The organism is Actinoplanes sp. NPDC021490, from assembly GCF_055562135.1.
This window is the reverse complement of record NZ_JBVHFW010000023.1, coordinates 56,308-111,573: the sequence shown is the minus strand read 5'-3', so window position 1 is coordinate 111,573 and position 55,266 is coordinate 56,308. Positions and strand designations below refer to the sequence as shown.

53 protein-coding genes and 2 pseudogenes (2 of these 55 cut by a window edge) are annotated in these 55,266 nt (G+C 70.1%); 28 read left to right on the top strand and 27 right to left on the bottom strand.

The window, feature by feature from the left end; translation table 11 throughout:
* Together ACZ3I4_RS42445 and ACZ3I4_RS42440 are read left to right on the top strand one after the other, a co-directional pair.
* A protein-coding gene (locus ACZ3I4_RS42445; RefSeq protein ID WP_465387806.1) for a GAF and ANTAR domain-containing protein crosses the window boundary here: on the top strand, positions 1-438 show its 3' portion. 279 nt of this gene lie to the left of the window's left edge; the window shows 438 of its 717 coding nt (coding positions 280-717); its start codon lies off the left edge, out of view; its stop codon occupies positions 436-438.
* Positions 439-485: 47 nt separating this feature from the next.
* The gene (locus ACZ3I4_RS42440; protein ID WP_465387805.1) at positions 486-1,217 is read left to right on the top strand and encodes a GAF and ANTAR domain-containing protein; all 732 of its coding nucleotides are present in this window, start codon (positions 486-488) and stop codon (positions 1,215-1,217) included.
* 23 nt (positions 1,218-1,240) lie between these two features.
* Here ACZ3I4_RS42440 and ACZ3I4_RS42435 read toward each other — a convergent pair whose 3' ends face one another.
* Positions 1,241-2,011 (bottom strand): ATP-binding protein, encoded by a 771-nt coding sequence (locus tag ACZ3I4_RS42435; protein ID WP_465387804.1) that lies wholly within the window; start codon positions 2,009-2,011, stop codon positions 1,241-1,243.
* 287 nt (positions 2,012-2,298) lie between these two features.
* Between ACZ3I4_RS42435 and ACZ3I4_RS42430 the strand changes: the two genes are divergently transcribed.
* Positions 2,299-3,438, top strand: coding sequence for a glycosyltransferase (locus ACZ3I4_RS42430; protein ID WP_465387803.1), 1,140 nt, complete (start codon positions 2,299-2,301; stop codon positions 3,436-3,438).
* Between the two features lie 173 nt (positions 3,439-3,611).
* The gene (locus ACZ3I4_RS42425) at positions 3,612-3,746 is read left to right on the top strand and encodes a hypothetical protein (RefSeq protein ID WP_465387802.1); all 135 of its coding nucleotides are present in this window, start codon (positions 3,612-3,614) and stop codon (positions 3,744-3,746) included.
* Positions 3,747-3,812: 66 nt separating this feature from the next.
* Here the strand turns inward: ACZ3I4_RS42425 and ACZ3I4_RS42420 are convergent, their stop codons facing one another.
* Positions 3,813-4,100 (bottom strand): hypothetical protein, encoded by a 288-nt coding sequence (locus tag ACZ3I4_RS42420; RefSeq protein WP_465387801.1) that lies wholly within the window; start codon positions 4,098-4,100, stop codon positions 3,813-3,815.
* A 109-nt stretch (positions 4,101-4,209) separates the two neighbouring features.
* Positions 4,210-4,644 carry a hypothetical protein gene (locus ACZ3I4_RS42415; protein ID WP_465387800.1) on the bottom strand — a complete coding sequence of 145 codons (435 nt, stop codon included), beginning with the start codon at positions 4,642-4,644 and terminating at the stop codon, positions 4,210-4,212.
* Positions 4,645-4,813: 169 nt separating this feature from the next.
* Here ACZ3I4_RS42415 and ACZ3I4_RS42410 point away from each other — a divergent pair, with 169 nt between their 5' ends.
* A complete protein-coding gene (locus ACZ3I4_RS42410; protein ID WP_465387799.1) occupies positions 4,814-5,038 on the top strand; it encodes a hypothetical protein in 225 nt (74 codons plus the stop codon).
* Between the two features lie 209 nt (positions 5,039-5,247).
* Entirely contained in the window at positions 5,248-5,973 is a 726-nt protein-coding gene (locus ACZ3I4_RS42405) for an ANTAR domain-containing protein (protein ID WP_465387798.1), read from the top strand.
* Here ACZ3I4_RS42405 and ACZ3I4_RS42400 read toward each other — a convergent pair.
* Positions 5,968-6,672: an ANTAR domain-containing protein gene (locus ACZ3I4_RS42400; RefSeq protein WP_465387871.1), complete on the bottom strand. Its 705-nt coding sequence runs from the start codon at positions 6,670-6,672 to the stop codon at positions 5,968-5,970. The genes ACZ3I4_RS42405 and ACZ3I4_RS42400 overlap by 6 nt on opposite strands.
* 29 nt (positions 6,673-6,701) lie before the next feature.
* Positions 6,702-7,442 (bottom strand): GAF and ANTAR domain-containing protein, encoded by a 741-nt coding sequence (locus ACZ3I4_RS42395; RefSeq protein WP_465387797.1) that lies wholly within the window; start codon positions 7,440-7,442, stop codon positions 6,702-6,704.
* Positions 7,443-7,621: 179 nt separating this feature from the next.
* Between ACZ3I4_RS42395 and ACZ3I4_RS42390 the strand changes: the two genes are divergently transcribed.
* On the top strand, positions 7,622-7,969 hold the full coding sequence (locus ACZ3I4_RS42390; protein WP_465387796.1) for an STAS domain-containing protein: 348 nt from the start codon (positions 7,622-7,624) through the stop codon (positions 7,967-7,969).
* Here the strand turns inward: ACZ3I4_RS42390 and ACZ3I4_RS42385 are convergent.
* From ACZ3I4_RS42385 to ACZ3I4_RS42365, 5 genes are all read right to left on the bottom strand, one after another.
* A complete protein-coding gene (locus ACZ3I4_RS42385) occupies positions 7,966-8,688 on the bottom strand; it encodes a hypothetical protein (RefSeq protein WP_465387795.1) in 723 nt (240 codons plus the stop codon). The two genes, ACZ3I4_RS42390 and ACZ3I4_RS42385, sit on opposite strands and share 4 nt — an antisense overlap.
* A gap of 142 nt (positions 8,689-8,830) precedes the next feature.
* Positions 8,831-9,790 (bottom strand): SDR family NAD(P)-dependent oxidoreductase, encoded by a 960-nt coding sequence (locus tag ACZ3I4_RS42380; protein WP_465387794.1) that lies wholly within the window; start codon positions 9,788-9,790, stop codon positions 8,831-8,833.
* 83 nt (positions 9,791-9,873) lie between these two features.
* Positions 9,874-10,149, bottom strand: a complete 276-nt coding sequence (locus tag ACZ3I4_RS42375; RefSeq protein WP_465387793.1) for a hypothetical protein — start codon at positions 10,147-10,149, stop codon at positions 9,874-9,876.
* A gap of 32 nt (positions 10,150-10,181) precedes the next feature.
* A complete protein-coding gene (locus ACZ3I4_RS42370; protein WP_465387792.1) occupies positions 10,182-10,421 on the bottom strand; it encodes a hypothetical protein in 240 nt (79 codons plus the stop codon).
* 26 nt (positions 10,422-10,447) lie between these two features.
* Positions 10,448-11,215, bottom strand: a complete 768-nt coding sequence (locus ACZ3I4_RS42365) for an SDR family oxidoreductase (RefSeq protein WP_465387791.1) — start codon at positions 11,213-11,215, stop codon at positions 10,448-10,450.
* A gap of 197 nt (positions 11,216-11,412) precedes the next feature.
* On the opposite strand from ACZ3I4_RS42365, the gene ACZ3I4_RS42360 reads away from it, so the two are divergent.
* Together ACZ3I4_RS42360 and ACZ3I4_RS42355 are read left to right on the top strand one after the other, a co-directional pair.
* A complete protein-coding gene (locus ACZ3I4_RS42360; RefSeq protein WP_465387790.1) occupies positions 11,413-11,583 on the top strand; it encodes a hypothetical protein in 171 nt (56 codons plus the stop codon).
* Between the two features lie 26 nt (positions 11,584-11,609).
* Complete coding sequence (locus ACZ3I4_RS42355) at positions 11,610-11,777, top strand: hypothetical protein (RefSeq protein WP_465387789.1); 168 nt, start codon at positions 11,610-11,612, stop codon at positions 11,775-11,777.
* Positions 11,778-11,823: 46 nt separating this feature from the next.
* Here the strand turns inward: ACZ3I4_RS42355 and ACZ3I4_RS42350 are convergent, their stop codons facing one another.
* The 3 genes from ACZ3I4_RS42350 to ACZ3I4_RS42340 all read right to left on the bottom strand — a co-directional run bounded on the left by ACZ3I4_RS42350 (position 11,824) and on the right by ACZ3I4_RS42340 (position 13,671).
* Entirely contained in the window at positions 11,824-12,402 is a 579-nt protein-coding gene (locus ACZ3I4_RS42350) for a GAF domain-containing protein (protein WP_465387788.1), read from the bottom strand.
* A 215-nt stretch (positions 12,403-12,617) separates the two neighbouring features.
* Entirely contained in the window at positions 12,618-13,238 is a 621-nt protein-coding gene (locus tag ACZ3I4_RS42345) for an SGNH/GDSL hydrolase family protein (protein ID WP_465387787.1), read from the bottom strand.
* A gap of 7 nt (positions 13,239-13,245) precedes the next feature.
* Complete coding sequence (locus ACZ3I4_RS42340) at positions 13,246-13,671, bottom strand: hypothetical protein (protein WP_465387786.1); 426 nt, start codon at positions 13,669-13,671, stop codon at positions 13,246-13,248.
* 120 nt (positions 13,672-13,791) lie between these two features.
* Between ACZ3I4_RS42340 and ACZ3I4_RS42335 the strand changes: the two genes are divergently transcribed.
* On the top strand, positions 13,792-15,321 hold the full coding sequence (locus ACZ3I4_RS42335) for an FAD-dependent oxidoreductase (protein ID WP_465387785.1): 1,530 nt from the start codon (positions 13,792-13,794) through the stop codon (positions 15,319-15,321).
* Here the strand turns inward: ACZ3I4_RS42335 and ACZ3I4_RS42330 are convergent.
* Positions 15,318-16,040 (bottom strand): alpha/beta hydrolase, encoded by a 723-nt coding sequence (locus ACZ3I4_RS42330; protein ID WP_465387784.1) that lies wholly within the window; start codon positions 16,038-16,040, stop codon positions 15,318-15,320. The two genes, ACZ3I4_RS42335 and ACZ3I4_RS42330, sit on opposite strands and share 4 nt — an antisense overlap.
* Before the next feature lie 272 nt (positions 16,041-16,312).
* On the opposite strand from ACZ3I4_RS42330, the gene ACZ3I4_RS42325 reads away from it, so the two are divergent.
* Entirely contained in the window at positions 16,313-17,458 is a 1,146-nt protein-coding gene (locus tag ACZ3I4_RS42325) for a carboxylate-amine ligase (protein ID WP_465387783.1), read from the top strand.
* A 1-nt stretch (position 17,459) separates the two neighbouring features.
* Here the strand turns inward: ACZ3I4_RS42325 and ACZ3I4_RS42320 are convergent, their stop codons facing one another.
* The gene (locus tag ACZ3I4_RS42320; protein ID WP_465387782.1) at positions 17,460-20,354 is read right to left on the bottom strand and encodes a WD40 repeat domain-containing protein; all 2,895 of its coding nucleotides are present in this window, start codon (positions 20,352-20,354) and stop codon (positions 17,460-17,462) included.
* A gap of 141 nt (positions 20,355-20,495) precedes the next feature.
* Here ACZ3I4_RS42320 and ACZ3I4_RS42315 point away from each other — a divergent pair, with 141 nt between their 5' ends.
* From ACZ3I4_RS42315 to ACZ3I4_RS42305, 3 genes are read left to right on the top strand one after another with little or no spacing between them, the layout of a single operon-like run.
* Positions 20,496-22,721 (top strand): MMPL family transporter, encoded by a 2,226-nt coding sequence (locus ACZ3I4_RS42315; RefSeq protein WP_465387781.1) that lies wholly within the window; start codon positions 20,496-20,498, stop codon positions 22,719-22,721.
* Positions 22,718-23,875, top strand: a complete 1,158-nt coding sequence (locus ACZ3I4_RS42310) for a sensor histidine kinase (RefSeq protein WP_465387780.1) — start codon at positions 22,718-22,720, stop codon at positions 23,873-23,875. Before ACZ3I4_RS42315 ends, ACZ3I4_RS42310 begins: the two co-directional genes overlap by 4 nt.
* Positions 23,872-24,531 (top strand): response regulator transcription factor, encoded by a 660-nt coding sequence (locus tag ACZ3I4_RS42305; RefSeq protein ID WP_465387779.1) that lies wholly within the window; start codon positions 23,872-23,874, stop codon positions 24,529-24,531. The genes ACZ3I4_RS42310 and ACZ3I4_RS42305 overlap by 4 nt, the downstream gene beginning before the upstream one ends.
* On the opposite strand, the gene ACZ3I4_RS42300 is transcribed toward ACZ3I4_RS42305, so the two are convergent.
* The 6 genes from ACZ3I4_RS42300 to nagA all read right to left on the bottom strand — a co-directional run bounded on the left by ACZ3I4_RS42300 (position 24,521) and on the right by nagA (position 28,332).
* Positions 24,521-25,429: an NAD-dependent epimerase/dehydratase family protein gene (locus tag ACZ3I4_RS42300; protein ID WP_465387778.1), complete on the bottom strand. Its 909-nt coding sequence runs from the start codon at positions 25,427-25,429 to the stop codon at positions 24,521-24,523. The two genes, ACZ3I4_RS42305 and ACZ3I4_RS42300, sit on opposite strands and share 11 nt — an antisense overlap.
* 21 nt (positions 25,430-25,450) lie before the next feature.
* A complete protein-coding gene (locus tag ACZ3I4_RS42295) occupies positions 25,451-25,582 on the bottom strand; it encodes a hypothetical protein (protein ID WP_465387777.1) in 132 nt (43 codons plus the stop codon).
* 106 nt (positions 25,583-25,688) lie between these two features.
* The gene (locus ACZ3I4_RS42290; protein ID WP_465387776.1) at positions 25,689-25,913 is read right to left on the bottom strand and encodes a hypothetical protein; all 225 of its coding nucleotides are present in this window, start codon (positions 25,911-25,913) and stop codon (positions 25,689-25,691) included.
* A gap of 37 nt (positions 25,914-25,950) precedes the next feature.
* Positions 25,951-26,562: a DUF4865 family protein gene (locus ACZ3I4_RS42285; RefSeq protein ID WP_465387775.1), complete on the bottom strand. Its 612-nt coding sequence runs from the start codon at positions 26,560-26,562 to the stop codon at positions 25,951-25,953.
* Positions 26,559-27,098, bottom strand: coding sequence for a TetR/AcrR family transcriptional regulator (locus tag ACZ3I4_RS42280; RefSeq protein ID WP_465387774.1), 540 nt, complete (start codon positions 27,096-27,098; stop codon positions 26,559-26,561). Before ACZ3I4_RS42280 ends, ACZ3I4_RS42285 begins: the two co-directional genes overlap by 4 nt.
* Before the next feature lie 82 nt (positions 27,099-27,180).
* Entirely contained in the window at positions 27,181-28,332 is a 1,152-nt protein-coding gene (nagA, locus tag ACZ3I4_RS42275) for an N-acetylglucosamine-6-phosphate deacetylase (RefSeq protein WP_465387773.1), read from the bottom strand.
* 77 nt (positions 28,333-28,409) lie between these two features.
* Between nagA and ACZ3I4_RS42270 the strand changes: the two genes are divergently transcribed.
* Together ACZ3I4_RS42270 and ACZ3I4_RS42265 are read left to right on the top strand one after the other, a co-directional pair.
* Entirely contained in the window at positions 28,410-29,684 is a 1,275-nt protein-coding gene (locus tag ACZ3I4_RS42270; RefSeq protein WP_465387772.1) for a PP2C family protein-serine/threonine phosphatase, read from the top strand.
* A 719-nt stretch (positions 29,685-30,403) separates the two neighbouring features.
* Positions 30,404-31,357, top strand: coding sequence for a diacylglycerol/lipid kinase family protein (locus ACZ3I4_RS42265; protein WP_465387771.1), 954 nt, complete (start codon positions 30,404-30,406; stop codon positions 31,355-31,357).
* Between the two features lie 9 nt (positions 31,358-31,366).
* Here the strand turns inward: ACZ3I4_RS42265 and ACZ3I4_RS42260 are convergent, their stop codons facing one another.
* The gene (locus tag ACZ3I4_RS42260) at positions 31,367-31,852 is read right to left on the bottom strand and encodes a nuclear transport factor 2 family protein (protein ID WP_465387770.1); all 486 of its coding nucleotides are present in this window, start codon (positions 31,850-31,852) and stop codon (positions 31,367-31,369) included.
* Positions 31,853-31,965: 113 nt separating this feature from the next.
* Here ACZ3I4_RS42260 and ACZ3I4_RS42255 point away from each other — a divergent pair, with 113 nt between their 5' ends.
* Complete coding sequence (locus tag ACZ3I4_RS42255; RefSeq protein ID WP_465387769.1) at positions 31,966-32,832, top strand: helix-turn-helix transcriptional regulator; 867 nt, start codon at positions 31,966-31,968, stop codon at positions 32,830-32,832.
* 9 nt (positions 32,833-32,841) lie between these two features.
* Here the strand turns inward: ACZ3I4_RS42255 and ACZ3I4_RS42250 are convergent, their stop codons facing one another.
* Positions 32,842-34,242 carry a ricin-type beta-trefoil lectin domain protein gene (locus tag ACZ3I4_RS42250; RefSeq protein ID WP_465387768.1) on the bottom strand — a complete coding sequence of 467 codons (1,401 nt, stop codon included), beginning with the start codon at positions 34,240-34,242 and terminating at the stop codon, positions 32,842-32,844.
* A 316-nt stretch (positions 34,243-34,558) separates the two neighbouring features.
* Here ACZ3I4_RS42250 and ACZ3I4_RS42245 point away from each other — a divergent pair, with 316 nt between their 5' ends.
* Genes ACZ3I4_RS42245 through ACZ3I4_RS42235 form a run of 3 tightly spaced genes read left to right on the top strand, consistent with a single transcriptional unit; the run spans position 34,559 to position 41,957 of the window.
* Positions 34,559-37,387, top strand: a complete 2,829-nt coding sequence (locus tag ACZ3I4_RS42245) for a PQQ-dependent sugar dehydrogenase (RefSeq protein ID WP_465387767.1) — start codon at positions 34,559-34,561, stop codon at positions 37,385-37,387.
* Between the two features lie 11 nt (positions 37,388-37,398).
* The gene (locus tag ACZ3I4_RS42240) at positions 37,399-39,096 is read left to right on the top strand and encodes a ThuA domain-containing protein (RefSeq protein WP_465387766.1); all 1,698 of its coding nucleotides are present in this window, start codon (positions 37,399-37,401) and stop codon (positions 39,094-39,096) included.
* Positions 39,093-41,957 carry a glycosyl hydrolase family 95 catalytic domain-containing protein gene (locus ACZ3I4_RS42235; protein WP_465387765.1) on the top strand — a complete coding sequence of 955 codons (2,865 nt, stop codon included), beginning with the start codon at positions 39,093-39,095 and terminating at the stop codon, positions 41,955-41,957. Before ACZ3I4_RS42240 ends, ACZ3I4_RS42235 begins: the two co-directional genes overlap by 4 nt.
* Here the strand turns inward: ACZ3I4_RS42235 and ACZ3I4_RS42230 are convergent.
* Complete coding sequence (locus ACZ3I4_RS42230; RefSeq protein WP_465387764.1) at positions 41,954-43,078, bottom strand: epoxide hydrolase family protein; 1,125 nt, start codon at positions 43,076-43,078, stop codon at positions 41,954-41,956. The two genes, ACZ3I4_RS42235 and ACZ3I4_RS42230, sit on opposite strands and share 4 nt — an antisense overlap.
* A 134-nt stretch (positions 43,079-43,212) precedes the next feature.
* On the opposite strand from ACZ3I4_RS42230, the gene ACZ3I4_RS42225 reads away from it, so the two are divergent.
* Positions 43,213-44,220 carry an ArsR/SmtB family transcription factor gene (locus ACZ3I4_RS42225; RefSeq protein ID WP_465387870.1) on the top strand — a complete coding sequence of 336 codons (1,008 nt, stop codon included), beginning with the start codon at positions 43,213-43,215 and terminating at the stop codon, positions 44,218-44,220.
* An 888-nt stretch (positions 44,221-45,108) separates the two neighbouring features.
* Here ACZ3I4_RS42225 and ACZ3I4_RS42220 read toward each other — a convergent pair.
* Entirely contained in the window at positions 45,109-45,375 is a 267-nt protein-coding gene (locus tag ACZ3I4_RS42220; protein WP_465387763.1) for a hypothetical protein, read from the bottom strand.
* Positions 45,376-45,711: 336 nt separating this feature from the next.
* Between ACZ3I4_RS42220 and ACZ3I4_RS42215 the strand changes: the two are divergent.
* A pseudogene (locus ACZ3I4_RS42215) lies at positions 45,712-46,086 on the top strand (TetR-like C-terminal domain-containing protein); the annotation flags it as partial.
* Here the strand turns inward: ACZ3I4_RS42215 and ACZ3I4_RS42210 are convergent.
* Entirely contained in the window at positions 45,975-46,670 is a 696-nt protein-coding gene (locus ACZ3I4_RS42210) for an SDR family NAD(P)-dependent oxidoreductase (RefSeq protein ID WP_465387762.1), read from the bottom strand. The pseudogene ACZ3I4_RS42215 and the gene ACZ3I4_RS42210 overlap by 112 nt on opposite strands.
* A 264-nt stretch (positions 46,671-46,934) precedes the next feature.
* Here ACZ3I4_RS42210 and ACZ3I4_RS42205 point away from each other — a divergent pair, with 264 nt between their 5' ends.
* The 5 genes from ACZ3I4_RS42205 to ACZ3I4_RS42185 all read left to right on the top strand — a co-directional run bounded on the left by ACZ3I4_RS42205 (position 46,935) and on the right by ACZ3I4_RS42185 (position 54,528).
* Positions 46,935-47,468 carry a nuclear transport factor 2 family protein gene (locus tag ACZ3I4_RS42205; protein WP_465387761.1) on the top strand — a complete coding sequence of 178 codons (534 nt, stop codon included), beginning with the start codon at positions 46,935-46,937 and terminating at the stop codon, positions 47,466-47,468.
* 149 nt (positions 47,469-47,617) lie between these two features.
* The gene (locus ACZ3I4_RS42200) at positions 47,618-50,845 is read left to right on the top strand and encodes a BTAD domain-containing putative transcriptional regulator (RefSeq protein WP_465387760.1); all 3,228 of its coding nucleotides are present in this window, start codon (positions 47,618-47,620) and stop codon (positions 50,843-50,845) included.
* A 201-nt stretch (positions 50,846-51,046) separates the two neighbouring features.
* Entirely contained in the window at positions 51,047-52,222 is a 1,176-nt protein-coding gene (locus tag ACZ3I4_RS42195; RefSeq protein WP_465387759.1) for an SGNH/GDSL hydrolase family protein, read from the top strand.
* A 15-nt stretch (positions 52,223-52,237) separates the two neighbouring features.
* Positions 52,238-53,821, top strand: a complete 1,584-nt coding sequence (locus ACZ3I4_RS42190; protein ID WP_465387758.1) for an FAD-dependent oxidoreductase — start codon at positions 52,238-52,240, stop codon at positions 53,819-53,821.
* Positions 53,818-54,528, top strand: coding sequence for a DUF998 domain-containing protein (locus tag ACZ3I4_RS42185; protein ID WP_465387757.1), 711 nt, complete (start codon positions 53,818-53,820; stop codon positions 54,526-54,528). Before ACZ3I4_RS42190 ends, ACZ3I4_RS42185 begins: the two co-directional genes overlap by 4 nt.
* A gap of 121 nt (positions 54,529-54,649) precedes the next feature.
* Here the strand turns inward: ACZ3I4_RS42185 and ACZ3I4_RS42180 are convergent, their stop codons facing one another.
* The gene (locus ACZ3I4_RS42180; RefSeq protein ID WP_465387869.1) at positions 54,650-54,724 is read right to left on the bottom strand and encodes a hypothetical protein; all 75 of its coding nucleotides are present in this window, start codon (positions 54,722-54,724) and stop codon (positions 54,650-54,652) included.
* A 487-nt stretch (positions 54,725-55,211) separates the two neighbouring features.
* On the opposite strand from ACZ3I4_RS42180, the pseudogene ACZ3I4_RS42175 reads away from it, so the two are divergent.
* A pseudogene (locus tag ACZ3I4_RS42175) lies at positions 55,212-55,266 on the top strand (site-specific integrase) (its annotated part continues 116 nt past the right edge of the window); the annotation flags it as partial.

Here is a 55,266-nt window from a genome sequence, read left to right as displayed (position 1 = left end):
GGGGGCAGCGCGGTGCACCGCCGGTGGCCCACTTACACCTCGGCGGCCATGTCGGACGGTGTCCGGGCGGTGTTCGCGTTCCCGTTGCAGGTCGGCGCGGCCCGCCTCGGCATCCTCGACGTGCTGCGGCAACGGGCCGGCCCGCTGACCGAGGAGGAGCTTCCGCTGGCCCTGACCTTCGCCGACGTGATCGTGGAGCGGCTGCTCGACCGGCAGCGCGACGCCGGGGACAGCACCGGGCCGCCCGGCAGCGAGGCCGTCGACGTCGGTCACCGTGCGCAACTGTTCCAGGCCCAGGGCATGGTCATGGTCCAGTTGGGCATCAGCCTCGTTGAGGCGCTGTCCCGGATGCGGGCCTACGCGTACGCGGAAAATCGCTCTCTCGACGCGGTGGCGCGTGACGTCGTCGGCCGCCGTCTGCGTCTCGGCAAGGACTGACTGCTCATGACCAATCGCGACATCGCACGGCAAGCCCGGAGGCAGGCATGACCACCGTATCCGCGGAGCGACTCGCGGCGATCTTCGTCGAGGCGGCCGACACTCTCGTCGACGACTTCGACCTCATCGAATTCCTGCACCTGCTGACCGAACGGGCCACCAGCCTGGTCGGCGCGGCCGCCACCGGGCTGGTCATGGCCGACCCGCGCGGGCGTCTGGAGTTCATGGCCGCTTCCGACCAGAACGCCAAACTGCTTGAGCTGTTCCAGCTGCAGAACGAGGAAGGCCCCTGCCTGGAGGCGTTCCTCAGCGGGCAGGCGGTCATCAACATCGACCTCGCCGCGGCCGCTGAACGCTGGCCCCGTTTCGCCCCCCGCGCGCTCTCGGCCGGCTATCAATCGGTGCACGCCTTCCCGATGAGGGTGCGCGAGCGGGTGATCGGCGCGCTCAATGTCTTCGGCGGCACCAGAGGGGGAAACTTCACCGGCTCCGACGTGCCGATCATGCAGGCTCTCACCGACATCGCGGCGATCGGGCTCCTGCAGGAACGCACGATCCGCCAGAGCGAGATCCTGACCGAGCAGCTGCAGGGCGCGCTGAACAGCCGGATCATCATCGAGCAGGCCAAAGGCGCGGTCGCCCAGGCCTGCGGCATCTCCGTCGACGAGGCGTTCGTCGCCATCCGCCGGTTCGTCCGCGATCACAGCCGCAAATTGACCGATGTCGCGCATGCCATCACGGAGGAACCCGGCCTGGCCGCGCGGATCCTCTCCCGCTGATCGGCGACTCGGCGGACGAGCCGTCACCGGTCGTGAGGTGACGCCCAGACCATCTTGCCGCCGGCCGTCGGAATCGATCCCCAGCTCGCCGCCAGGGCCTGCACCAGGCGCAGGCCACTGACCGGCGGGACGCCGCGCTCGGTGGTGTGCATCTGCGGCAGACGGGGATCCGCGTCCGCGACGATCATCTGCAGGCGCCGGCCCTGCCGCAGTACCGTGACGCGGATGTCCGTGCCGGCGTGCTGGACAGCGTTGGCCACCAGCTCGTTCACGATCAGACGGCTGTTGAAGAGCAGGCGTGGCAGGTCCCATGTCCAGCAGGCGCGCTCGATCAGGCGCCGGGCCCGGCTGGGCGCGTGCGCCATGGCGGGCGTGTGCAGCACCAGCCGGTCGGCCGCCGGGATCAGGTTGTTGAGGGCCGTCCGGGCCTGGCGCGGTCTCGCGAAGACCGGCAGCTGCCGCCGGATACCGGCCTCCTGCAGCCGATGGGCGAGAGCCATCTCAGCGGGCGCGCAGACGGCCACCAGCACCGGCGGGCCGACGGCCGCGCCCACCTCGCGGACTCGCGCCCAGGCGGGCAGGCTGAGCGCATCGGGGTCGTCCAGACCGGCGAGGTCGATGAGGAGCCCGGCTGGATGCGCGGCGAGGCATTGCTGCAGGACGGCGAAGGTCTCGACCCGCAACGCCACACTCCACCGGCCGCGGACGGCCAGGACGAGAACGGCGCCGTCCTCGGCACTGTCGACGGTGATCCCGGCCCGCACGGCCGCAAAATACGGAGGCTGCTCGATCACGATGCTCCCTCGACAGGACACCTTGCAGTGCGCCACCGAGGTCTGGGGCAGCTGGGGATCGTAGGGCGCTCCCGTGCAGGCAGCACCACGGCCGACTATAGGGCAACGTGCGACAATGCGGCACTACGGTCATCCGGGTGGTGTCCCCGGTGCTGTTCACGACTCGTCCCACCTCCCCCACCTCACCACGTCGCCCTGACAGCGCGCCGGTCATTGCCTGCCCGCTCGTCTCCGACGCGACCGGTGGGAGATCAACCGCTGCGGGCCGACGACCGAAAGGCACGCACATGACCCTCCGGTACGGATTCCTCAGCACTCACCCGCCCACCCGCTGCGGCCTGGCCGCCTTCAACCTCGCCCTGGCCGCTCAACTGAGCCCGGACGGTCTCCCGGACGGCGTCGTGCGCGTCGCCTCGAACGGCGACGACCTGACGCCCGCACCCGGCGTGGTGCACACCTGGACGGCGGCGACCCCGGCCGGCTGGCGCGACGCCGCCCAGGTGCTCAGCACCTTCGACGTCGCCGTCGTCCAGCACGAGTACGGCATCTATCCCGGCCGCGACGGCGGAGAAGTCCTCTCCGTGCTGCGCCGGCTCACCGTGCCGGGCATCGTCGTCCTGCACACCGTGCTGAGCCACCCCACCCCCGGCCAGAAGTCGTTGCTCGAAGAGATCATGGCCGCGGCGGGCGCGGTCGTCACGATCACCAGAGCCGCGTACGACCGGCTGCTGGCCGGCTACACCGTCGACTCCACCAAGGTCTCGGTGATTCCGCACGGCGCCTCGGCTTACACCGGCACAGCGGCATCCCGGCCGGGTGCGCCTCACCTGCTCACCTGGGGCCTGCTGGGTCCGGGCAAGGGTGTCGAGTGGGCGCTGCGCAGTCTCGCGCTGCTGCAGGACCTCGAGCCGGCGCCGGTCTACACGGTCGCCGGCCGCACCCATCCCAAGGTCGTCGAGAGGCACGGCGAGGCGTACCGGTCCGGTCTGCACCAACTCGGCGCCGGGCTGGGCATCGCGCACCGCGTGCGCTACGAGTCGGCCTACCTCGACGATGCGGCGCTCGGGTCGCTCATCCGCTCCGCCGATGTCGTCGTGCTGCCGTACGACTCGACCGAACAGGTCACCTCGGGCGTGCTGGTGGAGGCGGTGGCGGCCCGGATCCCGGTCGTCGCGACCGCGTTCCCGCACGCCGTGGAACTGCTCACCGACGGACCGGGCCTGCTCGTGCCCCACCGGAAGCCGGTCGCCCTGGCCGCGGCGATCCGGAAGATCGTCACCAAGCCCGCGCTCGCCGCCAGTCTCCTCGCCCGCAACAGTCCAGCCGGGCCGGTGCTGGGATGGCCGGCGGTCGCGCAGCGCTATCAAGACCTGGCCGAGACGCTGGTCGCCGGCGCCCGGCCGGTCGCCGTGACCGGGGCACCCTAGCCTGCCCCGAACGCGCCGGTATGTCGTCTATGCGACCCAGGCGGGGATACTGACACCGGTATCCCCGCGGCGGCGTCTTCCCGCGTACGGTCGGTTCGGCGCCCCGCGCCCTGCCCGTGGCCCGGGCAGGCACGAGACGTAGTTTCGTCCGCCTGCCGCAGAGAGGTTCGATCATGTCCAAGGGACAGACGACCAAAGCAAACGTCAAGAAAAAGGGCAAGACGATCAAGGAGAAGCAGGCGGCGAAGCGCGAGAAGCGTGACCAGCAGAACGGCCACGCCTCCAACATCCCATCGACCGGGCACTAGCCCGCTCCCCCACGTCAGCGGCCCGGCCGGACTCGGAGGCGGAAAGAGCGCCGGTCGCGCCGCGGATCAGAACGGGGGCGCGTCTTCGCCCATCAGCGCCACGATGAGGCCGCCCTTGCCGTTCTTGAGGGCCTGGATCACGACCTTGCCGGTGCTGCCGTCGGGCAGTTCCAGCGTGAAGGCCTTCCCGACCGCGTTCTTGCTTATCGCGCGGACGTCGTTGGCGGGCCGGAAATCGCCGGCCCACGGCGGGAATCCGCCCTTGCGGCTGGGCTCGGCGAAGAGGGCGGCTGTGCCAGGAGTCCTGGTGCCGTCCGAGGAGATAAGTGTCGAGGCACTGCGATAGGTAGCCATGTGCCATCACGGTATCCCGGATCGCGTCCGCCCGCGGATCTAAATCTCCGCCATCCGCGAACGCGCCGAGTCTCGTAGGCGCGGCCGTACGCCTTACGCTGCGGCCGGCTCAGGCCCCGTCGCGGAGCCGGCGGTCGAGCAGTGCGGAGAGCTCACCAGCGAGTGTTCCGAGGTTTTCCCCCCGGTAGACGCCGGCCAGCTCGTCCAGCAGCCGGGCCGCGGCCGTGGCCTCGGCCGCCGTCAGCATCAGCGTCCGTTCCGCCGGCCGGTGTCCGGCGTCGAGCGGCTTCCGCAGACGTTCGGTGTACTCGTCGCGGTCGAGGGGGTTGCCGAAGGAATCCCGGGCGGCCGCCGTCGGCCGGGGCGCGGCGCGCCCGGCCACCGGAGCCGAACTGAACGCGGCGTGTCCGGGGCAGTAGTCGGTCTGGCGGCCCGGATCCGACGTCCAGCCGGCGGCATGCTCACGCGCCCAGGACCGAGCGTCCGCGTCGCTGCGCCACGCCTCGATCGGCGGTGGCTCGGACTGGATCGGGCATCCCGCCACATCGCAACTGAGCACGACCCGCCGAAGCGTGCCTCCCCTGGACAAGTGAATGCTCACTGGCGCCCGCTCTCGTGGTCGTCCGACCATGCGGCTCGAGGCATCGTGGCCGACGGATCGGGCACCGCACGAGCGGAATGCTACCGCCGTCCGACGCGAGTAGCGTCATGACATGGCGACTACGGTGTTACGCGTACGGCTGGTCGGCGGCGACCGCATGGACATCACGTACGACGAACCCGGTATCTCCGATGAGGACGAGCTGCTGGACCACGTGATCTCGACCCTGGCCGAGGATTCCGGATCGTTGCGCACCAGACACGGCGAGCGGCTCGTGGTGCTCTACGGCCGCGGCGTCGCGGCGATCGAGGTCGCGCCCCGGGGTGCGGTGATCTGACGGGACCGCGTGCGGTCGATCCCGGTCGGGGTCGCGGAACGGTGATTAGACTGCAAGCCTGTGGCCGGCCCGCCTATCGGGCCGGCGAGCCCGGCGTCAACAGCGGCGTAGGTCCCGGCTCCCTGCCGTGGTGGGGAACCTGCAGAGACCTGCGCACCAGCCCATCGGCGGATCAAGGCTGTTGTGCCCTCTCAAGGGATATCCGGCCGATGGCAGATCTCCAGCCGCTCGATCCGACGTACGCCTTCGCCGAACTCGGGCGGATCAAACTGGCCGACACCGACCTCGAAGGCGTGCTGCACAAGGTCGCGTCGCTCGCCAAACGGACCATCGCGAGCGTGAGCGAGGCGTCGGTGACCCTCCTTCGCGGCGAGAAGGCGCACACCGCGGCGTTCACCGGCGATCTCGCCCGCACCCTGGACGAACGGCAGTACGAGGAAGGCGGCGGTCCGTGCCTCGACGCGGCGGCCGGCGGTTCCGTCCTGTCGGTGCCCGACCTGACTCGGGAGCAACGCTGGCCGCACTACATCCCGGCCGCGCTGGAAGCCGGAGTGCGCAGCTCCCTCTCGGTCGGCCTGCCGGTGCACGAGAACGTCACCGGCGCGCTCAACCTGTACGCCACCGAACTCGACGTGTTCGACCAGGACGCGGTTCTGCTCGCCCGGACGTTCTCCGGCTACGCCGCGGTCGCTCTGGCCAACGCCCACCTCTACGACGCGACGGCCGCCCTGGCCCAGCACATGCAGGCGGCCATGGCCCACCGCTCAGTGATCGAGCAGGCCAAGGGCATCGTCATGGCCCAGCTGCACTGCAGTTCGGACGAAGCCTTCGCCACGCTCAGCAAGAGGTCGCAGGACACCAACCGCAAGCTCCACGACATCGCCGCGACCATGGTCGAGAAGGCTCAACACGGCGAAAGCCGCCGACGGTCATGATCGTCCGCGTTGCTGAACGCTGTCCACCAGGGCCGCCGCGACGTCACGCAGCTTGCGGTTGGTGTCCTGCGACAGTCTGGTCAGGATCTTGAAAGCCTCTTCCGCGTTGCAGTGCCGGCCGCTCATCAGGATGCCCTTGGCCTGCTCGATCACCGCGCGGCTCTGCATGGCCGCCTGCATCTGCTGGGCCAGGGTGATCTTCGTGTCGTACAGGTGGGCGTTGCCCAGCGTCACGGCGGCGTAGCCCGAGAAGGCCTGCGCCAGCTGAACCCCCTCGTCGTCGAAGGCCCCGGTCCGGGTCGAATAGAGGTTCAGCGCACCGGTGACGTTCTCGTACACCGGCAGACCGACCGACAGCGAGCTGCGCACCCCGGCCTCCAAAGCCCGCCCCGCGAAGTCGGGCCAGCGTGACTCGTGGGCCATGTCCGGCAGCGACAGCGTGACCGCGCCGGCCGAGGCCTCCAGGCATGGTCCGTGCCCCTGCCGGTACTGCGTTTCGTCCAGGGTCAGAGCGAGGTCACCGGTGAAGGCGGCGGTCTGCGCACCCCCGCCCCGGACGAGCGTCACGGTCACCTCGGAGGCACCGGGAACCGTACGCTTGGCCAGATCGGCGATTTTGTCCAGAACGCCGTCGAGGTCGGTTTCACTGAGCCTGATCCGCCCGAGCTCGGCGAATGCGTCGGCCGGGTTGACAGGCATGTCGTCGGTCACAGGACTTCCCCTTCGAGTTATGTCGGCTCAGCCAGCAGACCGGTCGCCGCCTGACTCAATGTCCGGCCCGCGTCGGCGGCGCGCACCCGGAGCCTTCGGTAGCCCTGCTCGGCCGTGCAACTCTCCCGGCCGATCAGCACGCCTATCGCCCGCTGGATGATCGCGCGGACGGCGTGGGCCGCGGCGAGCCCGGTGATCAGGTCACGACCGCCGTCGTCCAGCGCCCCGGCCGGCGATCCGGTGTGCGCGCCGTGGCCGGCCTCGATCTCGAAGACGTCCAGCACGGCCTCGGTCAGCGGCGCCATCGCGACATGGTCACGTCCGTACAGGTTCAGCGCGGCAATCGTCGTGCCGCTGCCGGCGAACAGCGGGATGGACAGCGACGCCCGTAACCCCAGGCGAAAAGCCTCGTCGCGGAACCCGGGCCACCGGACAGCGGTCTTGAGATCCGGCACGGCGATCGGCGCGCCCGAGCCGACACTGTCGAGACACGGTCCGGCGTCACTGTCGTACTGGACCTGGTCCACCGCTCGCGCCAGTTCCCCGCTGGCCGCCACCGTCGTATAGCCGTCGTCCCGCAGCGCCGTCACGGAGGCGTAATCAGCCGCGCCGACCTGATCGGCGCTCAGCAACGCGGCGGTGACCAGATACTCCTCCACGCTGCGTGCGTCGTCAGGAGTATCCGCGAGGTCGGCCAGGCAGCGCACCAGAGGACCGGGCTCCCGTGAGGCCGGTGAGCTGGAACGGTACATCGTCATGTCTTCTGTCTTCCTCCATGCGTCCGGCGCGGTCTACCCACGCAGATCAGTTCCATTCCCGGCGCACGCCCTTCGCTTCCTTCTCAAGTGGGATGCTTAGCGGCCAAGGCTGCGGGTAACGTCGTACCGACCTTCAGCAGTGAGGGCACATGTCCCCTCACTCGAGCTGTAGGTGACCAGTGCTCAGCGAACACATGCCCGTCACGGCCAACAGGATTCCGGCGCTGCTCGTCGAGGCCGATCGCATCGACGATCCCCTGACGCGGCGCCTCATCATCGCCGGTGAGCTCGACGCCGCCGGCGGCACGGACCTCCACCGCAGCGTGCTGGATCTACTTCGCCGGCATCAGCCCCGCCAAATCGAGATCGACGCGCGGGGCCTCATCGCGCTCGATGCCGCGGGCATCGCGGCCCTCCTGCTCTGCCGGGGCGACGCCCGCCAGATGGAGTGCCAGCTGACCATCGTCCATCCACATTCCCGTACGCTCCGAGTCCTGCGGGACGCCGGATTGACGGATCGCGCCTAACCGGCGCCATGGCCCCCACGGGCCAGCGCTGACCAGACCACCTTGCCATCGGCCAGGGGCGTCGAACCCCAGGCCGCGGAGACGGCGTCGACCAACCGCAGGCCACGCCCACCGCCGCCGGACGGCCGGACGGTGGCGGGCCGAACCGAGCCATCGAAGACAGCAATACGCATGTGGCACGGTCGCAGCCGGACCTGCATCGTCATGATCGTATGCGCGTGCCGGGCCGCATTGGTCACCAGCTCGCTGGCCACCAGGGCCGCCGGCCCGACCAGGCCGGGCTCGTCCCACCTCAGGCACGCGTCGGTGATCACGTCACGCGCCTGCCGCGCGGCCCCGGCGACCGGCAGCAGATCCTCGGTCACCGGGGGCACGCGCGCCAGCGCCGCCGACCGCGCCGCGGCCACGCTGTCGAACACCAGCTTCGGATCCAGCACGTCAGCACCCAGCAACCGCATCACCTCGCCGCTCGGCGCGCACACCACCACGAGCACATCGGGCCATTGCAGGGCCTCGGCCACGATGCGGGCGTACACGTGCACCGCATAATCGTCGGCTACGGTCAACGCGGCCAGATCGATCAGCACCTCGGCCCGGTGCTGCCGCAGAAACCCGATCGTCGGGCCGTGCAGCAACTCGGCGGACGCCATGGTCAACGTCCCGCTCACCGTCAACGTCGGCAGCCCGCCCTGAATGTCATGACGCCACGTCAAAGTCATGACGCCACTCAATGGATTCTCGGCAGCGGACACAGCTTTTACCTCCGACAAACTTTCTCACCTGCCCCGCCATCACATTCTCTGCGGGCGGGCGGGCGGGCGGGCCGGGCGGGCGGGCGGTCGCCAGGTGCGGCATGACGACTTACCGGCGGCCCGAGCGGACGACGGCGGCCGTCACGCCGGCGGCGACCGCCACGCCGGCCACCATGGCGCGCGCCCGCATCCGCTGCGTCCGGCCCCAGCCGCCCCGGCCCCTCACGGGCGCGGGCCGGACGCCGAACAACGCGCCGTCGGACGGCTCCGACGGCTCTCCCGCCGAGCGAAAATACCACCCACTCAGCCGGGCCGCGGCCCGGCGGGCAGCGTCCGGTGATACCGCGTACGCCGCCGAGAACCCGTGCTGGCTGCCCACTCGGCGCGCCCGGCGCGGCCGGTCGGCCAGCGAGACGATGGCCGCGGCCACCCGCTCGGGCGACACGACCGGCGGGACGGGCCGCAGCGTACGTCCGGTGTAGTTGCCCGATCTCGTCGGCGTCGGCGTGTCGGTGAACGCGGGATAGACACCGCAGACCTCGATCCGCGAATGTGACGCCAGCTCCGCACGCAACGCCTCGGTGAACCCGGCGACCCCGAACTTCGCGGCGCTGTAGCTGGCCGCCCACGGGCTCGGCAGACGGCCACCGATCGACACCACGTTGATGATCACGCCGGTTCCGCCGTGCGCCACGAAGTGCGGCACGATCGCGTGCGCACCGTTGAGCACGCCCAGCAGATCGACGGCGACCAGCTGCCGGTGTGTGGCGATCGGGATGTCCTCGTACGCCCCCCACAGGCTCGTCCCGGCGTTGTTCACCCACACGTCGACCCGCCCGAAGGCGGCCTCCGCCTCGGCGACCACTTGCCGCATCCGGTCGTCGTCGGTGACATCACCCGGAACGGCCAGCGCACGGCCGCCCAGGCTCTCGCACCGGCGCGCCGCCTCGGCCAGCCGATCACCGTCCCGGGCGACGAGCACCACGTTGTCTCCCCGGCGCGCGAACGCCTCCGCCGTGCACAACCCGATGCCACTCGACGCGCCGGTCACCACCACAGTCCGTCGCATACCGCTCCCTCCGACATGTCCGGGCGGGCCGCATTCCCCGCGCGGGCCGGGCGACACCTCGAGCCGGAACGCCCTCCGGCCGGTCACCGGAGCCGCCGGTTCCACCAGCCCGGCCGCCGGCGCGGCCATCCGGCGAAGTGGGCCAGCACGGCGGCCAGGCCGAGGCCGTTCCACAAGCCGAGGGCGAGATCTGCGGAGGCGGGCCGGGTCAGCGCCGCCCGCCATATCGCGCGGGTGCCGACCGCCCACACGGTTGCGGCGGGGATCGGACCGAGTACCGACGCGAACGGCATGCCGACACCGGCGGCAAGCTCATAGGACACGTGCGCGGCCAGTCCCGCGGTCGCCAGCCGGGTCATCGGACGCCTATCGGCGACGCTCCGGTCGCCGGTCACGGCACCGGAGCCGGTGCCGGCGCCACGGGCTGTCGCGAAGCTTTCTTCGAACGCCGGTGCAGCCGTCCTACCAGCGAGGTGACCAGTTCTCCCGGGCGCGGCCGCCGCCCGACCAGGCGAGTGAACGCGCTGTCTTGCAACACCCGGCCCGAATAGCTGCCGCACACCTGCCCGGGCCCGTCCAGCGGGCTGTCGACGTTGCCGGCACCATTGTCCGGCCGGTCGGTGCGTTGCACGCCGACACCCAGGCGGCGAACCGACATCAGTGCGTCAGTGAGCGCAGGCGACAAGCGCTGGCCGAGGAAGGAGCCCGCCGCTGCCCCACCGACCGGGATCTCACGGCGGGGTGCTCGGCCGCGTACACGATGGCGTCAGCGATCTCCGGCGCGTACACCGGCGGTGGCGGCTTGACCATGGCGCCCAGCTTGCTGCGGGCGTGCTCGAAGAACGGCGTGTCGATCGAGGCAGGCAGGATCGTGGTGACCGCGACCGGCAGACCTCCCTGGGCCAGTTCCATCCGTAGACAGTCGTAGAACGCGCGCAGGGCGAACTTGCTGGCCGTGTACGGCCCGTGCAGCGGAACCGCGCGCACGCCCTCCACCGAGGCAACCCCGTTCACCACTCCCCCGCCCGTCCGGCGCAGCGCCGGCAGGACGGCGTGCACTCCGTGCACCTGGCCCAGGAAGTTGACCCGCATCACGCGGTCGAACTCCTCGTCGGTGATGTCCTCGATCCGGCCCCACACACTGACCGCGGCATTGTTCACCCAGGTGTCGATGCGGCCGAAATGCTGCTCCGCGGTATCGGCCAGGGCGCGTACCGCCACCGGGTCGGCGACGTCGGTCGGCACGGCGATCGCCGTGCCACCGTCGACGTGGACCTGCGCGGCCAGCACGTCGAGCACCTCCGCGCTGCGCGCGGCACAGACCACCTTGGCGTCCCGGGAGGCGAAGGCGAAGGCGGCCGCCCGGCCGATTCCGGTGGACGCCCCGGTGATGACGACAACCTGTTCGGACACCGGTTTGGGCATGTCATCGCCTTTCCAGAGGAAGGTTTGCGGGTTGTGTTCCGCCCGGGTTCGTGGCGGCTACCCCTCCGGACCGGCATCTACCTGGGGAGCGGCACGGATCGGCGCTCCGGACCGTCATGCCGGTCGAGTAACAGCCGGTCGGGTGGGTATGCCGCCCCGGCTGAGCCGTCAGCCCTGTCTCTCCATGGAGGTCGAAGATGTCGAAGAAGCCGAACCAGGACGAACTGCGCGCCGCGGCCCGGGAGGCCCGGGAGCACGGCAAATCTCCCAGCGAGGTCGGGGCCACGCAGGGGGCGAGCAAGCAGATCGACCATCACACCCACAGCGAGCGCGAGCACGAGGGCACGCCGCGCGGCGGCAAGTCCTGAAGCGCCGGTCACTCGGAGGGACGCGCATGACAGTCAACCCGGAGGCACTAGGAGATCCGCCGAAGCAGGCGGACGACTACCTGAAGAAGGCGAACGCCGAAGATCCACGCTCCGACCCACGGGCGCCGGCCAACGAGCCCGGCGGTCAGGAGCCGGAGGAGAGTTCCCGGTCCGGCGAACCGGACCCGCTGTAGGCAGGCCGGCGGGCCGGCACAGCCGGCCCGCTCGCGGCCTGCAAGGTCACGTGGTGCCTTTGGCCCGCTCGTTCACGGCGCGGTTGCGTACCCCGGCCCGGACCTGGTCGGCCAGGCTGTCGAAGCCGTCGCAGAGGCGGGCGTTGGCCATGGCGACGGCGGCGTACCCGGCGAACGTCTCGGCCCGGATGATCGCGTCGTCGTCGAAGGCCCGCGGCTGACCGGCGTACACGTTGAACGCGCCACTTACCGACTCGCGCAGCGGCAGTCCGACGGACACCGAGCTGTACACGCCGGCGTCGATGGCGCGGTCCGCCCAGTCCGGCCATCGGCTCTCCCCGGCCATGTCGGCCACCGCCACCGTGATGTTGGCGGCCGCCGCGGCCAGACATGGGCCGTGGCCCTGCCGGTACTGCCATTCGTCGACCTCCATGGCCGGTTGCCCGGTGAAGGCGGCGGTGTGCGCGCCTTCGGGTCCGACCAGGGTGATCGAGACGTCGTCGGCGCCTGGGATGCTGCGCCGGGCCAATTGGGCCACCTTGGCCAGCGCGGCGGCGACGTCCGTCTCCGAGAAGTCGATCCGGCCGAGTTCGGCGTACGCGTCAGTGGGTCTGAATGTCTTCATGTCTGTCATGGGGCGCCCTTCCGGCATGCCGCCGCACCAGGTGCGGGGCGCAGCTTGCGGCCACTTCAGGACCGCGATGGTTCCGGTTCGAGGCCGCGCCGCTGCTTGACGCGGCTCGCTGACGCCAAGCGTCAGCCGCGGGTCGCCTACCCCCGCTCGATGCCGCCGAAACGACGCGACGCATCGACCATGCGGAAATCCCGGTGGTCCGCGTCTCAGCCCGGCGCATGCGGCGACGACCACGCCGTCCGGGCCGCCTCGCGAACCGGGCCGGCCAGCGCCCCGGCGATGACCGCGTAGCCGGCGCTGGACGGGTGGAACCGGTCGGCGCTGAACAGGCCGGGGTCGACCGCGAAGCCCACCGCCGAGGTCATCCCGATGTCGGCCACCCGCGCGCCCTCGGCCAGAGCGACCCGGCTCTGGGCGTCGTGCAGCACCCGGCTGCCGGCCCGCACGATCTCCCGCATCTGCGGCGGCACCCAGGGCACCACGCTGAGGTCGGGCGCGGGCGCGACGACGACCTCGATGCCGGACCCCCGCAGGCGCCGGACAGCGTCGGCGAGCTGAGCGGCGGCCTGTTCCGGCGGCACGAAGCGGGTCAGGTCGTTGGCGCCGATGATGATCACGCCCAGCTGTGGCCGCCAGGCCAGTCCCCGCTCCACCTGGGCCCGCAGGTCGCGGCTCTGGGCACCGGGCACGGCGAAGACCCGGACCTCGTTGGGCATGTCATGGGCGGTCAAATCGGCCGAGAGGCGCTGCGCCACCGTGTCGGCGGCGACAGACGCACCCTGGCCGTAGGCGATCGAATCGCCGAAAATCGCGAACTTGAGCGTCACTTCTGATTCAACTCCCTTCCTCCAGCTCACTTCCCGCTGACGGCAGGATCACGCCGGCCGGACGGGGATAACCGAGCCGGTCGAACTCCCGGCGTTCCAAGTCGCGCCGTGGGACGACGACGATCCCGGCGGTGGTCGGCTCGTAGAACCACGCGCCCGCGTCATCGTGCCTCAGCAGCAGCACGTAGTGACGGGGAACGACGTCGCCGATCAGCACCGGAACCGGGACGCCCCGGTTCGCCTCGGTCAGCGCCTGCCGCAAGACGGCCCGGTCGGCGCCCGGAACCGGCAGCGCCGGCCGCCACCGGTACCGGCGGCCCAACGCGGCCGGGTCCCGGTTCAGCCGCCGGCTGATCCCCCAGGGCGGCGTCCCGGCCATCTGCGGCCACAGCAGATCGGTCTCGTCGTGGATCCGCTGCTCCTCCTCCCGCAACCGTGCCGGGGCTCGTGGCGTCGATCGGGCGCAGGCGGCTCCGCAGCCAGTACGGCGTCCTCACACGACGGAGGACACACCGGCGTTTCCGCATGAGGGGCCATGTGCGGGGTATCCGCCGTGCTTCGAATCGGAGAGGCGGCTCACGGCATGGCGGAGTCCTGGTGGATGCGCTCGACGGCGGCGACCACGTACCCCTCACTCGATGCCGATCTGGACGTCGAGGTGGCGGTGATCGGCGGCGGGATCGCCGGGCTGGCGGCGGCGTGGGAGCTCGCCGAGGCGGGCAGCCGCGTGGTGCTGCTGGAGGCCGGCCGGATCGCTGCCGGGGTCACCGGCCACACCACGGCGAAACTGTCGGTCCTGCACACCGGCATCTATTCGCATGTGCGCGAGTCGTTCGGGCCGCAGTTCGCGCGCTGGTACGCCGAGTCCCAGCGCCAGGCCGTCGAACGGGTGGCCGAGGTGACCGCGCGCCTCGGCATCGACGCTGATCTCGAGCGCGTGCCCGCGTACACCTGGACCGAGACGCCGGACGGCGTGGCGGCGCTCCGGGCCGAGGCCGAGGCGGCCGCCGAGGCCGGGCTTCCGGCCTCGTTCGTCACCACGACCGGTCTGCCGTTCCCGGTCGCCGGTGCGGTCCGGGTCGAGGACCAGGCGCAGTTCCATCCCCGCAAATACCTGCTGGCGCTGGCCGGGGACCTGAGCCGGCGCGGTGGCCGGATCTTCGAGCGGACACGGGTGACCGGGCTCGACGAAGGCCACCCGTGCAGGATCACCACCGAGGGCGGGCACACGGTCCGGGCCCGGCACGTGGTGGTCGCGACCCACTACCCCGTCTTCGACCGGGCGCTGCTGTTTGCCCGGCTCGAGGCGCGCCGCGAACTGGTGGTGGCGGCCGCGATCGACGCCGGCCGCGACCCGGGCGGCGTCTACCTCACCCCGGAGAGCAACACCCGCTCGGTCCGTACGGCTCCCTACCGCGACGGGCAGCGTCTGCTGATCGTCACCGGCGAGCACTTCACACCCGGCACCGGCGACGTCGCCGAGCAGTGGGAGCGGCTGGCCGCCTGGACCCGGACACGCTTCCCCGGCGCCGAGATCGCCTTCCGGTGGGCCGCGCAGGACAACACCACCACCGACGGGGTGCCGTTCGTGGGCCCCTTCCATCCCGGCACCGACAACGTGTACGTCGCCACGGGCTTCGGCGGCTGGGGCATGAGCTCCGGCATCATGGCCGGCCGCCTGCTCGCCGCGACGATCACCGGTGACGAGCCGCCCTGGGCCGGTCTCTACGACCCGCGCCGGCTCAGCCTGCTGCGCGAGGCCGGCCCGCTGCTCAAGCTCCAGGCCAAGGTGGCCGGCCACTTCGTCGGCGACCGCCTGCGGCCCGCCGACCCGGTCGACGACATCCCAGCGGGCACCGGCGCCGTGGTCCAGGTGGGCGGCGAGCACTGCGCGGTCTACCGCGACCCGGCCGGCGGCCTGCACACCGTGTCGGCCCGCTGCACCCACTTGAACTGTCTCGTACGGTTCAACGACGCCGAGACGGCCTGGGAGTGCCCCTGCCACGGTTCCCGGTTCGCCGTCGACGGCTCGGTCCTGCAGGGCCCGGCCAACCGGCCGCTGCCACCGCGGGATCCGTTTTAGACCGGCTGTTCTTCGGTCAACCACACTGAAGCCCGCCGTACGATCTCGTCCGGCACCTCGTGACCACCGGGGAACTCCTCGTAGGTCACGTCATACCCGGATCCGCGCAACCGCGGCACCAGGCGCCGGCTGCACCGGTCGATCGGCAGCACCCGGTCGCCGTCGCCGTGCGAGACGAACACCCGGGGCGAGCCGTGCGTCACCATCGGGGCCGCGAAGCCGGGCGAGAACGCCACGACGCTGTCGAACAGGTCGCCGTTGGCGAGCCCGAGCGTCAGCGCGTACGAGGCCCCGTCGGAGAAGCCCCCGATGCTCATCCGGTCGACCCGATAGCCGCCGAGCACCTCGGACAGCACCCGGTCGAGCCGCCGGACGTCCGGGCCGAACCCGGAGGACACCACGTCCCAGCTCGCCCCGGCCGACTTGGGCGCGACCAGCAGCAGCCGTCGGCTCTGCGCGACCGGAAGCATCAGCTCCAGGCCCTGGCGCGCCGACCCGCCGGCGCCGTGCAGCAGAACAACGAGCCGGTACGGCCCCGCGCCCGCCGGCTCGGGCACGTACGTCAGGGCCAGCAGCCCGCCGTCGAGGTCGGCGATCGACGCCGGCCCGATCCGGTCGGCTTGTCGCACCGGATCGCCGAGCCGGACGCTCAGCCGCCCATGCCCGGCGTTCTCCTCGGGCGCGCCGTGCGCGTGCCCCGGTTCCTCGATGTTCGGCATGCGCCCTCCTCGCCGGTGTGCGCGGCCATCCCGGTGAGCCGTCGGCCGGACCTTGAGCAGGCCGACCCCGACCGCGCGGCGGGCCTACCCGCCACAAGGGCCGGCAAACGGTTCGGATCGGCTCACGGCAGGCATGAAACGTTCTCGCGTGGGTAGGCCGACCCGCCCATTTTCCGGGGCCGAATAACCCGGGTTTAACCCACTTTGGCAGGGGCAGCCACGCGAACCGACGGCGCAGCGAGGGCGGCGCCCCCACACGATCGGCTCATCTCATGATCACTTCGTATCCGGTCGCGGCCACGGACCGCGCCGTCACCGACCCGCACCACCTCACCTTTGGCGTGGAAGAGGAGTTCCTGCTGCTGGACCCGGACACCGGCAGCAACGCCCCGGTGGCCGACGAGGTCATCGCCGCGCTGCCTTCCGCCGTACGCCGGCACAGCCGCCTGGAACTGCGGCGCAGCATGGTCGAGATGGTGACCTCCGTCTGCACCGACCCGGGACAGTTGCGCGAGCAGCTCGTCCGCCACCGCCGGCGAGCCGGGGCGGCTGCCGTCACCGCCGGAGCGCGTCTGGTGGCCGTCGGCGCCACCCCGATCGACGAACCGCGGTGCGAGGTGCCGAACAAGCCCCGCTATCGCGACATCGTGCGGCGCTACGGCCCGGTGGCGCTGGACCCGGCCCTTTGCGGCTGCCACGTGCACGTGGGCGTGCCCGACCGGGACCTCGCCGTACGGGTGTGCGACCGGCTCCGTGTGTGGTTGCCGGTCGTGCAGGCGCTGACCGCGAACTCGCCGTTCTCGGCCGGCGCCGACACCGGGCACGCGAGCTGGCGCTCGGTCCAGCTGACCCGGTGGCCCGGGGTCGGTCCGACGCCGTCCTTCGCGTCCGCCGCGGAGTACGACGCCACGGTCGCCGCGCTCATCAGCACCGGCGTAATGATCGACGACGCGATGGTCTACTGGTACGCCCGCCCGTCCGCGTCGTATCCGACGGTGGAGGTGCGCGTCGGTGACGTCTGCCCCAGCGCCGATGACACCGTGCTGGTCGCGGCCCTGATCCGGGCGCTGGTCGCCACCATGATCGACGACGAGCGGGCCGGGGCGCCGGTCGAGAGCATCCGCGACTGCGTGCTCTCGGCCGCGCACTGGCGGGCCGCCCACGAGGGCCTCGACGGCACGCTGGTCGATCTGCGGCTCGGCGGGGTGCTGCGCCCGGCCTGGGAGGTCGTCGACGAACTGGTCGCCACCGTCAGCCCGGCCCTGCTGCGCCACGGCGACATCGAACTGGTCGTGGGGCAACTGGCCCGGCTGCGTCGCGAGGGAACCGGCGCGACACGGCAGCGGCGGATCCACGCCCGTACCGGAGACCTCAACGCTGTCCTGGCCGATCTGGCCCGGCAGACCGTCGACCAGTAATTCACTCCCTGATGGGTGACCGGGTGTCCAGGTCCCAGAAGTGCAGGGCGTTGCCCCGGTCGCCCGACGCCACGATCGTGCGCCCGCCGACCTCGGCGGCGGCCAGGCAGGTGACGGACGCGCGGTGCCCGGTGTACTCGGAGTCCCGGCCGCCGGGTCGCTCCCGCTCGTCCAGACCGACGATCGAGACCACGTCCTCGGCCGCGACCAGCACGACGGCGCCGCCCGCGGAGTGCGCCACGGCTGCGTGCCGGCTCCATCCCCGCTTGTGCCGATGCCGTCTCAGAACCGTGCGCGTAGCGACGTCGATCACCTGCACGTCGGCGGCCTCCTCCGGGTGATAGAGGGTTCCGCTTGCCAAGGCGTCGATTCCCCGTACGAGAACGAGCCGCCCGTCGGCCATCGCGAGTGTCCCCACGTCCGCCGATTCCTCGGGCACCGTCATCGGCCCGGACAACAGCCGGCCGCCGGCCACGTCCCACAGGGTCAGCGCCGGGCCGCCGCCGGAGCCGTCGTCGGCGATGGTCAGGGCGATCAGCCGCCCGTCCAGCACGCCCAGGTCGGCGCGATTCACCGTCGCCCGCGTGCCGGTACGCAGCTCGGCCTGGGGTTCACCGGTCACGGCGTCCCAGGTGCGCAGCACGCCGTCGGCCGTACCGGCTCCGACCACCGTGCGCCCGACCGCGCCGATCCCGCTGATCCTGGTGCCCAGCCGGGCCAGCGGCTCGCTGCGAGCGACGCCGCCGGTGGACTGCCGGCGCAGGACGACACCACTTTCGTCGGCGGTGACGAGGATGTCGCTCCCGGGCCCGGCGAAGGTCAGGTGCGTGACGGCCGCGGCATGGCCGGTCAGCGCCGGGCCGAGCGACCGCCCGGTGGCCGCATCCCAGAGGCGCACGGTCCGGTCGTCGCCGCCCGAGGCGAACACCGGCCTGCCCTCCCACCGGCCGGCGGCGACGGCGCGGACGGCGCCGGTGTGCCCGGTATCGCCGGCTGCGGCGCGCAACCGCCACATGCGCGGCGGCCCGGTCCAGGCGAGGGACACCACGACCGGTTCGCCGTCGCGTTCGGTGACCCGGAGGCCGACGATGTGGTCGCCGTGTCCGCTCCACGGCCCGCCCGCGGAGGTCCCGGTGGCGGCCTCCCAGACCCGTACGGTGTGGTCCCAGCCGCCCGAGACCACGACGGTGCGGCCGTCCGCGACGCCGAAGGCCAGCGCCGTCACGCCCTGGGTGTGTCCGGGCATGGGTGGCACGACGGCGGCGCCGGTGGCCGGGTCGACCACGTGCACCAGCTGGTCCCGGCCGCCGACGGCGAGCACCGGACGGTCGCCGATCCGGCCGGCGGCCATCGTGTGGATCGACTTGGCGGCACCCGAGTACGGCCGGCCCACGGGTTGGCCGGTGGCCGCGTCCCACGAGTGGACGGTGCGGCCGATCGCAACGGCCACCGCCGTACGACCGTCGACCTCGGTGAAGGCCACGTCCTCGGGCCCGAGGCCGCCGGTCTGCTCCAGCGAGATCTCGCAGACCGGCGCGTCGGCATGGGGATCCCAGACACTGACAGCCGCGCCGGCCACCAGGGCGACGACCGTCCGGCCGTCGAGCCGGCCCGCCGCGCGAGCGGTGACCCCGTCGATGGACCGGCGCAGCCGCGCCACCGGGACGCCGGCCGCGACATCCCACCAGCGCATGGGCCGCCCGCTCAGGAGCACGACGGCTCGATCCGCGTCGTCCGTGCCGTCGATGACGCCGCCGACCGGCCCGCCGTAGAACGGGCTGGTGAACTCTTGTCCCGTCGGCACGTCGAACAGGCGCAGATCTCCGTCGGAGCCGCCGACGGCCACGGTGGGACGCCCGTCGATCATGCCGGTCGCTGTCCGCCACACCCCGCCACCGACCAGCGACGTGCGGCGCATCCCGGCCGCCGACCACACCCACAGATCGGTCGCGCTGCCGGAGGTCGTGACCGCGAAGAATCCGTCGTCGAGGCGGCCGAGCACCGGCTCGGTGCCGTCGCCGTCGTATCCGTCGAAACCGTGGGGCCGCACCGGCCGCCCGGCGATCGGGTCCCACAGGGACAGCGAACCGGGCTTGCCGGACCGGCTGACCAGCAGCAGCGGCCGGCCGTCGACCATGGCCAGGCTGATCCCCCGGATGTCGTCGCCGGGCGGCACCGTCGGCAGCCGGACGCCGGCCGTCACATCCCACAGCGAGACCGCGGTGTCGGCGTGGGAGTCGAGGAACGCGACCAGCAGCCGGCCGTCGTGCTCGAGAGCCGTCAGCCGAAAGACGCTCAGCGAAAAGTCGCAGGGCAGCGGATTGCCGGCCGGTTCGCCGGTCAGCACGTCGTGGAGCTGCAGCAATCGGGCCGACTTCTCCGCCATCAGCAACAGGCGGCCCCCGTACGTCAGGAAGTGCCGCCCGCTGACGCGTTCGTGATGCCCGATCAGCGTCCCGGTCGCCACGTCGCGGACGGCCAGGCCGGACCCCGTGGTGGCCACCACCGGCCGTCCGTCGGCCATGGCGAGCGCCAGCGACCTGGTCTGGTTCTTCTCCCGGATCGGCTCGCCGACCGGCCGGCCGGTGACCGCATCGCGGACGACCACGGTGCCGCGTTCCCGGCCCAGCGTCGCCAGGAACCGGCCGGCGCCCAGGGCCAGAGCCTCATGCCGCCCGTAGCGCAACAGCGAACGATCGGGCCGGGCCGTGCCGGTGGCCAGGTCGACGGCCCGGACCAGACCGGATTCGCCGTCCGAGCCGGGCAGTGCCAGCACCGCCCGGCCCGCCACCGTCACCCACGCCGCATCCCGCGCTTCCTCGATGCCGCGCAGCACCAGATGCGGCGCGGCCGCCGAGTCCTCGACCCATCCGGATTCCGCCTGCGGAGCTGCCATGCGCGGCAGCCTACTGGTGCTGGTTCCACTCTCCGGCGTACTGCGATCTTCGTACTTGGAGCCTGCACCTGCACGACGACGTGACCGGGGCCCGGCCGAGAGGCTGTGCGCAACGTTCACGGAGAAGTGGAGTGTCGCGTCATGGCAGGCATGCTGGGTCGTCTTGGTCGCTTTTCCTATCGCCGGCGATGGCTGGTCGTCGCGCTGTGGTTGCTCGCGCTGGGCGGGACGGTGCTGCTGGCCGTCAAGTCGGAGGGCCCGGCCAATACCAGGGCGACGATGCCGGGAATCGAGTCGCAGCAGGCGTTCGACCTGATCGCGGAGCGTTTTCCGGGCGCCGCCGCGGACGGGGCGTCGGCGACCATCGTGTTCGTCGCTCCGCGGGGTCAGGAACTGACGTCCGCGGGGAACGCGAGGGCCGTCAATGCGGCGCTGGCACTGGTTTCTGGCGGTGCTCAGGTGTCACGGGTCGTGCCACCCTCGAACGCGGGTGGCCTCAGCGCCGACGGATCGACCGGGTTCGCTTCGGTGTCGTACGGCGTTCCGTCGTCCGAGGTGACCGACGAGTCGCGCGCCGCGCTGGCCGATGCGGTGCAGCAGGCGCGGGACGCCGGGCTGACTGCGGAGATGTCCGGCTCGGCGCTCAAGACCGGCACCCGGATGAGCGCCATGGAGCTCGCCGGAGTGGCGATCGCCGCGGTCGTGCTGCTGATGACGTTCGGTTCGATGGTGGCGGCGGGTCTGCCGCTGCTCACGGCGGTCATCGGGGTGGCCATCTCGTTCCTGGGCGTCTGGGCGGCGGCCGGTCCGCTGAACATGGCGATCACCAGTGGCATGCTGGCGCTGATGCTGGGGCTGGCGGTCGGCATCGATTACGCCATGTTCGTGGTCTCACGCTTCCGGGAGGAGCGAAACGGACCGGAGGAGCGAAACGGACCGGAGGAGCCTGACGGCCGCGATGACCCCGAGCAGGCCGCCGGTCGCGCGGTGGGGACGGCGGGCTCGGCGGTGGCCTTCGCCGGGGCGACCGTGGTGATCGCGCTGGCCGGGCTGTCGGTGGTGGGCATCCCGTCGCTGGCCAAGATGGGCCTGGCCGCCGCCGGTGCGGTGGTGGTGGCCGTCCTGGTCGCGCTGACCCTGGTCCCGGCGTTGCTGGGCTTCGCCCGGAACCGGGTCCTGGCGCGAGCGCAACGCCGTGGCACGGCCCGCACCCCGGCTCGTCATCCGGCGGCGCGCCCCTGGATGCGGCTGGTGCTGCGCCGTCCGCTCGTGATCACGCTGGCTGGTGTCGCGCTGCTGGCCACGATCGCCGTTCCGGCCCTGTCCCTGCAGCTGGGCACGCCCGGGGATGCGTCGGTGCCCACTACGGAGACCCAGCGGCGCGCGTACGACCTGCGGGCCATCGCGTTCGGTCCCGGGTTCAACGGTCCGCTGACCGTGGTGGTCGACGCGCGTGGCGCCGCCGACCCGGATTCCGCGGTGAACGTTGTGGCCGACAGCCTCCGAGCGACCAGCGGCGTGGTGTCGGTGTCCAAGGCGACCTTCAACGAGCAGCGCGACACGGCCATCCTCACCGCTGTGCCGTCGACCGGCCCGACCGACGAGCGCACCGAAAACCTGGTGGAAACGCTGCGATCTTCGCGCCCGGGTGTCGAGGCGGCCGGACACGTACGGTACGAGATCACCGGCGCCACCGCGCTGGACATCGACATGGCGCGTAAGACCCAGTCGGCCCTCATCCCGTACGTGGGGCTCGTGATCGGTCTTGCGGTGTTGCTCCTGCTGGTGGTGTTCCGTTCGGTCTGGGTCCCGGTCAAGGCGGCGCTCGGCTTCCTGCTGTCCCTGTTCGCCGCGCTCGGGGTGATCGTCGCGGTGTTCCAGTGGGGCTGGGCGGCCGGCGTGCTCGGCATCGAGCAGACCGGGCCGGTCATGAGCCTGATGCCGATCCTGCTCGTCGGTATCGTGTTCGGGCTGGCCATGGACTACGAGGTCTTCCTGGTGTCGCGGATGCGCGAGGCCCACGTGCACGGCCGGCCGGCCCACGACGCGATCGTCACCGGTTTCGAGCAGAGTTCGAAGGTGGTGGTCGCGGCCGCGGTGATCATGATCGCGGTGTTCGGCGGGTTCGCGGCGGCCGACGAACCGCTGATCAAGATGGTCGGTCTCGGGCTCGCGTGTGCGGTGTTCTTCGATGCCTTCGTGGTACGCCTGACGCTGGTGCCCGCCGTCCTGCAACTGCTCGGCGAGCGGGCGTGGAGGTTGCCGCGATGGCTCGACCGCGTCCTGCCGCGCGTCGACGTGGAGGGCGGGGCGCCGAGCGGACGGCAGCCGGAACCGGAGCCGGTTCACGTAGTGTCGGCCGGATGAACGTGCTGACCGCGCTGGTCGCGTTCGTCTTCGCGGCCCTCGGGGCCAGCCTCAGCACCGAGGGCATCTTCCGGCCGGCCGAGCTGCTTCCCGGTGCGCTGCTGAGCCTGGTCGCGAGCGGGGCCCTGTACGCCTCCGTCCGCCATCCGCGGGTGGCGACCGGTGTCGCGATCTGCTGCGAGGCCGTCGCCTGCGCGGCCGGTTACCTGCCGACGCCGTTGCTGCTGGCCCCGCTGATCGGCTGCCTGTATCGGCTGACGGTCGTCAGCAGTCCCCGGGCGGCCGCGTGGTGGACCGGGATCGCGGTGGGCGCGGTGATCGTGGGCGGGGCGGCCGGCGACCCATCCCCGACCGGAGGGTCCCTGCTGCTTCGGACCGTCGGCGTCGCCCTGTGGCTGCTCCCGGCGGTGTTCGCCGGACGGATGAGCCGGGCCCAGCGGGCGTACCTGCAGATGGTCCAGGCCCGGGCGGCGGACGCCGAACGGAACCGGGACGACGACGTGCGCCGCCGGCTGAGCGAGGAACGCCTGCGCATCGCGCGTGACCTGCATGATGTGGTCGCGCATCACCTCGCGGTGGCGAACGCACAGGCCGGGACGGCGGCCCATCTGCTGGCCCGGCGCCCCGACCAGGTCCCCGAGCTGCTCGCCGGGCTGGGCGGCTCCACGTCGGCCGCTCTGCGCGAGCTCAAAGCCACCGTGGGGCTGCTCCGCGACCCCGGCGACGACTCCTCGGCGGGCATCACCCCGGCGCCCGGCCTCGACCAGCTTCCCGATCTGGTCGAGGCCTGCCGGGCGGCCGGGATCGACGTCTCGGTGATCAGCGAGGGGACGCCGCGGCGCTTACCGCCGCTGGTCGAGCTGACCGCGTTCCGGATCGTCCAGGAAGCCCTGACCAACGTCACCAAACACGCCGTCCGCCCGATCGTCATGATCTCGCTGACGTACGACGAGGACACCTTCTCGGCCGACGTGGTCAACACCTCGGCCCAGCGCGGGCCGGCCGGAACCGGGGGCTACGGGCTGATCGGCATGCGGGAACGCGCGCACGCGGTCGGCGGGTCGGTCCGGGCCGGTCCGGCCGGCCATGATCGGTACGCGGTCTGCCTCACCATCCCTCTGGCCCCATGGCAGGAAGACCAGGTACCCCGATGATCCGGATCGTGCTCGCCGACGACCAGGCGCTGCTGCGCTCGACGTTCCGCATGCTGATCGACTCCGGCGACGACCTGACGGTGGTGGCCGAGGCCGCGAACGGCGAGGAAGCGGTCGAGCTCGCTCAGCGGCACCGGCCCGATCTCGTCCTGATGGACATCCGGATGCCGGTCCTCGACGGGCTGGCCGCAACCCGGCGCATCTGTTCCGCGACCGACCTGGCCCGTACGCGGGTGCTGATCCTGACCACCTTCGAGACGGACGAGTACGTGGCCCGCGCGCTCGAGGCGGGGGCCAGCGGCTTCCTCGGCAAGGACGTCACCCCGGACGGCCTGCTCGCCGGGATCCGGACCGTGGCCGAAGGCGAGGCGCTGCTGTCCCCGTCGGCCACCCGCGCGTTGATCGACCGTTTCCTGTCCGGTTCCGGCCGCCTCGGCGGGCCGTCCCTGGGATCGCTGGCGACGCTGACCGACCGGGAGCGGGAGATGACCGCGCTGGCCGCCCACGGCCTGTCGAACCAGGAGATCGCCGAGCGCCTCGTCGTGAGCCCCTTGACGGTCCGGACACACATCCACCGGGCGATGATGAAGGTGCGGGCCCGCGACCGCGCCCAGCTGGTCGTCCTCGCCTACCAGCAGGGGCTGGTCAAGGCGTGAACGTTTCCCGGACGACCTGATCCAGTGGCCGTCCCGACGCGGGCTCGATGAACAGGTCGGCCAGCATCAGGTCGGCGAGGTACGTCAGGTTGGTGCCCGACTCCCGGCCGCTCAGCGCCTGCAAGGCCCCGCTGAGCCGGAGTGATCCGCGCAGCGCGGCCGCCGGCAGGCGGACGGCCCGGCGGGGACGACCGGCCGCCGCGGCGATCCGGGTGAACATCTCGGCCCAGGTCAGGTTCTCGTCGGCCACCGGGATGTCCTCGCCGCTGCTGTGCTCGAGCGCGTCCACCGCGACCTCGGCCACGCGGCGGGCCGAGGTGGCCGCGGTCCCGCCGGGCGGGGCGACCAGCGGCGAACGCGACCGGACCCAGCGGTCCAGGGCGGGCGCCCAGTTCGGCAGGCGGTCGCCGGCGCGGCCGAACACGAACGGCAACTCCAGCACGGCGACCGGCAGACCGGAACCGGCGGCCGCCCGCGCCTCGCGGGCCTGCTCCACCCGGCAGCGGACATAGACGTGCCGTTCCGGCAGCCGCCATTGCGGATGCAGCCGATCGAAGTACGTGTAGTACGAGCCCATGATGACGCCGCGGGTCAGGCCCTCCTCGCGGGCCGCGCCGAACAGGCGTATCACCGGCTCCACCATGTCGCGGCGGAACGCCGGATAAATCGGCCGGCGCAGCGGCCGTTGCTCGTCCGTGCGGGCGGCGAAGACCACGCCGTCGTGCCCGGACAGCAGCGGCCGCATCTGCTCGGCCGAAGCGGCCCCCAGATCGAGCCGGTGGTCGACGCCCGGCGCCGCGGACCGTGCCACGCTGGTCACCGCGTGGCCGCGTTCGCGCAACACGTCCGCGACATGAGCCCCGACCAGACCACTTCCACCCACGACGAGAATGCGCATTCGGGCATCGTCCACTGTCTGTCAAGCTCGCTCAGCGGGAGCCCGGCAGCTCCAGCGACCGGCGAAGCGCAGGCTCTCGACATCGACGCCGGCCTCCTTGAGCAGCCGGTCGCGGCTCGCCTCGGCCTGCCGCACCAGCTCCGGGCGGTCCACGCCGAGCACCAGCGACCGGAGACCGCCCGCAGCCGGGTCGCCGCGGGCCCACGCTCGCGGCCCTGCGTAACGGCGGTGGCGCGCGCCACGACCGCCCGCACCGGAGTCATCGCGGCCGGAAACCGCTGCCACCCCGGCCCGCCGATCTCCTCGAACCGCCGATCTCCTCGAACAGCCGCCCGGCCTGATCGTCGAGGGACAGCAGGACGCCCGAGGAGCTGAACAACGCGGTGCCGGGATTGTCGGCGACAGACTTCCCCCGCTCGGAGCCGGCCTCCCGGCAGGCCCGGATCACAGCTTCGATCCGGCGTTCGCGCGTCGCATTCGGCATGGACATCCCTCTGGCTCCGGGTCCGGGCACCAGAACGTTAGCCCGCCTTCGCCAGGCGGTTCTCCACCCGATCGGGCAGACGCCGGCGTTCCGGGGCCGCGACGTGCAGCACCTGGAACAGCTCGGCGGCGTCCGGAACGTGATCGGGACGCCGCTCGTGCAGCGTGACGGTGACCAGCTCCCAGGTGCGCGGGTCGATCCCGTACGCGCCCAGCTGTATTTGCCCCGCGCTGACGCTGTCGGCCAGTCGGACGTCGGTCGAGCGCGCGACCTCCACGATGTCGGTGTCGGCCGCCAGCGCCGTCTTCTGCCTCATCGCGTACGCGGGAAGGTTTGGCCATTCTGATGTTTGGTGGACGGTGCCGCCGACCCAGGTCTGCACGACCGGCCGGCCGAAGTCGCGGAGGATCGCGGTGAAGCCGGCGCCCGACCAGAGGAACGACGCCGCCCCCGCCGCGTCGGCCCACAGATAGAACGGGGCGTACTGGTTGGAGGCCGAGCCGTCGACGCCACGTTCCCGGATCAGGAACGCTTTCAACCCGAGACCGGGGTACGAGTCGAGCAGGTGCCCGGTCCGGGCGACGCGGTCCCGGATGATCCGCATGTCGTAGTCGGCGGGCAGGGTGATCTCGTACTGCATCGCCATCATGGGGTGCCTCTCAAACCCTTGAGAAGACCAAGGAGCCCCCGTACGGCGGAGGCGAACCGTTCCTCGTCGAGCTCGGCCCGGGCCAGCACGTACCCGCCTTGAAGCGTGGACAGGATCGTTGCGGCCAGGTCGTCGGGCGCGATGCCCGAGGCAAGCTCGCCGCGCTGCTGACCCTGCTCGATCACCGCCGCGATCGCCCCTCGCACTCCCGCCAGAGCCTCCGCCACCGGCTGCCGCAGGGGTTCCTCCGCGAACACGTCCGGGTCCTGCGTCATGCGACCGATCCGGCATCCGCGGAGCACGTCCCGGTCGCGCAGGAGAAACCGTTCGAGCTTCTCGTACGCCGTGCCGGGCCCCTCCAGTTCCTGTTGCGCGGCGCGCATGAGGGTGTCGGCGTTCAACCGGATTCCGGCCACCGCCAGCTCCTGCTTGCCGGTGAAGTGGTGATAGAGGCTGCCCTGCCCGACACCCGCCCGTTCCAGCACCGCCGACGGGCTGGTGCCTACGTAACCGCGCTCCCACAACAGGTCCGCCATGCCTTCAACCAGCCGCGTACGAGCGTCCTTGCCGCTCCCTCTTGCGCTCACCATACCTACTAGTATGTATGGTGAGTGGCGATCACGCTATTGCGGTGCCGAGCACAGGCTTCCCGTCGGCCAACACCTCGCGCACCCGCAGGTCGTCATCGAGGACGACAACATCGGCGGCCTTGCCCGGCGCCAGGCCGCCGGTGCGGTCGGCCATGCCCAGTAAGGCGGCCGGGGTGGTGGCCGCCGACCGGGCAACATCGGTGACGGGCAGGCCGGTGACCTGAATCGCGTGCCGCACCGCGGCGTCCATCGTGAGCGTGCTGCCGGCCAGCGTGCCGTCGGTGAGCCGCACACTGCCGCCCTCGGCAATCACCGGCACCGGACCGAGGTGGTAGCGCCCACTGGTCATGCCCGCGGCCGGCGTCGCATCGGTCACGAACGCAATGCGATCGGCCCCCGCAGCATCAACCGCAATGCGCACAGCTTCGTCATGCACATGAATGCCGTCATTGATGATTTCGCAAGTGACAGCCTGGTTGGCCAGAGCCGCACCGGCCGGTCCCGGATCGCGGTGGTGGAACTGACGCATGGCGTTGAACAGATGCGTGGCGAGCCGCGCACCCCCCGCAAACGCGTCGCGCGCCTGCACATAAGTAGCCTCGGTGTGCCCCACCGCAGCAATCGCACCGGCCGCGACCACCTGCTCGAGCAGTTCCATTCCCCCCGGCATTTCGGGGGCCAGAGTAACCACGCGCACATGCCCCCGCCCGGCCTCGAGTAGCTGCCGCAACGCCCCCGCATCCGGCGCAAGCAAGAACTCCTGGTGATGCGACCCGCGCTTGGCCGGATTCAGAAACGGCCCCTCCAGATGAATCCCGGCAATGCCCGGCTCGCCACCATCAATCATCGCGGCAATGGTGGCCACCGCCGCCACCATCCGATCCAGTCGATCGGTAACCAGACTGGCCAGCGTACGGGTGGTCCCGTGCCGCCGATGAAAGGCAACCGCCCGCCGAATCTCGTCGGCGTCATCGGTGGTGATCTGCGCTCCCCCACCGCCGTGCATGTGCAGATCAACGAAGCCGGGAAGCAGCCACCCACCCTCGAGATCCACCACTCGTCCTCCGGCCGGCGGACGACCACGGCCGACCGCCCTGATGATTCCGTCGGCAATGCTCAGCCACCCCGGATCCAGAACAACCGAAGGCGTGACAACGCGACATCCGATCAAGGTCAGCACGCCTCCACCCTAGGACGCCGGAAGCGCCTGCCCCTCGCCTGCTCAACCGTTGCTCGATCGCGCCTATGCTGCTCGGCGTGACCGACAGCGCGATGAGCGGTACGGAACTCGATGATGTGCTGCTGGCGGTCGAGCGGGCCGCTCCGGTCGACGCGGTCGAGGCGGTGACCCGGACCATAGGCAGCCGGCTGGATGCTGAGTGGGTGTCGTTTCTGGTCGCCGACATGAGTGGTCGCGCGCTGGTGCAGCTTGTTCAGATCGCGATCGGTGAGGTGTCCAGGGGCCGCCGGCAGGATCAGGATGTCGCTCATGTGATGCCGTTCGACGGTGGCCCTCAGGAGCAGGCGCTGCGTACGCAGCAAGTGCTGGTCGAGCGGGCCGGCGACCGGTTCGTGGTGCGGGCGCCGGTCACGCAGCGCGGGGAGTGCATCGGGCTGCTGGAGCTTGCGATGCCGGTCGCGCCGAGCGAGATGACGATGCGGGAGGTTTCGCAGGCCGCGCACACCCTCGCGTTCGTGGTGATCGCCAATCGCCGGCATACCGACCTGTTCGAGTGGGGTCAGCGGACGACGCCGTTCACGCTGGCGGCGGAGATCCAGCGGCGGCTGCTGCCCGGGGCGTTCACCTGTGAGGCCGATTCGTTCACTCTGTCGGCGTGGCTGGAGCCGGCGGCGAGCATCGGCGGGGACACGTTCGACTACAGCCTCGCCCGGGATCTGCTGCATCTGAGCATCACGGACGCGGTCGGCCACGGTGTGGACAGCGCGTTGACGGCGACCCTGTGCGTCGGCGGACTGCGCAATGCCCGCCGTCGCGGTGCGACGCTGCTGGAACAGGCGCAGGCGGCTAATCAGGCGGTCCTCGAGAACCGGCCGGCCGGGTCGCTCTTCGCCACCGGCCTGCTCGGTCGCCTGCAGCTGGCGACCGGGCTGCTCGAGGTGGTCAACGCCGGGCATCCGGCGCCGCTGCTGGTCCGCCGCGGGGCGGTGCTCCCCGTGGCGCTGACCGTCAATCGGCCCTTCGGAGTGCTGGCCCACCGTCCGTACCAGGGCGACCAGCTTCAGCTGCGGCCCGGCGACCGCCTCGTGCTGATCACCGACGGCATGCTGGAACGAGGCGCCGCCGCGCTCGATCTGCCCACCCGCTTGCTCGAGCTGAGGCAACTGCACCCGCGAGAGGTCGTACGCGTCCTCGGCGACCTTGTCCTCGAGGTGGCCGGCCCGGCCCTGCCCGACGACGCCTGCCTGATGGTCCTGGACTGGTACGGCGGTCACGGCACCACCCGTTCCGCCACCGCCGGGGCCGACCCCGAACGAGCCAGCACCCCCGATCGGGCTGCACCACCGCTGTAAGGACTGGCCCTTCAGAAAATCTAGTTCCGAAAGACTAGACATGCTCGCCGACGTCGGCTAAATTTCTTCTGGTCGAGAACGAAGAACAACAAAGACGCGGACGAAACCGCCCTACCGAGGCGAAGGAGCCGGACCGACGACGCCCCGGCTCAGGCACGTCGATGTCGGATGTGCCGGGTATCAGTGCAGTTCAGCATCAGGTGGCGAGGCCGACGTTTGTTTCAGGGTTTCGCCGCAAGCAGGAAAGAGTTCGTCGCACGTGTTCGGGGCCATGAAGTCGCGTGGGGTTCCAGCACCGGCGGACAGCACGATGGAAAAGGAAGACAGAGGAAAGGGAGGGTCTTACACCGTTGGATCGCCCGTTGCCACCCGCAATTCGGGCACGGCACGGACACCGCAGTTTCCATCGAACGAGAGGTGGTCTCCGGTCACGCTTATGCGGTCCTCACACCCGAAAGCCCGTTCTCAGGGTTGGTGTGGGTAACAAGTAGATGGTGTTTTAGTCCCGTAACCCTTGGGCCCCGGCACTCACACAGTGCCGGGGCCCTCGTTCTGTGATGTGTACGGGCAACCGGCCCGAGTGACGAATGTCCTGTTTGAAGAAATTTCCTCAGGGCATTTTCCCGGCTGTGGGCCGCCGGACGCCTGACAGTGCTGACGACCCCCTCAGGACGGCAGCGGTCGCCTCTTCTCGACCAGAAAGTTGTCCAGTGGAAGTTATGACCGTGTCCGGCCCCCTGCGATCAGCCGTCGTCGTCAACCCGGTGAAGGTGCCCGACCTCGACGAACTGCGCCGCACCATCACCGACGCCCTGACCGCGGAGGGCTGGCCCGAGCCGATGTGGCTCGAGACCACCGTCGACGACCCCGGCGCCGGTCAGGCCGCCCAAGCCATACGTGACGGTGCTCAGCTCGTCTTCGCCTGCGGCGGTGACGGCACCGTGATGGCTTGCGTGACCGCCCTCGCCGGCTCCGATGTCGCCCTGGCCGTGCTGCCCGCCGGCACCGGCAACCTGCTGGCCGCCAACCTCGGGCTCTCCGGCGACCTGGCCACCGGCCTCGAAGTCGTCCGGCAAGGCGGACGCCGCCGCATCGACGTCGGCATGGTCGAGGAACGGAGCTTCGCCGTCATGGCCGGGATGGGCTTCGACGCCCACATGCTCGATGCCACCAACGACACCGCCAAGAAACACGTAGGTTGGCTCGCCTACGTGGCCGGCGCCGCCAAGCACCTGCGTGACCGCCCCATGCACCTGCGCATCACTCTCGACGACAAGCCGGCCTTCACCCGCCGCCCGCGCACCGTCATCGTCGGCAACGTCGGCCGCCTGCAGGGCGGCATGCGACTGCTCAACGATGCCCAGCCCGACGACGGCCTGCTCGACGTCGCCATCCTCAGCCCCCGGACCTTGCGCCACTGGGCCGCCCTGGGCTGGGCGGTCCTGCGCCGCAAACAGAGCGTGCCGAGCATGGAAACCTGCACCGCCACCCGCGTGCAGATCCGCAGCCGGCGCCCGCAGCCCCGCCAACTCGACGGCGACCTCATCGATCCCGGCAAAGAACTGCTGGTCACCATACGACCGAAGGCTCTGCTGCTCTGCGTGCCGCAACCCGCCACCGACCCCGACCTCGCCAGCGACGCCGACGAGGTACGCGAAGCCGCGACCCGCTGATCTGAGCCGTCAGGCGTTCGCGCTCCCCCAGGCGACGTCGCCGGAGAACGCCGAGAAGTCCAGCCACATATATCGGTAGGTCCGGCCGGTGAACACCCAGCCGCTGTTCGAGCGCCGGAACGTGTCGGACCAGATTCCGTTGGTCCGGTAGTAGTTGTCGCCCGGGCCCTTCGCGGCCTCCTGGCACAGGGACCGGGCGGTGGCGACGTCGCCATCGACCTCGATGGCGCCCGGGAAGATGAACTGCATGAAGTAGTCGCGCTCCTCCCAGAGACTGCGGAACAGCGCGACGATGTCGTCCGCTCCTTCGGCCCGCCGCTCGAAGGGCTGGCCGTCGGTGCCGCCGATCACCCAGGTGGCGTCGTCGGCCCACAAGGCGCGGAAGCCGTCGAAGTCTCCCGAGGTGGCGACGTCGGCGAAACGGACGATCGTGTCTCGGATGGCCGCCTCGTCCAGCAGGCGGGCAATGGCGTCGGTGTTCGAGGTGTTGGTCATGCAGCCATCATTCGGCGGCGGCGAGAGGCCAACCAGAGAAGGCATTACGGTAGGAAAAGCGCTACCACCCTCACCTTCGCGGCGACGAGAACAAGACGAGAACAATAGGGCCCATGACCACGTACGACGCCGGGCTCGGCGCCACTCTGCGCGCCTGGCGCGACCGTCTCAGCCCGGCCGCGGCCGGGCTGCCCACCGGCCGGTCACGCCGGGCGAGCGGTTTGCGCCGCGAGGAACTCGCCGGCCTGGCCGGAATCTCGGTCGACTACGTGGTGCGCCTGGAGCAGGGACGCTTCACCACCCCCTCGGCCCAGGTGGTGGCGGCGCTGGCCCGGGCACTGCAACTGACCCGCGCCGAAAGGGATCACCTGTACCGGCTCGCGCGGCTCGTCCCGCCCGCCGACGGGCAGATCTCCGATCACATTCCGCCGGGCCTGAATCGCGTTCTGGCCCGGCTGGGTGACGCCGCCGTGGCCGTGTTCGCCGCGGACTGGCAGCTCATCTGGTGGAACCGCGGCTGGGCGGCACTGCTCGGCGACCCGTCCGCGACGCCGCCGGCGCTGCGCAACTTCGCCCTCGACACCTTCCCGGTCGACGGCGCCCGCCCTCGTCTGTCGCACTGGCCGGTCACGTCGTTCGCCGGCGACGCGGTGGAAGCCGCCGTCGTGTCCGACCTGCGCCGCGCCACGGGACGCTTTCCTCACGACCGCCGCCTGGCCGGCGTCATCCGAACCCTCCTCGAGGGCAACGCGCGCTTCGCCGAGCTGTGGAACGCCGGGGCGGTTGGCGCCCACCGCGAGGACCACAAGATCGTCGAGCACCCCACGGTCGGCCCGATCGCCGTGGACTGCGACGTCCTCATCGACGGCGACGACGAGCTGAAGACCGTGATCCTGACCGCGGCACCGGACACCGACGACGACACCAAGCTGCGCCTCGCCATGTTGTCCGGCGTTCCGCACACTGCGCCCGCACCTTGATGCCACCGGTCATGCGCGGGACCACGACTGGTTGGCTCCGCCCGTGCAGTCCCACAGCTGCATGCGGCTGCCGTTTGCGGTTCCGTTCTGCGTCACGTCGAGGCAACGGCCGGAGGCCACCCCGGTGATGGTGCCGTTGCCGTTGACGTTCCACTGCTGGTTGGCGCCGCCGTTGCAGTCGTAGATGACGACCGCTGTGCCGTTGGCGGTTCCCCGGGCCCGGGCGTCGAGGCATTTGGTGCCGTAGACCCGCAGTTCCCGGGCCGAGGTCGCGGTCCACTGCTGGTTCGTGCCCGTTCCGCAGTCATAGATCGCGACCTGGGTGTTGTTGACCGTGACAGCGCCGGGGACGTCGAGGCAACGGCCCGAGCCGGCGTTGCGCAGCCGGTTGCCGGGCACGGGGTCGGGGTCGGTGCCGGTGAGGCCCCACCCGTACCGCAGCCGGCCGGCGCCCGAGACGTTCGGGGTGGTCAGGGTCAGGTTGGTGCCGCTGCCCTGCAGCTTCTGCATCGCGTACCAGTCGTCGTTCTGCCCCGCGGTGACCTTCCCGCCGATGCCGGGCCAGTAGACCGAGCCCATGCCGAACTCGCGCAGCACCTGGGTGGTGGCGCGGAAATACCGTACGAAATTGTCGGTGCTGTTGGGGTCGTCGTAGTTCAGGCCGGTGTCCATGGGGGCGCCGAACTCGTCGATGACGGTGCGGTCGGCGCAGGATCCGAGAGCATCACGCAGGAAGTTCACCCACCCCTCGTACGTCTTGGCGCCGCTGAAGAACGTGTAGTGGTGCAGGGACAGGTACGTTCCGTCGAAGCGGCTGTCGGCGCACATCGTCTTGATGTCCTGGTTCAGGCCGGAACCGCTGATGAATACGCGGTTGCGGGGCACCGACGGTCGCGCGGCGAGCCAGGCGGCGGCCACGTTCTTCCAGTCCGCCGCGCTGTAGCCGGCCGGCTCGTTCATCGGCTCGAAGAAGACCAGCGGGTTGGCGCCGTACTTGGCCACGACGGTGTTCCACATCGCGTTGAAGGCGGCAGTGTCGGTGACCCGGCCGCCGGAGGAAACCCGGCCGTCGTCCCAGAACGACAGGATGACCTTCATGCCGCGGGTGGTCGCCGAGTCGATGACGCCGGTGTAGGAGTTCCACCACGCCGTACCGACCGAAGCGGTGTTGATCGGCAGCCGGACGGTGTTCGCGCCGAGGTTGCGGTCGAAGCCGGCAAGGACGGCGTCCGCCTTGGCGCGCACGGTGGTGTAGGTGTCGCTCGCGCTCAACCCGTACAGGACAAGCGGTTCTCCGGTAAAATTGTCGCCGGTACGGGCCCAGTTGACGCCCCGGAACTGGCTGGTCGCGGCCGACGCGCTCGGGGCCGTGGCCACCAGGACCAGCGGGATCGCCGCTAGCGCCGACACGAGGACGGCCAGTGCCGCGGACCATCCGATCCGATGATGCCGAGCCGGGCCAACTGTGGCGACTTCGGCCGCGCCGCCTGCACGCCGTCGGATCATCATGCTCCTCATCGGGGGTCGTAGAACGCGGCTTGTCACCGCATCGACCCTCTTCTATACAAGATACGTAATATGAATTCCACGGCCCCGGCACCAAATCGCAGGATCCGCACGAACGAGCCGTACGGCGCGCCCGACTCATTGACTGGTTTCTATCTCGTGTCTAACGTGTGACGTCACATGAATTGTGAACGTTCACAGACAACGAAGGTGTGACCCCATGAGAAGACGCGCGATGGCTGCCGCAGCGACCGCGGTGCTCACGGCCGCCGGCATGGTGGCGGCCGTCCTTGCCCCCGATTCGCCGGCCGCCGCCCACCCGGTCAACGCGGCCGACTTCCAGCAGGTCGAGCTGGCCCGCGGGGTGGGCGAGCTGGGCGAGCCGATGTCGATGGCGGTGCTGCCGGACCGCTCGGTGCTGCACACGGCCCGCAACGGTGTGCTGCGCCGGACCACCGCCGCCGGGGTCACGACCGCGATCGGCACGCTGCCGGTCTACACCCACGACGAGGAGGGCCTGCAGGGCGTGGGGGTGGATCCGGGTTTCTCCAGCAACCGGTACATCTACCTGTTCTACGCGCCGCCGTTGTCCACTCCCAGCGGTGACGCACCGGCCACCGGCACGGACTTCTCCGCGTGGAACGGGGTGAACCGGCTGTCCAGGTTCACGCTCAACGCCGACTACACCCTCAACACAGCCAGCCAGGCGACCGTTCTGGAGGTGGCGACCAATCGCGGCATGTGCTGCCACGTCGGCGGCGACATCGACTTCGACGCGGCCGGCAACCTCTACCTGTCCACCGGCGACGACTCGAACCCGTTCGACTCGGGCGGCTACACGCCCATCGACGAGCGCAGCAATCGCAACCCGGTCTACGACGCCCAGCGCAGCGCGGGCAACACCAACGACCTGCGCGGCAAGGTGCTGCGGATCAAGGTGAACGCGGACGCGACGTACTCGATCCCCTCGGGCAACCTGTTCGCGCCCGGCACCGCCCGGACCCGGCCGGAGATCTACGCGATGGGCCTGCGCAACCCGTTCCGGCTCAGCGTCGACAAGACGACCGGCGCGTTGTACGTCGCCGACTACGGACCCGACGCCGGCACGACCACCTCGACGCGCGGACCGGCGGGTCAGGTGGAGTTCAACCGGATCACCTCGGCCGGCAACTACGGCTGGCCGTACTGCACCGGCTCGAACACGACGAACGAGACCTATGTGGACTACACGTTCCCGTCCGGGCCGTCGGGGAACCGGTTCAACTGCGCCGCGCCGGTCAACAACTCCCCGCGCAACACGGGCCTGACCACCCTGCCGGCCGCCCGCCCGGCGTGGATCAAGTACGACAACTGCTCGCTGGCCGCGTTCGGCTGCGGCTCGGAGTCGCCGATGGGCGGCGCGGTGTACCGCTACGACGCCGCCAACCCGTCCACGGTCAAGTTCCCGGCCGCCCTCGACGGGCACTACTTCGCGATGGAGTTCGGCCGGCGCTGGATCAAGAGCATCGACGTCAACGCCGACGGGTCGGCCGGGCAGATCAGCGACTTCCCGTGGCGCGGGACGCAGATCATGGACAGCGCCTTCGGCCCCGACGGAGCCCTGTACGTCCTGGACTACGGCACCGGCTGGGGCAGCGGCGACGCGAGTTCCGCCCTGTACCGCATCGAGTACAACGGGGCTGGCAACAATCAGTCGCCCATCGCTCGCATCGCGGCCAACCCCTCGTCCGGCGCCGCACCGCTGACCGTCAGCTTCTCCTCGAGCGGCTCGTCCGATCCGGAAGGCGGGGCTCTGAGCTACTCCTGGGACTTCGGTGACGGCAGCACCTCGTCGGCGGCCAATCCCAGCCACACCTACGCCGGCACCGGCCAGCGCACGGTGACGCTCACCGTGACCGATTCCGCCGGTCTCACCGCCAGCGCCTCGACAACGATCTGGGTCGGCAACACCGCCCCGACGGTCGTGCTGAACACGCCGACCGACGGAGCGCTCTTCGCCTTCGGCGACAGCGTGCCGTACACGATCACAGTGTCGGATCCCGAGGACGGCTCCGCCGACTGCAGCCGGGTGAAGCTGAGCTACCTGCTCGGCCACGACGACCACGCGCATCCGATCAGCTCGAGCACCGGATGCTCCGGAACGCTGCAGATCCCGGTGGACGGCGAGCACGACACGGCGGCCAACCTGTTCGCGGTGCTCGACGCCGAATACACCGACCAGGGCGCCAACGGCCAGCCCGCGCTGACCACCCGGGCGCAGAAGATCCTCCAGCCCCGGCACCGCCAGGCCGAGCACCGCAACACCCAGTCCGGCACCTCGCTGTTCAGCAAGGCCACCGCCGAGGGCGGCCAGACGGTCGGCGACATCCAGAACGGCGACTGGATCGCGTTCCAGCGGTACGCACTCGCGGGCGAGAACCGTTTCACGGCCCGGGTCTCGTCGGGCGGCAGCGGCGGCACGCTCTCGGTGCGCGCCGGATCAGCCACCGGCACAGTGCTCGGATCCGTCACGGTGCCGGTCACCGGGAGCTGGGAGACCTTCACCGACGTGTCGACGACCCTGTCGGGTGCGCCGGCCGGCACCGCCACCCTGTACCTGACCTTCAGCGGTGGCACCGGGACGCTGTTCGACGTGGACGCGTTCACGATCGGCACGGCGACCGGCGGTGGGAGCACCGGGCGGATCGTCGGCGCGAACGGCTCGTGCGTCGACGTCAACGGCGCCAGCTCGGCCGACGGCACCAAGATTCAGCTCTGGACCTGCGGCACCGGCACCAACCAGCAGTGGACCCGCACCGGCGACACCTGGCGGTCCCTGGGCAAGTGCATGGGCGTGGCCGGGGGCGCGACGGCCGACGGCAGCCTGGTGCAGCTGTCGACCTGCAACGGTTCCGCCGCGCAGAACTGGACGGCGGGAGCCAACGGATCGGTCGTCAACACCGGCTCCGGCAAGTGCCTGGACGCCAACGGCGCCAGCTCGGCCAACGGCACCCAGCTGATCATCTGGGCCTGCCACGGAGGCACCAACCAGCGCTGGACCCTGCCATGAGAGGCCCGACCATGCGAACCCTCACCCGTACGATCCTGGGCACGGCGGCCACGGTGCTGCTGACCCTGGCCGGCGTAGGCGCCACACCGGCGAATGCCGCCGACACCCCGTACGACGTCATGGTGTTCTCCAAGACGGCCGGCTTCCGGCACGACGCGATCCCGGCCGGTATCCAGCTGATCCGCGATCTGGGGGCGGGTAACAGCTTCACGGTCACCGCGACCGAGGATGCCAACCAGTTCACCGCGGCCAACCTGGCCCAGTACGAGGCCGTCGTCTTCCTCAACACCACCGGCGACGTGCTCAACACCACCCAGCAGAGCGCCTTCGAGAGCTACATCCGGGCCGGCGGCGGGTACGTGGGCGTGCACTCGGCCTCCGACACCGAGTACGACTGGTCGTTCTACGGTCAGCTGGTCGGGGCGTACTTCTCCTCGCACCCGGCGATCCAGCAGGCGACCGAGCGGGTGGAGAACCGGGCGCACGCCGCGACCGCCGGGCTGGCGCCGACGGTGACACGCACCGACGAGTGGTACAACTTCCGGACCAATCCGCGATCGTCGGCCCGGGTGCTGTCGGCGCTGGACGAGTCGAGCTACTCCGGCGGCACGATGGGCGGCGACCATCCGTACACGTGGTGCAAGACCTTGCAGGGTGGGCGCTCCTTCTATACCGGAGAAGGCCACACCCAGGCCTCGTACGCCGAACCGGGTTTCCGGGCGCTTATTCTCGGCGGCATCCGCTATGCGGCGAACCGCACCAAGGCCGACTGCCGGCCGGAGAGCGGCTACACCACGCTCTACAACGGCGCCACCACGGGCTGGTCGCAGGCCGGGCCGGGCGGGTTCGGCAACAGCAACGCCACCCTGACCTCGTCCGGTGGGCTGGGCATGCTCTGGTACAGCGCCAAGGAGTTCCGCTCCTACTCGCTGAAACTCGACTGGATGATGCCCGGCGACGGCAACTCGGGTGTGCTGATCGGGTTCCCGGCGAGCAGCGACCCCAACTCGGCGATGGCCAACGGGTACGAGGTGCAGATCGACGCGACCGACACCTCGGACCGGACGACCGGCGCGGTGTACGGCGTCAAGCAGCCCGACCTCGCCGCCCGCGACGCGGCGTTGAACCCGCCGGGTGAGTGGAACACGTACGAGCTGCTGGTCGAGGGGGAACGGCTGCAGGTGCTGCTGAACGGCGTCACCATCAACGACTTCACCAACACGGACCCCGTACGGTCGTTGGCTTCCGGCTACATCGGTATTCAGAACCACGGCGCCAGCGACGACGTGTCGTTCCGCAACATCCGGATCAAGGAGCTGGGGGGCACGACCGCCCGGACCGGCCCGATCACCGGCGCCGCGGGCAAGTGCGTCGACATCAGCGGCGGAAGCTCCGCCGACGGCACGAAAATCCAGCTGTGGGGCTGCACCGGCAGCGCCCACCAGCAGTGGACCGTCAACGGGAACACCCTGCGCTCGCTCAACAAGTGCATGGGCGTCGCCGGCACCGCGAACGGCGCGCCGGTCCAGTTGTCGACCTGCAACGGCTCCGGCGGCCAGAACTGGACCCCGGGCGCCAACGGCTCCCTGGTGAACCCGCAGTCCGGGAGATGCCTGGACGCCAACGGCGCGGGCTCCGCGGACGGAACCCAACTGATCATCTGGACCTGCCACGGCGCCGCCAACCAACGCTGGAGCCTTCCGTCATGACCGACCTGACACGCAGGAAACTTCTCGCGGCCGGGATGGCCGGCGCCGGGGCCGCTCTGCTGCCGACCGGGTGGGCAGCGGCCGGGGCGGCGGGTGTGCTGGCCGCCGGGGACCTGTCGCTCTGGTACGACGAGCCCGCGGGTACGGACTGGCTGCGCGCTCTGCCGATCGGCAACGGACGCCTCGGCGCCATGGTGTTCGGCAACATCGACACCGAACGGCTCCAGCTCAACGAGGACACCGTGTGGGCGGGCGGACCGTACGACTCGGCCAACACGCGGGGCGCGGCCAACCTCGCGGAGATCCGGCGACGGGTCTTCGCCGACCAGTGGGTCCCGGCCCAGGATCTGATCAACCAGACGATGCTCGGCAATCCCGCCGGGCAGCTGGCCTATCAGCCGGTCGGCAACCTGCGGCTCGCCCTCGGCAGCGCCACCGGTGCGTCGCAGTACAACCGGACGCTGGACCTGGCCACGGCCACGGCGACCACCTCGTACGTGCTCAATGGTGTGCGGTTTCAGCGGGAGGTGTTCGCGAGCGCGCCGGACCAGGTGGTGGCGATCCGGCTGACGGCAGACCGCGCCGGTGCGATCACCTTCAACGCCACGTTCGACAGCCCGCAGCGTACGACCGTGTCCAGTCCCGACTCCACGACGATCGCCCTCGACGGCATCTCCGGCGACATGGAGGGCATCGCCGGTTCGGTCCGGTTCCTCGCCCTGGCCGCCGCGAGCGTCACCGGCGGCACGGTCAGCAGCTCCGGCGGCACGCTGCGGGTCTCCGGCGCCACCAGCGTCACCGTGCTGGTGTCCATCGGCTCCAGCTACGTCAACTACCGCACCGTGAACGGCGACTATCAGGGCATCGCGCGACGGCACCTGGCCGCCGCCCGCAACACCGGCTTCGACCAGCTGCGGGCCCGGCACGTGACCGACCATCAGGCGCTGTTCAACCGGGTGACGATCGACCTGGGGCGTACGGCGGCGGCCGATCAGACCACCGACGTACGGATCGCGCAGCATGCGAGCGCCAACGACCCGCAGTTCGCCGCCCTGCTTTTCCAGTACGGCCGCTACCTGCTGATCGCCTCGTCCCGGCCGGGCAGCCAGCCGGCCAATCTGCAGGGCATCTGGAACCAGGAGATGGCCCCGTCCTGGGATTCCAAATACACCATCAACGCGAACCTGCCGATGAACTACTGGCCGGCCGACACCACGAACCTGTCCGAATGCTTCCTGCCCGTCTTCGACATGATCAAAGACCTGACGGTGACCGGGGCGCGCACCGCCACCGTGCAGTACGGCGCCGGTGGCTGGGTGACCCACCACAACACCGACGCCTGGCGCGGATCGTCGGTCGTCGACGGCGCGTTGTGGGGCATGTGGCAGACCGGCGGCGCCTGGCTCGCCACGATGATCTGGGACCACCATCTGTTCACCGGCGACGTCGACTTCCTGCGCGCGAACTATCCGGCCATGAAGGGCGCCGCCCAGTTCTTCCTCGACTCGCTGGTCACCCACCCGAGCCTGGGCCACCTCGTCACCAACCCCTCGAACTCGCCGGAACTCCCCCACCACGCGAACGCCAGCGTCTGCGCCGGGCCGACCATGGACAACCAGATCCTGCGCGACCTGTTCACCGGCGTTGCCCGCGCCACCGAGGTCCTCGGCGTGGACGCCACCTTCCGCACCCAGGTCCTGGCGGCCCGCGACCGGCTGGCGCCCACCCGGGTCGGCTCGCGCGGCAACATCCAGGAATGGCTCGCCGACTGGGTCGAGACCGAACGCAACCACCGGCACGTCTCCCACCTGTACGGCCTGCATCCGAGCAACCAGATCACCCGGCGCGGAACACCCCAGCTCTACCAGGCCGCGCGGCAAACCCTGGAACTGCGCGGCGACGACGGGACCGGGTGGTCGCTGGCCTGGAAAATCAACTTCTGGGCCCGGCTCGAGGACGGCGCACGCGCCCACAAACTCCTGCGCGACCTGGTGCGAACCGACCGGCTCGCCCCGAACATGTTCGACCTGCATCCTCCGTTCCAGATCGACGGCAACTTCGGCGCAACCTCCGGAATCGCGGAGATGCTGCTGCACAGCCACAACGGCGAACTGCACGTGCTGCCCGCCCTACCGTCGGCCTGGCCCACCGGCAGCTTCACCGGCCTGCGCGGCCGCGGCGGCCACACGGTCGGCGCCGCCTGGAGCACCACCGGCACCGAGGTCGTCATCACGCCCGACCGCGCCGGCACAGTGCGGGTGCGCAGCCGGGTCTTTACCGGCACCTTCGAGATGCGCGACGAGACGAGCGGGGTCGCGGTGCAGCCGACACGGCTGGAGACCGACCTCGTCCAATTCACCGGCCAGGCCGGCCACATCTACCGCGCCACAGCCGTACGGTCGGGGCCGGTGGAGACCGGCGTGAACTACCGGCTGGTCGCCCAGCACAGCGGAAAGGCCGCCGACATCAACGGCGCGTCCGCCACCGCCGGCGCCCAGCTGATCCAGTGGCAGGCCACCAACGCTCTCAACCAGCAGTTCGACTTCCTGCCCTCAGACGGCGGCTACTACCGGATCCGGGCCCGGCACAGCAATCTGGTGCTGCAGGTCACCGGCACCGCCACCGGCGCCGACATCACCCAGCAGCCCGACGCCGACACCCCCGGCCAGCAGTGGCGGGTCGAGGACCAGGGCGGCGGAGTGGTCAGGTTCCTCAACCGTCAGAGCGGCCTGGCCATGGACGTGTGGCAGGCCGCCACCGCCGACGGCGCCCGTATCTCCCAGTGGACCCCCGGTGGTGGCGCCAACCAGCGTTTCCAGCTCCAGCGCGCAGTCTCAGCGTCTTCCGTCCACAGTGTTTAGCCGAAAAATGCTCGCAGATCCTGAGCGACCAGCTCGGGCACCTCGAGAGCCGCGAAGTGGCCGCCACGATCGAAATCCGACCAGTGCGCGATTCCGGTGTTGTCGCGCTCGGCGAGCGGCCGGATCGTCTGGAAGTCGTCCTTGAAGAGCGCGACACCGAGGCGGCCGTGGCTGACCACCGTCTCCCGCGGCGGGTGCTGCTCGGCGTAGTGGTAGCGGACCGCGCCGGCCGAGGTGTTGGTGAGCCAGTACAGCGAGACCTGGGCCAGCACCTGCTCGGGCGTGACCAGGCTGGTGCCGTTGCCGAAGTTCTCGAACAGCTCGTTGTACGCCAGCTGGCCGACCGGCGAGTCCGACAGGGCGGCCGCGATCGTCTGAGGCCGGGTGCCGTTCATCGAGTTGTAGCCGCCGACCGACTGGAACCAGCCGGCGAACTCCAGGGCCGCGTACTCCTTGGGTCCGAACGCTTCGAACTCCGCCGGGTCGCCGGAGGGGAAGGAGAACAGCTGGAGCACGTGCGCACCCAGGAACCCCTCGGGGTCGAGCACCGCGAGCTCGCGGCCGACCATCGCGCCGCCGTCGCTGCCGTGCGAACCATAGGACTCGTAGCCCAGCCGGCGCATCAACCTGTCGTATGCGCGGGCGACCCGGTCCATCGTCCAGCCGCCGTCGACGACCGGAGTGCTGAACGCGAATCCCGGCATCGACGGGATGACGAGGTGGAAGTTGTCGGTCAGCAGCGGCACCAGGTCGAGGAACTCGGTGAACGAGCCCGGGTAGGTGTGCAGAAGCAGCAGCGGCGTCGCGTCCGTACGGGAAGACCGAATGTGAACGAAGTGGATGGTCTGGCCGTCGACCTCGGTGGTGAAGTTGGGCACCGCGTTGATCCGGGCCTCCTCGGCGCGCCAGTCGAACTGCCGCCAGCGCGCGACCATGTTGGCCAGGTAGGAGACCGGCGTGCCGTACTCCCAGCCGTCGCCCGGGGCCGAGGTGGCGTAACGGGTGTTGGCGAGCCGGGTTTGAAGGTCCTCGAGAGCGGGCTCGGGGATCGCAACGGTGAAGGGCCGGATGTCGGCCATCTCGGGGTCCATCGACGTGGTCGGTACGTTGGGTGTCGTCAACTCTTGTCCTTTGCATGTCCCGTCCGGCGCGAAGTGGCGCCGTCCGGCTCGAGTTGGCACATGTTGTCGTGATGATCGATGAGTAACGGGTTCATCCGGCGTCGTGTGCCGGATCGCAGCACAGGAGGACGAGCATCGCCGTCACCGTGGTAGGCCTCGACGCCAACGTGCGCTTCGCCACCGGCGCGCTGGTGGAGCTGGGCAACGTCCTGCACGCGGTGCTGGCCCCCGACCACCACAGCCAGGCCGCTGAATGGGCCGGAACGCCCGCCGTAGCCGAGCTGCTTCCCACGTTGACGCGGTGGGCGTTCGTGGTCCGGGCAATCCGCGCGCGGATGTTCGTGGACGTGTCGATCGCCGGCCAGACCAACTGGGACGCATGTCTGGAGGCAGTCCACCGCCTGGACGCAATGGCGATGCGCGATGCGCTGCTGCGTCCGCTCGGCGGGGTGGCCGGCGCGCAACGCTACCGCAGCCGTGACTCCGCTGACGCTGACACAGTCGCCGGCGTCCTGACCGATCCGCAGGCAGCGCGCGAGCAGTTCGTCGCCTTGCTGCAGACCTGCTGGGACCGCTTCTTCGGCGCCTGGTGGGCGTGGCACGGCACCGTCCTGGCCGACGAGGTGCTGCACCGGCGCCAGTTGCTGCACCGCCACGGCCTTTCGTCGGCGCTGAGCAACCTGCCCGGCATCAGCCACCCCGGCGACAGCATGGTGGTGCTGGACAAAATACGCGGGAAACGGCTGTCCGCAGCCGAACGGCCCGGTCTGGTGCTCATCCCCTCCACGGCAGTAGCACCACATCTGTATCTGGCGGACGAGCCCTCAATGCCGATAACAGTCATCTACCCACTGGCCGGATCCACGCCACTCACTGCCGGCGTACTGCACCGGCGCCTGCAGGCGTTGGCCCATCCCGAGCGGCTGCAGGTGGCGCGGGCCATCACCACCGAGGCCCGCTCGGCATCCGAGATCAGCCAGCTGTGGCATTTGCAGCGCAGCCGTGTGGCTCGACATCTGCGCACTCTGGAACAGGCCGGCCTGGCACACCGCCACCGCAATGGTCGATCGGTGCTCTACCGCCTCGACCTGACCGTCATCAACGCCCTCGGCACCGACCTGTCCCAGGTCTTGCTGCGCTGAACCTCCTGGATGCCAAGTAGACCCGTACGACCTGTCCGCGCAGACCTTCCGGGCGATCCGGGTCAGCGTGGCCCAGCGTCGAGGCTTGGGCGACTTACCGGTGCCGGACGGGTGCCTCTACCGGCGCCGGTGCCGGGTTGTCGACTGCGGTAGGCAGCCAACCGCACGGCGTGGAGATCTCGGCCAACGTCATGGTCACCTCAGATCGAAGAAAGTGGGTCGGCACCTATGAGCGACCGTGGTGGCGGCCGCCGCCAAGGCACCCGTCGGCACCACACTGACCAGCCAGTTTCTCCCGCGCAAGCTTGCGTTCGAGCCCTCCCGGATCTCCGTAGCCTCAAGACACGCCCAGCCGGGCGCAACCCGATCCGGTCGGCCGGACCGGCGACCCGAGGAGGTCCGGCATGTTGCAGTCCCGTCGCCTGCGGTCTCCCTCCCAGATGTCCTGCCACCTGACTAGAAGGCGCCGGTGCGCCGATCGATCCGGTGGCACCTCGACGGTGAGAGACCGGCCACTGGGCGGGCCGTCCACCCGGCCCCGCATCGACGATCGAGTCCCTGCACCGAACGCCGATTCGACGGCGGCTCCGCCGCTTGTTGACCACAGAGTCTCACCTCACTCCCACGAGTGCATCAGCCACCCGCACCGGCAGTAGGCGTCCTCCCCCGCACCTGCGAAGCCGTCAAGTGCGGCAGCGAAAGTAAAGCAAACGGGCATAGGTTGAGCCCTTCAGCACCGGCGGTTGGTCGAGGCACGTTACCCGGGCCGGCGCACTTGCCCGTCATGGCCCCCAACAAGCGAAGAAGGCCGCTCCGAAACTCCGGAGCAGCCTTCTGCCCTGCGCTTATGCCCCTGTCAGGCGGACAAAGAATTCCCCTTCAGACTCCTCACTTCTTCCCGCGCCGACGCCTCTCCTTGAGACCTTGGATTTCGCCTTCGACATCACCGATTAAGTCATCGACGCCCGCCCGGACCATATCTCCGGCGGCTTTCTTCTTGGCAAACGTCACACCAATGGTGGTCAAGCCGGTCACTGGCGCGCCGCAAGCAATGAGTGCCGCACCGGTGAGGTAGCCTCCCGTTTCCACACTCGCGCGTGTAACGCCTCCGGCAGCTCTGGCAATTGGGTGATGCTTGTAATCGTCCTTCGCCATGAATCCGCCAATCTCATTGAGGTGCAGATGCTGATAGCCTCAAGTAAAAATTCAGGGTTTCAGGAAATCAATCCTCCGATGCGGGACTTGACCCCACGCCGTTGAAGGAGACGCGCACTGGCTACCTCGGCCGCGCGATCGCCGTGCCCCCGAAATGTTGCCTTGGCGCAAGCCGCGTTTCGTCGTCGTCCCAGGTCGAGGGGACGAATGGACGCTGGCCGTTGTGAGGGCGTTCCGGGCGGGCGACTCAGCTGTCGACGCGGCAGCTGATTTCTTTCCCATACAGGTCTTTCCACCCGTCGAGTAGCACGAGGCCCATCCGGACCGGAGACGAGGGACGTGTCCCGGGACATGGTCACGCATCTCGCAGCGCTCGCCCGCTTCCTGACTGCCTCACACGCTGGAGCGGTGTTCCGAGCACTGACCGGGGAGGGTCAGCATGACCCAGCCCTGGCCGCCCGGCTGCGCAAAGAACACCTGACCGGCCAACCCGTACGCGACCGGCTGTTGCTACAACGCGCCGTCCGGCGGACACTCCATTGCCGGGAAAGAGCGACATCCACCAACGAACCCGGACGCGTCGAGGCCGGGGCGTGCTCTCAGAGATTCGGGGTCGTTCTGCCGTGTGCGGGACACTGCCGTGTCAGGTTGGTCGCTGCACGAGCCGGCGGACGACGTCTCAGGAGAAGACTGCCCGTTGGTCCGCCCTGAGGCAGCATCGCCGCCCAGGCGATGTCCTTCGCCGCCTGGACGGCAGCCGGGGCGTGCTCGTCGTCATCGTGATGGGATCCAGCCGGGCCCGTGCCGATGGTGTTGACGAGGAGCGCCGATCCAGGATTCTGCATGGCGATGGAAACGGTGAGGACTTGATGGAGCTGATCCGGCGGCGCCACTCCGCCGTCGGCTGACACGTTGACGATCCGAGAAGCCGGCGACCGCCGGAGCAGGGGCAGCGCCTGCTGCAACAGCATCCTGGTTCCATCGATGTGCGCCATCGCCTCGCTGAGCATGGTGTGACCCAGGTCCGGCGTTTCGTTCGTGATGAGCACATCAAGGTAGCCGAACCGCTTTCTGAGGTGCTCGGTCACGTCGTGGATCGCCGAGTGGTCCACCAGGTCCAGCACGAGGCCGGTCGTACCGATCCCTTCGGCGCGGAGCCGGACGGCGGTCTCCACCGCGCGGCTGCCGTCTCGTGCGGTGAGAACCACGTAGAAGCCGTGCCGTCCGAGCTCGCGGCCGACGGCACGGCCGAGCGCACTGTCCGCACCAATGATGAGGGCGATCGCGTCATCCATGCCGTACTCCAGTCGCTGCACACCGGTACCGGACCTACGGCGTCAGGCTGGCATCGACCGCTCGCACCAGCCACACACGCCGCTCGTACGAGGTCGTAGAGCGCAGCATCGCGTGTCCCGCCACGGGGGTATTGCGCCGGCAGAAGCGTATGTGCCTCGTATGTGCGTCGTGTGAGCGCCACGCGTCAGTCTTCCTTCGTCGCAGCGAGCGGTTCTGCAGTCCAGGTTCCTGGTGGTCAACGATTTTCACGATGAGGAGTGGGCATGTCGATCGAAGAGCGGGCTGAGGCCGAACGGAACATAGCCGTCGTTCGGGGCTTCTATGACGCGTTGGGGAGCGGCGGCGAGAATGGCGAACTTGGCAAAAAGGCCATGGCGGTGGTCATCGACACCTTTCAGAACGAGAAGGAGATCGAGCTGAACCTGGGCGCACCGTACGGCGGAATCTTCGTGGGGCCGGCCGAGATCGCGGTCGGCCGTCATCGCCTTCACGAGTTGTGCGGGTACACGACGGCCGATCACACGTCGTTCCGGTACTACGCGGACGGTCCGACCCGGGTGGTCGTCGAGGCCGTCAACAACGGCACCGACCTCGCCGGCCACGCCTGGTCGATGACGGTGGTGGAATTGGTCGACGTGGTAGACGGCAAGATCGCCAGGAAGCGCACTTTCTTCGAGGACCCCGCGCGCCTTCGGGAGATCATGCTGGAGCGGGAGGCGGCGTTGAAGGACCGCCTCGTCGAGAAGTACTGGCGAGACGACAATCCCCTGCTCGCGATCCACACTGCCGGGGAATAGCGCGGTTTGCGCGGCGCGCCGTCCGCGGTTGCTGGGACGAGGGTTTGTTACGGGGTCAGTGCAACCAGAGGTCATCAGTTGCTGTCTGCCCGCGACCGAAGATGGGACCGGGCGTCAAGTCTCGGGGCGTTTCGCGCGAAGATCAGTAGATGGAAGCGAGTGCGATGCTACGGGTCACGCTGCTCGGCGCCTTCCAGACGACTCGCGGTGAGGTCGCCGTGGCGGTGCCGGGTGCACGGCTACGGGGGCTGGTAGTCCGGCTGGCGCTCGCCGGGGGCCGCCCCGTCGATCAGGACGTGCTGGTGGACGCGATCTGGGCGGAGGACCCGCCGGCTGGGCCCGCCCACGCGTTGCAGTCCCTCGTCTCGCGGCTGCGCCGCGTTCTCGGCTCGGCCAGCAGTGTTGAGCAGGCTGTGGGCGGTTACCGTCTGGACGTCGATGCTGCCGACGTCGACGCGCTGCGGTTCGAGCAGCTCGCCTCCGCGGGTCGCGATCGGTTGCGCGCCGGCGACCCGATCGCGGCGATGGCTCTGCTCGGCGAGGCTTTGACGCTGTGGGGCGGGCATCCCGGCGCCGAGCCGGTTGCCGTTGCGGCGGTGGCGCCGGCCGCCGCAACACGGCTGGCTCGCCTCTCGGTCGAGGCGGTTGTCGACCTGGCCGACGCCGAGGTGGCTCTGGGTCACGCCGGGGCGGCCGAGGCCCGTCTCGCCGCGCTGCTGGCCGATCAGCCCGTTCACGAGCGTGCGGCGGCTCTGCTCATGGACGCGCTCGCCGCGCAAGGCCGCCAGGCCGAGGCCCTGAGCCTGTACGAGCGGGTCCGTGAGGCTTTGGCCGATGTCCTGGGCGTCGATCCAGGTACTGCCCTGCGAGAGCGGCACGTGGATCTCCTGCGTGCCCCGGCGATCCTGGAGAAACCGAAACCGAGCAATCTTCCAACGCCGCTGACGAGTCTCATCGGCCGCGATGACGACCTGGCCCGCATCGCCCAGCTGCTCGCGAGCGGGCGTCTGGTCACGGTGTTGGGCCCGGGCGGCGCCGGCAAGACGCGGCTCGCGGTTGAGGCCGCCCTGCGCCACCGCCATGAGTATCACGACGGTGCTTGGATGATTGACCTTTCCTCGGTAACCGAGCCGGCCAAGGTCGGTGCCGCGGTGCTCGCGGCGATCGGGCTGCGCGGGGGCGCGCTGTTCGACGCGCGCACGCGGGCCGACGGCGATGACTTGGACATCCTCGTCGAGCAGCTGGACGGCCGGGATTGCCTGCTGCTGATCGACAATTGCGAGCATCTGATCGAAGCGGTGGTCCACCTGTGCACGGCGTTGTTGTCCCGCTGCCCAGGACTACGCGTGCTGACCACCAGCCGTGAGCCCCTCGCCGTCAACGGTGAGGCGCTGGTGCCGCTCGGCCCCCTTGCTCTGCCCGGCCCGGACGACGACAACGAGCAGATCCTACGGGCAGCGTCGGTGCGACTCTTTCAGGAACGGGCCGCCGCCGTACGCCCCGGCTTCGACATCGACGAGGCCGCGTTGCCGAACATTCTGCGACTGGTCCGCAGTTTGGACGGGCTTCCCTTGGCCCTCGAACTGGCCGCAGCCCGGCTGCGGACCTTGTCGCTGCCGGAGCTGACCGAAGGGCTGTCTGACCGTTTCCGACTCTTGTCCACCGGCAACCGAACGTCGCTGTCACGGCACCGGACGCTACGTTCGGTCATCGCTTGGAGCTGGGATCTGCTCAGCGACGATGAACGTGTAGTCGCCGAACGTGTCTCGGTCCTGCCCGGCGGTGTCACCTCCGCCTCCGCCGCCGCGGTCTGTGCCGGCACCACGGTTGCGGCCGGCGACATCTCCGAACTGCTCGCTGCACTGGTCGACCGGTCGCTGTTGCAGCTGGCAGCCGACCCGGGCCGTTATCGAATGTTCGAGACGATCCGCGAGTTCGGCATCCAGCGCCTTGCCGAGACCGACCGGCTCGCCGCCGCCCGAGACCTGGCTGCCGCTTACCTCGCCCAGCTGATGGTCGAGTACGACTCGCAGCTGCGAGGGCCGGCCCAGCTGACCGCGATCCACATCATCCGCACCGAGTACGACAACATACTGGCCGCCCTACGCTGGCGCTGCGATGCCGCCGACGCTGCCGGCGCCGTCGCTCTCGCGCTGAGTCTGACGTGGTACTGGCAACTGTTCGGCCGTAATCCCGAAGCTGCCTACTGGCTGGGTGAGGCACTTGCGGTACCCGGTGGCGAGCAGACGCCCGAACGCGCCGGCGCTCAAGCCGTACTCCTGCTCAACCGCGCCGATATCCAGCACGAGATGACCGCCGAACAGATCACTGACGATCGAACCCACATGCGGGAGGTCGCTGACCAACTGCTCGGCTATCCACAGCTCCCGAGTCCGTATGCAGTTTTCGGCCCGGTTCTGCTCGCTTTCCTGCAGGAAGATCAAGCCGCGTTGCAAGCGTTCGCGAAGCTGACCAGCTCCGGGGATGCCTGGTTGGCTGGACTAGCCCATCTCTTCCAGGCGCAGATCGCGGAGAACACCGGGGAACTCGGCCACATGCGAGTCGAGGTGGACGCGGCCCTGGCCTGCTTCCGGGCAGTAGGCGACCGGTGGGGCCAAGCCGCGACGCTGCCCATGCGGTCCCAGCTCCGGCAGTACGACGATCTTGGCGGCGCGTTGGCTGATCTGCGTGAAGCCCGAACGCTGGCCGGTGAGTTCGGGGCACTCAGCATCGGCGACCAGATCGACAGCGATCTGCGCTGGATCAACCTGCACCTGCGCCGGGGCGACACCGACGAGGCCATCACCATGATTGAGGCCGTCAGGCAACGGGCGTCGCACACGGCCTCGGCCGAGCTCCGGCTGCTGGTCGATGTGCGGGAGGCCGAATCGTGGCTGCGAATCGGCCATCAAGATCGTGCCGCCACCCTGCTCGATGAGGCCGAACAGTCAGTACGCAGTGGCCGGGCCTACCCGGACGACCACGTGCGCACCCTGCTCGGCAGTCTGCGAGCGGCGCTCCGTACGAGAACAGGTGATCTGCCCGGCGCGCAGCAGGCGCTGGCGCAGGCGTACTCGGCGGCGCTGAGGGCCCGGGATCTGCCGATCCTGGCGGTCGTGGCGGTGCACGCCGCCGAACTCGCCGAGTCGTACGGAATGCTTCGCGAATCAGCGGTCCTGCTCGGCGCCGCGTCACGGCTGCGCGGCGCCCACGACAACACCGATCCCTGGATCCGCGAACTCGTTCGGCGAGGGCATGCTGCGCTGGGTGATGAGGCCTACGCCGACGCCTTCGAGCGCGGTTGGGCATTCACTGCGGACGAGGCTGCGACCGCGGCCGATCCCGCTCGGCTGCGGTCGCAGCCTCCTTCGGATTAGTCCGACTCAACGCAGCCCCGGGTTGCTTGCGCCCTAGCCGGCTCAAGTCCCTCCGGTGAGCCGGCGACCTTGCATGCCAGCGCCGTGAGTGCGCCGTGTGAGCGGCATCCGTCAGCTTTGACGTGCAGCCGAGAACAGCCCGGACCATCGGGCGGCTCCCCACACGGCCGCAACTGATCAATCACGGAGGCAAAGGTGACTGTGACCAAAGCTGCAGACGACAACGGTTGGGTCCGGACCTGGAGTACGGCGCCGCAGGCACCGGACGCCGGGCTCGGCTCGTTGGACGACGTGCCCCCGTTCGCCGACGTGACCCTGCGGCAGGTGGTGCGCATCAGCGGCGGCGGACGCCAGGTGCGCGTACGCCTGACCAACGAGTACGGGACCGCCCCGTTGACCATAGGCGCGGCCCAGGTGGGCTTCGCGACTGCCGGGGGCGCAGTCGAGGAGGGCAGCGCCCGCGTGCTGACCTTCGCCGGCCGGCCGTCCGTCACCGTTCCGCCCGGTGCGCCGATGCTCAGCGACCCGATCGACCTGCCGCTGCCCGCCCTGACCAAGCTGTCGATCAGCCTCTACCTGCCGGAACTGGTGGAGACCCGCACCTACCACGACTCGGCGCTGGAAACCGGCTGGATCATCGCGGGCAACGCCGTCGCCGAGGCCGCGCTACCCGCCAAGACCGAGCCACTGACGGCACGCGCCCTGCTCTCCGCCGTCGAGGTCCTTCCCGACGCCCCGGCCACCTCCATCGTCGTGCTCAGCGACTCCCTCGCCGACGGCTTCGGCTCGACCCCGGACCTGAACTCCACCTGGCCGGAGCGGCTGGCCGAACGGGGCTTGTACGTCTGCAACCAGGGCATCAGCGGTAACCGGATGCTCAACGACGGCCTCGGCGCATCCGGCCTGGCCCGCTTCGACCGCGACGTGCTGGCGACGCCGGGCCTCGGCTACGTCATCGTCTCACTGGGCCACAACGACATCAGCATCGCCAACGCGCCGCGCGACGACGACGCCCTGGCCGGCTTCCTGGCCATGTTCCCCGGCGAGCCGGTGACGTCCGACGACATCGTCGCCGGCTACCGGCAGCTGATCGACCGCGCCCACGACCGCAACGTGAAGATCTACGCCACCACCCTCACCCCCGACGAAGGCTCCGAGACGCACACGACCGGCAGCGAGTCCGCACGCCAGGCGGTCAATACCTGGATCCGCACCAGTGAAGCCTTCGACGGTGTCCTGGACTTCGACGCCGCCTGGCGCGACCCGTCCCACCCCTCCCGCATCCGGGACGACCTGCACGCCGGTGACCATCTGCACGGCAACGACGCGGGCTACCAGGTCCTCGCCGGCTCCATCGACCCGTCGCTGTTCAGCTGAGCAAGGAGACCTCTGATGCGTGATGTGGTGATTGTGGGCGGTGGCCCGGTCGGGCTGTTCCTCGCCTGCGAGCTGGGCCTGGCCGGATGTTCCGTTGTGGTCTTGGAACGCGAGGAGGAGCCCCACTCGCCGTGGCGGAAGTTCCCTCTGGGACTGCGCGGGTTGAACGCCGGTTCGGTCGAGGCGTTCTACCGCCGCGGGATGCTCGAGCAGTTGCTGGCAGTGTCCGGTGGCCGCGCCGAAGTAGGGGCCGATCTCGACGCGGACCACGCGCCGGCGCCGCGATCGGTGAATCATTTCGCCGGCATGATGCTCGATCCGTCGAAGGTGGATCTGACCGCCCTACCGCTGCGCCTGCCCAGCCCCGCGATGGACGGCATGCTGACCAGCCTGGACGCGGTCCAGTCGGTGCTCGCCGACCGGGCGCTCGAGTTGGGCGTGGACATCCGGCGAGGCGTCGAAGTCACCGATCTTGCCCAGCACGACGACAAAGTGGTGGTGCGCGCCGGCGGGCAGGAGCACGAGGGTCTCTGGGTGGTCGGCTGTGACGGTGGGCGCAGCACCGTGCGCCGGCTGGCCGGCTTCGACTTCGTCGGCACCGAACCGCAGCTGACCGGCTACCTCTTCACCGGCACCGTCACCGGCCGCGAGAAGCTGAGCCCCGGCTTCAACGTGACCCCGACCGGCATGTATCTGCGGATGCCCGCAGGCGGCTACATCGGCATGATGGACTTCGACGGCGGCGCGTTCGACCGGTCCCAGCCGCTGACGGCCGATCACCTGCAGACAGTCCTGCGCCGGGTGTCAGGCATCGACGTCGACGTGGACGAGGTCGAGCTGGCCTCCAGCTTCACCGACCGGGCGATGCAGGCCACCACCTACCGGCACAACCGGCTGCTCCTGGCCGGCGACGCCGCGCACATCCACTCTCCTCTCGGCGGGCAAGGACTCAACCTGGGCATCGGCGACGCTCTCAACCTGGGCTGGAAACTCGCCGCGACCGTGCACGCGACCGCCCCCGACGATCTGCTGGACACCTACACCCAGGAACGACACCCGATCGGGATCCGGGTGCTGGACTGGTCACGGGCCCAAGCGGCGGTCATGCGGCCAGACCCGTACGCGCCGGCCCTGCAAGCGCTGATCGGCGACCTGCTCGCCACCCCGGACGCGACGACCTATGTATGGGAACGGACCTCCGGCACGGCCAACCGCTACGACCTGGGCGACGACCGGCCACTCATCGGCCGCAACGTCCCCGACTTCCGGCTCGAAGACGGCACCCTGCTCGGCCACCACCTGCAGACCGGACAAGGCATCCTGCTCGACTTCGGCGCCGACCACCAACTCCACGACACGGTCGCCGGCTGGAAGGACCGCGTCCAGTACCTGGCCGGGTCGACCCCCAACGACTTCAGCTACCGCGCCGTCCTCGTCCGCCCCGACGGCGTCGTCGCCTGGGCAAGCGACCAGAACCCCGACGGCGAGACGCTCAACCAATCCATCCGCCGCTGGTTCGGAGCTCCCTTGCTCGACGCCGATCCAACGAGCCCGTCAGGCGCGTCCCCCCACGAGATTCAACGCCAGGAGCAACCATGACCGACATCCGGACAGAACCATTTGACCGTACGCATTCCCGTGCGTCGGCTCCGCTCGCTCAGAGCCGCGCGGCGGCCACCGCGCTCATCACCAGCGGCGTAGTCTTCCTCGTCGCGGAATTCATCACCGCCGCAGCGTGGACAGACCCGCCCTACAGCTACACCTACCACTTCATCAGCAACCTCGGTGTGCACGACCGCTCCACGGTGTTCGACCAACTCATGTATTCGCCACTGGCCGCGGTGATGAACACAGGCTTCGTCCTGTTCGGGCTCATCGCGTTCGCCGGCGTCGTCATGCTGAGGGGCATGCGAGCCATGCGCAGGCTGGGCGTCGTCGCGACGGCGGCCCTGTTGGCGGCCGGCGGAGTCTTTGTAGGCCTGTTCCCGGGATCGGCCGAGGCCGTGGCCAACGGCACAGACACGTACCACAGTCTGGGCGCCTTCGCGCTGTTCATCGGCGGCAACGTCATGGCCATACTGATCGGCCTGGCACACCGCCAAATCGGCATCTCGCACCGCTTGGGACGGACGATCGTCGTGCTGGGCGCTCTCGGCCTGACCTCGATGGCGATCTTCATGGGCGTCCTCATCTCCGGCGCCAACATCCTCATCGGCCTCTTCGAACGCGGCGCCGTCTACTCCTTCCTGATCAGCCTCATCGCCGTCGGAGCAGCCTTGTGGAAGCGCCGCAATCCGACACGGTGATCGCCCGATCCGGTAACCCCGGAAAGCCCTAGCCGAACAGATCTCCTGCCGCGACGCCGCTTGGCAAACGGCGGACGCGCGTGGATTGCGGCAGCTCCGGACATTGCGTCGGCGCGGGTACTCAGCGGCCGGTGGACCCGTCGATCCGCTCGCGGAGGATGCCGGCATGCCGGGCGGTCTCCTCGATCATGTGCACCAGGACTCACCTCCTCGACAGTGGAAGGTTGCGGCTGGCTGGGCGAGGGGGCGTCGAGCGTGAGGTCTGTCCAGGTTTCGTCGACCTCGTTCGCCTGCTCGATCGTGCGTCGGTAGTCGGCGAGTAGGCCGTCAACCGTCTCCTCGCGGGTGGGTTGCATGGTGCGGCTCATGTTGTTGATCGGTTCGCCGAGTAAGTAGAACCGTTCGACCCGGGTGAGGTGCTGATCAGGCCCAGCAGGTTCTCCCACCACCGGCTCACCCGCCCCCGACGGCCGGCCCAGCCCCAACGCCGAAATCATCACCAGGCTCGACGCTCATTCCCGCTGCGCCCTGCACATCAGCGCCCATGCCGGGATCACCGCGGCCATCATCAACGCCACCTTCCAGCACACCGCCAGCCTGCACCGGTATCCCGCATGAACCCTGACCGACAACGGCCTGGTCTACACCGCCCGCTTCGCCGGCGGCCGCGGCGGCGGCCGCACACGCTGCTCTCCGACAGCGGCATGAGCCTCGAAGAGATCGCCGACCTGTGCGGGC

Bases quoted from the DNA above. Each gene is read 5' to 3' on its own strand.
- ACZ3I4_RS42300 (WP_465387778.1), bottom strand. From the start codon at position 25,429: ATGCGCATTCTCGTCGTGGGTGGAAGTGGTCTGGTCGGGGCTCATGTC.
- ACZ3I4_RS42255 (WP_465387769.1), top strand. From the start codon at position 31,966: ATGACCACGTACGACGCCGGGCTCGGCGCCACTCTGCGCGCCTGGCGC.
- ACZ3I4_RS42400 (WP_465387871.1), bottom strand. From the start codon at position 6,672: ATGCCTGTCAACCCGGCCGACGCATTCGCCGAGCTCGGGCGGATCAGG.
- ACZ3I4_RS42185 (WP_465387757.1), top strand. From the start codon at position 53,818: ATGACCGACATCCGGACAGAACCATTTGACCGTACGCATTCCCGTGCG.
- ACZ3I4_RS42380 (WP_465387794.1), bottom strand. From the start codon at position 9,790: ATGCGACGGACTGTGGTGGTGACCGGCGCGTCGAGTGGCATCGGGTTG.
- ACZ3I4_RS42395 (WP_465387797.1), bottom strand. From the start codon at position 7,442: ATGACGATGTACCGTTCCAGCTCACCGGCCTCACGGGAGCCCGGTCCT.
- ACZ3I4_RS42265 (WP_465387771.1), top strand. From the start codon at position 30,404: ATGACCGTGTCCGGCCCCCTGCGATCAGCCGTCGTCGTCAACCCGGTG.
- ACZ3I4_RS42360 (WP_465387790.1), top strand. From the start codon at position 11,413: ATGTCGAAGAAGCCGAACCAGGACGAACTGCGCGCCGCGGCCCGGGAG.
- ACZ3I4_RS42305 (WP_465387779.1), top strand. From the start codon at position 23,872: ATGATCCGGATCGTGCTCGCCGACGACCAGGCGCTGCTGCGCTCGACG.
- ACZ3I4_RS42330 (WP_465387784.1), bottom strand. From the start codon at position 16,040: ATGCCGAACATCGAGGAACCGGGGCACGCGCACGGCGCGCCCGAGGAG.
- ACZ3I4_RS42210 (WP_465387762.1), bottom strand. From the start codon at position 46,670: ATGGATGACGCGATCGCCCTCATCATTGGTGCGGACAGTGCGCTCGGC.
- ACZ3I4_RS42420 (WP_465387801.1), bottom strand. From the start codon at position 4,100: ATGGCTACCTATCGCAGTGCCTCGACACTTATCTCCTCGGACGGCACC.
- ACZ3I4_RS42200 (WP_465387760.1), top strand. From the start codon at position 47,618: ATGGAAGCGAGTGCGATGCTACGGGTCACGCTGCTCGGCGCCTTCCAG.
- ACZ3I4_RS42205 (WP_465387761.1), top strand. From the start codon at position 46,935: ATGTCGATCGAAGAGCGGGCTGAGGCCGAACGGAACATAGCCGTCGTT.
- ACZ3I4_RS42260 (WP_465387770.1), bottom strand. From the start codon at position 31,852: ATGACCAACACCTCGAACACCGACGCCATTGCCCGCCTGCTGGACGAG.
- ACZ3I4_RS42290 (WP_465387776.1), bottom strand. From the start codon at position 25,913: ATGCCGAATGCGACGCGCGAACGCCGGATCGAAGCTGTGATCCGGGCC.
- ACZ3I4_RS42190 (WP_465387758.1), top strand. From the start codon at position 52,238: ATGCGTGATGTGGTGATTGTGGGCGGTGGCCCGGTCGGGCTGTTCCTC.
- ACZ3I4_RS42375 (WP_465387793.1), bottom strand. From the start codon at position 10,149: ATGACCCGGCTGGCGACCGCGGGACTGGCCGCGCACGTGTCCTATGAG.
- ACZ3I4_RS42325 (WP_465387783.1), top strand. From the start codon at position 16,313: ATGATCACTTCGTATCCGGTCGCGGCCACGGACCGCGCCGTCACCGAC.
- ACZ3I4_RS42310 (WP_465387780.1), top strand. From the start codon at position 22,718: ATGAACGTGCTGACCGCGCTGGTCGCGTTCGTCTTCGCGGCCCTCGGG.
- ACZ3I4_RS42440 (WP_465387805.1), top strand. From the start codon at position 486: ATGACCACCGTATCCGCGGAGCGACTCGCGGCGATCTTCGTCGAGGCG.
- ACZ3I4_RS42235 (WP_465387765.1), top strand. From the start codon at position 39,093: ATGACCGACCTGACACGCAGGAAACTTCTCGCGGCCGGGATGGCCGGC.
- ACZ3I4_RS42350 (WP_465387788.1), bottom strand. From the start codon at position 12,402: ATGAAGACATTCAGACCCACTGACGCGTACGCCGAACTCGGCCGGATC.
- ACZ3I4_RS42365 (WP_465387791.1), bottom strand. From the start codon at position 11,215: ATGCCCAAACCGGTGTCCGAACAGGTTGTCGTCATCACCGGGGCGTCC.
- ACZ3I4_RS42355 (WP_465387789.1), top strand. From the start codon at position 11,610: ATGACAGTCAACCCGGAGGCACTAGGAGATCCGCCGAAGCAGGCGGAC.
- ACZ3I4_RS42285 (WP_465387775.1), bottom strand. From the start codon at position 26,562: ATGATGGCGATGCAGTACGAGATCACCCTGCCCGCCGACTACGACATG.
- ACZ3I4_RS42425 (WP_465387802.1), top strand. From the start codon at position 3,612: ATGTCCAAGGGACAGACGACCAAAGCAAACGTCAAGAAAAAGGGCAAG.
- ACZ3I4_RS42245 (WP_465387767.1), top strand. From the start codon at position 34,559: ATGAGAAGACGCGCGATGGCTGCCGCAGCGACCGCGGTGCTCACGGCC.
- ACZ3I4_RS42405 (WP_465387798.1), top strand. From the start codon at position 5,248: ATGGCAGATCTCCAGCCGCTCGATCCGACGTACGCCTTCGCCGAACTC.
- ACZ3I4_RS42315 (WP_465387781.1), top strand. From the start codon at position 20,496: ATGGCAGGCATGCTGGGTCGTCTTGGTCGCTTTTCCTATCGCCGGCGA.
- ACZ3I4_RS42280 (WP_465387774.1), bottom strand. From the start codon at position 27,098: ATGGCGGACCTGTTGTGGGAGCGCGGTTACGTAGGCACCAGCCCGTCG.
- ACZ3I4_RS42240 (WP_465387766.1), top strand. From the start codon at position 37,399: ATGCGAACCCTCACCCGTACGATCCTGGGCACGGCGGCCACGGTGCTG.
- ACZ3I4_RS42430 (WP_465387803.1), top strand. From the start codon at position 2,299: ATGACCCTCCGGTACGGATTCCTCAGCACTCACCCGCCCACCCGCTGC.
- ACZ3I4_RS42220 (WP_465387763.1), bottom strand. From the start codon at position 45,375: ATGGCGAAGGACGATTACAAGCATCACCCAATTGCCAGAGCTGCCGGA.
- ACZ3I4_RS42410 (WP_465387799.1), top strand. From the start codon at position 4,814: ATGGCGACTACGGTGTTACGCGTACGGCTGGTCGGCGGCGACCGCATG.
- ACZ3I4_RS42320 (WP_465387782.1), bottom strand. From the start codon at position 20,354: ATGGCAGCTCCGCAGGCGGAATCCGGATGGGTCGAGGACTCGGCGGCC.
- ACZ3I4_RS42385 (WP_465387795.1), bottom strand. From the start codon at position 8,688: ATGACTTTGACGTGGCGTCATGACATTCAGGGCGGGCTGCCGACGTTG.